Origin of the sequence: Sulfitobacter sp. W074 (assembly GCF_025142275.1) — a bacterium.
Taxonomy (GTDB): Bacteria; Pseudomonadota; Alphaproteobacteria; order Rhodobacterales; family Rhodobacteraceae; genus Sulfitobacter; species Sulfitobacter profundi.
The window spans coordinates 1-57,671 of sequence record NZ_CP081130.1 but is presented as its reverse complement, the minus strand read 5'-3'; the positions used below and the strand labels follow the sequence as shown (position 1 = coordinate 57,671).

Annotated in this window: 51 protein-coding genes (1 of these 51 running past the window's edge); 32 read left to right on the top strand and 19 right to left on the bottom strand. The window is 61.1% G+C overall.

What is annotated here, in order from left to right; translation table 11 throughout:
* From K3762_RS00255 to K3762_RS00235, 5 genes are all read left to right on the top strand, one after another.
* Positions 1-1,013, top strand: the 3' portion of a protein-coding gene (locus tag K3762_RS00255; RefSeq protein WP_132443951.1) for a CCA tRNA nucleotidyltransferase. 148 nt of this gene lie to the left of the window's left edge; 1,013 of the gene's 1,161 nt are visible here — the last part of the coding sequence; the start codon falls outside the window, past its left edge; the stop codon is at positions 1,011-1,013.
* 165 nt (positions 1,014-1,178) lie between these two features.
* Positions 1,179-3,017 (top strand): ABC transporter ATP-binding protein, encoded by a 1,839-nt coding sequence (locus K3762_RS00250; RefSeq protein ID WP_132443950.1) that lies wholly within the window; start codon positions 1,179-1,181, stop codon positions 3,015-3,017.
* Positions 3,014-4,846 (top strand): ABC transporter ATP-binding protein, encoded by a 1,833-nt coding sequence (locus K3762_RS00245; RefSeq protein WP_132443949.1) that lies wholly within the window; start codon positions 3,014-3,016, stop codon positions 4,844-4,846. Before K3762_RS00250 ends, K3762_RS00245 begins: the two co-directional genes overlap by 4 nt.
* Positions 4,847-4,883: 37 nt before the next feature.
* Positions 4,884-6,107, top strand: a complete 1,224-nt coding sequence (locus K3762_RS00240) for a class I SAM-dependent RNA methyltransferase (protein WP_132443948.1) — start codon at positions 4,884-4,886, stop codon at positions 6,105-6,107.
* A 114-nt stretch (positions 6,108-6,221) separates the two neighbouring features.
* Entirely contained in the window at positions 6,222-6,719 is a 498-nt protein-coding gene (locus tag K3762_RS00235; RefSeq protein ID WP_259946743.1) for a murein L,D-transpeptidase family protein, read from the top strand.
* 67 nt (positions 6,720-6,786) lie between these two features.
* Here K3762_RS00235 and K3762_RS00230 read toward each other — a convergent pair whose 3' ends face one another.
* Positions 6,787-7,284, bottom strand: coding sequence for a CAP domain-containing protein (locus K3762_RS00230; protein ID WP_260010799.1), 498 nt, complete (start codon positions 7,282-7,284; stop codon positions 6,787-6,789).
* 167 nt (positions 7,285-7,451) lie between these two features.
* Between K3762_RS00230 and K3762_RS00225 the strand changes: the two genes are divergently transcribed.
* Both K3762_RS00225 and K3762_RS00220 read left to right on the top strand, forming a co-directional pair.
* Positions 7,452-8,063, top strand: coding sequence for a L,D-transpeptidase (locus tag K3762_RS00225; RefSeq protein ID WP_067627906.1), 612 nt, complete (start codon positions 7,452-7,454; stop codon positions 8,061-8,063).
* A gap of 141 nt (positions 8,064-8,204) precedes the next feature.
* Complete coding sequence (locus K3762_RS00220) at positions 8,205-8,387, top strand: hypothetical protein (RefSeq protein ID WP_067261136.1); 183 nt, start codon at positions 8,205-8,207, stop codon at positions 8,385-8,387.
* Positions 8,388-8,491: 104 nt separating this feature from the next.
* Here the strand turns inward: K3762_RS00220 and hemH are convergent, their stop codons facing one another.
* Together hemH and K3762_RS00210 are read right to left on the bottom strand one after the other, a co-directional pair.
* Complete coding sequence (gene hemH / locus K3762_RS00215) at positions 8,492-9,565, bottom strand: ferrochelatase (RefSeq protein ID WP_132443945.1); 1,074 nt, start codon at positions 9,563-9,565, stop codon at positions 8,492-8,494.
* A gap of 51 nt (positions 9,566-9,616) precedes the next feature.
* Positions 9,617-10,435 (bottom strand): SAM-dependent methyltransferase, encoded by an 819-nt coding sequence (locus K3762_RS00210; protein WP_132444176.1) that lies wholly within the window; start codon positions 10,433-10,435, stop codon positions 9,617-9,619.
* A 14-nt stretch (positions 10,436-10,449) separates the two neighbouring features.
* On the opposite strand from K3762_RS00210, the gene K3762_RS00205 reads away from it, so the two are divergent.
* Genes K3762_RS00205 through K3762_RS00190 form a run of 4 tightly spaced genes read left to right on the top strand, consistent with a single transcriptional unit; the run spans position 10,450 to position 12,758 of the window.
* A complete protein-coding gene (locus K3762_RS00205; RefSeq protein ID WP_120349777.1) occupies positions 10,450-11,181 on the top strand; it encodes a ComF family protein in 732 nt (243 codons plus the stop codon).
* Positions 11,182-11,218: 37 nt separating this feature from the next.
* On the top strand, positions 11,219-11,479 hold the full coding sequence (grxC, locus tag K3762_RS00200) for a glutaredoxin 3 (protein ID WP_067941907.1): 261 nt from the start codon (positions 11,219-11,221) through the stop codon (positions 11,477-11,479).
* On the top strand, positions 11,476-12,306 hold the full coding sequence (locus tag K3762_RS00195) for a carbon-nitrogen hydrolase family protein (protein ID WP_132443944.1): 831 nt from the start codon (positions 11,476-11,478) through the stop codon (positions 12,304-12,306). Before grxC ends, K3762_RS00195 begins: the two co-directional genes overlap by 4 nt.
* An 11-nt stretch (positions 12,307-12,317) precedes the next feature.
* Positions 12,318-12,758 (top strand): MarR family winged helix-turn-helix transcriptional regulator, encoded by a 441-nt coding sequence (locus K3762_RS00190; protein WP_067627893.1) that lies wholly within the window; start codon positions 12,318-12,320, stop codon positions 12,756-12,758.
* Here the strand turns inward: K3762_RS00190 and ubiG are convergent.
* Positions 12,733-13,491 carry a bifunctional 2-polyprenyl-6-hydroxyphenol methylase/3-demethylubiquinol 3-O-methyltransferase UbiG gene (gene ubiG / locus K3762_RS00185; protein ID WP_132443943.1) on the bottom strand — a complete coding sequence of 253 codons (759 nt, stop codon included), beginning with the start codon at positions 13,489-13,491 and terminating at the stop codon, positions 12,733-12,735. The genes K3762_RS00190 and ubiG overlap by 26 nt on opposite strands.
* Before the next feature lie 48 nt (positions 13,492-13,539).
* On the opposite strand from ubiG, the gene pip reads away from it, so the two are divergent.
* From pip to infB, 6 genes are all read left to right on the top strand, one after another.
* Positions 13,540-14,508 (top strand): prolyl aminopeptidase, encoded by a 969-nt coding sequence (gene pip / locus K3762_RS00180; RefSeq protein ID WP_132443942.1) that lies wholly within the window; start codon positions 13,540-13,542, stop codon positions 14,506-14,508.
* Complete coding sequence (locus tag K3762_RS00175; protein WP_132443941.1) at positions 14,505-15,371, top strand: ABC transporter substrate-binding protein; 867 nt, start codon at positions 14,505-14,507, stop codon at positions 15,369-15,371. The genes pip and K3762_RS00175 overlap by 4 nt, the downstream gene beginning before the upstream one ends.
* Positions 15,372-15,523: 152 nt before the next feature.
* Positions 15,524-16,102, top strand: coding sequence for a ribosome maturation factor RimP (rimP, locus tag K3762_RS00170; RefSeq protein WP_067627882.1), 579 nt, complete (start codon positions 15,524-15,526; stop codon positions 16,100-16,102).
* Positions 16,102-17,730, top strand: coding sequence for a transcription termination factor NusA (gene nusA / locus K3762_RS00165; protein ID WP_120349772.1), 1,629 nt, complete (start codon positions 16,102-16,104; stop codon positions 17,728-17,730). The genes rimP and nusA overlap by 1 nt, the downstream gene beginning before the upstream one ends.
* Before the next feature lie 20 nt (positions 17,731-17,750).
* Positions 17,751-18,371, top strand: coding sequence for an RNA-binding protein (locus K3762_RS00160; RefSeq protein WP_120349771.1), 621 nt, complete (start codon positions 17,751-17,753; stop codon positions 18,369-18,371).
* Positions 18,372-18,380: 9 nt separating this feature from the next.
* On the top strand, positions 18,381-20,837 hold the full coding sequence (gene infB / locus K3762_RS00155; RefSeq protein WP_260010788.1) for a translation initiation factor IF-2: 2,457 nt from the start codon (positions 18,381-18,383) through the stop codon (positions 20,835-20,837).
* A 9-nt stretch (positions 20,838-20,846) separates the two neighbouring features.
* Here the strand turns inward: infB and K3762_RS00150 are convergent, their stop codons facing one another.
* The 5 genes from K3762_RS00150 to K3762_RS00130 all read right to left on the bottom strand — a co-directional run bounded on the left by K3762_RS00150 (position 20,847) and on the right by K3762_RS00130 (position 25,369).
* Complete coding sequence (locus tag K3762_RS00150; RefSeq protein WP_067627869.1) at positions 20,847-21,653, bottom strand: metallophosphoesterase; 807 nt, start codon at positions 21,651-21,653, stop codon at positions 20,847-20,849.
* On the bottom strand, positions 21,650-22,567 hold the full coding sequence (locus K3762_RS00145) for a diacylglycerol kinase family protein (protein WP_132443939.1): 918 nt from the start codon (positions 22,565-22,567) through the stop codon (positions 21,650-21,652). The genes K3762_RS00150 and K3762_RS00145 overlap by 4 nt, the downstream gene beginning before the upstream one ends.
* 320 nt (positions 22,568-22,887) lie before the next feature.
* Positions 22,888-23,286 carry a (deoxy)nucleoside triphosphate pyrophosphohydrolase gene (locus tag K3762_RS00140; RefSeq protein ID WP_067627863.1) on the bottom strand — a complete coding sequence of 133 codons (399 nt, stop codon included), beginning with the start codon at positions 23,284-23,286 and terminating at the stop codon, positions 22,888-22,890.
* A gap of 4 nt (positions 23,287-23,290) precedes the next feature.
* Entirely contained in the window at positions 23,291-24,517 is a 1,227-nt protein-coding gene (gene argJ, locus K3762_RS00135; RefSeq protein WP_132443938.1) for a bifunctional glutamate N-acetyltransferase/amino-acid acetyltransferase ArgJ, read from the bottom strand.
* A 3-nt stretch (positions 24,518-24,520) separates the two neighbouring features.
* On the bottom strand, positions 24,521-25,369 hold the full coding sequence (locus K3762_RS00130) for a peptidylprolyl isomerase (protein WP_132443937.1): 849 nt from the start codon (positions 25,367-25,369) through the stop codon (positions 24,521-24,523).
* Positions 25,370-25,542: 173 nt separating this feature from the next.
* Here K3762_RS00130 and secA point away from each other — a divergent pair, with 173 nt between their 5' ends.
* From secA to K3762_RS00115, 3 genes are all read left to right on the top strand, one after another.
* Positions 25,543-28,245: a preprotein translocase subunit SecA gene (secA, locus tag K3762_RS00125; RefSeq protein WP_132443936.1), complete on the top strand. Its 2,703-nt coding sequence runs from the start codon at positions 25,543-25,545 to the stop codon at positions 28,243-28,245.
* A 102-nt stretch (positions 28,246-28,347) separates the two neighbouring features.
* Entirely contained in the window at positions 28,348-29,319 is a 972-nt protein-coding gene (locus tag K3762_RS00120; RefSeq protein ID WP_120349765.1) for a hypothetical protein, read from the top strand.
* 19 nt (positions 29,320-29,338) lie between these two features.
* The gene (locus tag K3762_RS00115; protein ID WP_067939590.1) at positions 29,339-30,898 is read left to right on the top strand and encodes a phosphate ABC transporter substrate-binding/OmpA family protein; all 1,560 of its coding nucleotides are present in this window, start codon (positions 29,339-29,341) and stop codon (positions 30,896-30,898) included.
* A gap of 12 nt (positions 30,899-30,910) precedes the next feature.
* On the opposite strand, the gene radC is transcribed toward K3762_RS00115, so the two are convergent.
* From radC to dnaK, 3 genes are all read right to left on the bottom strand, one after another.
* Complete coding sequence (gene radC / locus K3762_RS00110; protein WP_240791566.1) at positions 30,911-31,624, bottom strand: RadC family protein; 714 nt, start codon at positions 31,622-31,624, stop codon at positions 30,911-30,913.
* 164 nt (positions 31,625-31,788) lie between these two features.
* Complete coding sequence (gene dnaJ, locus K3762_RS00105) at positions 31,789-32,937, bottom strand: molecular chaperone DnaJ (protein WP_132443934.1); 1,149 nt, start codon at positions 32,935-32,937, stop codon at positions 31,789-31,791.
* Between the two features lie 80 nt (positions 32,938-33,017).
* Complete coding sequence (gene dnaK, locus K3762_RS00100; protein ID WP_067939593.1) at positions 33,018-34,937, bottom strand: molecular chaperone DnaK; 1,920 nt, start codon at positions 34,935-34,937, stop codon at positions 33,018-33,020.
* Positions 34,938-35,144: 207 nt separating this feature from the next.
* On the opposite strand from dnaK, the gene K3762_RS00095 reads away from it, so the two are divergent.
* Positions 35,145-35,747, top strand: a complete 603-nt coding sequence (locus tag K3762_RS00095) for an alpha-ketoglutarate-dependent dioxygenase AlkB (protein WP_132443933.1) — start codon at positions 35,145-35,147, stop codon at positions 35,745-35,747.
* Positions 35,748-35,798: 51 nt separating this feature from the next.
* Here the strand turns inward: K3762_RS00095 and K3762_RS00090 are convergent, their stop codons facing one another.
* Positions 35,799-36,407 (bottom strand): SH3 domain-containing protein, encoded by a 609-nt coding sequence (locus tag K3762_RS00090; protein WP_132443932.1) that lies wholly within the window; start codon positions 36,405-36,407, stop codon positions 35,799-35,801.
* Positions 36,404-37,228 (bottom strand): ABC transporter permease, encoded by an 825-nt coding sequence (locus K3762_RS00085; RefSeq protein WP_120349760.1) that lies wholly within the window; start codon positions 37,226-37,228, stop codon positions 36,404-36,406. Before K3762_RS00085 ends, K3762_RS00090 begins: the two co-directional genes overlap by 4 nt.
* Before the next feature lie 116 nt (positions 37,229-37,344).
* On the opposite strand from K3762_RS00085, the gene cysQ reads away from it, so the two are divergent.
* The 11 genes from cysQ to K3762_RS00030 all read left to right on the top strand — a co-directional run bounded on the left by cysQ (position 37,345) and on the right by K3762_RS00030 (position 50,645).
* A complete protein-coding gene (gene cysQ, locus K3762_RS00080; protein WP_132443931.1) occupies positions 37,345-38,142 on the top strand; it encodes a 3'(2'),5'-bisphosphate nucleotidase CysQ in 798 nt (265 codons plus the stop codon).
* Positions 38,142-38,942, top strand: coding sequence for a 3-deoxy-manno-octulosonate cytidylyltransferase (locus K3762_RS00075; protein WP_132443930.1), 801 nt, complete (start codon positions 38,142-38,144; stop codon positions 38,940-38,942). The genes cysQ and K3762_RS00075 overlap by 1 nt, the downstream gene beginning before the upstream one ends.
* Positions 38,939-40,216: a glycosyltransferase family 2 protein gene (locus K3762_RS00070; RefSeq protein WP_260010754.1), complete on the top strand. Its 1,278-nt coding sequence runs from the start codon at positions 38,939-38,941 to the stop codon at positions 40,214-40,216. Before K3762_RS00075 ends, K3762_RS00070 begins: the two co-directional genes overlap by 4 nt.
* Before the next feature lie 61 nt (positions 40,217-40,277).
* Positions 40,278-41,171, top strand: a complete 894-nt coding sequence (gene galU, locus K3762_RS00065) for a UTP--glucose-1-phosphate uridylyltransferase GalU (protein ID WP_067916371.1) — start codon at positions 40,278-40,280, stop codon at positions 41,169-41,171.
* A gap of 17 nt (positions 41,172-41,188) precedes the next feature.
* Positions 41,189-42,172, top strand: coding sequence for a UDP-glucose 4-epimerase GalE (galE, locus tag K3762_RS00060; RefSeq protein WP_259946694.1), 984 nt, complete (start codon positions 41,189-41,191; stop codon positions 42,170-42,172).
* Positions 42,165-43,361, top strand: a complete 1,197-nt coding sequence (locus K3762_RS00055) for a glycosyltransferase family 1 protein (protein WP_260010752.1) — start codon at positions 42,165-42,167, stop codon at positions 43,359-43,361. Before galE ends, K3762_RS00055 begins: the two co-directional genes overlap by 8 nt.
* Positions 43,362-43,429: 68 nt before the next feature.
* Positions 43,430-44,416 (top strand): glycosyltransferase family 2 protein, encoded by a 987-nt coding sequence (locus K3762_RS00050; protein ID WP_205570885.1) that lies wholly within the window; start codon positions 43,430-43,432, stop codon positions 44,414-44,416.
* The gene (locus tag K3762_RS00045; RefSeq protein WP_260010748.1) at positions 44,413-46,110 is read left to right on the top strand and encodes a beta-1,6-N-acetylglucosaminyltransferase; all 1,698 of its coding nucleotides are present in this window, start codon (positions 44,413-44,415) and stop codon (positions 46,108-46,110) included. The genes K3762_RS00050 and K3762_RS00045 overlap by 4 nt, the downstream gene beginning before the upstream one ends.
* Before the next feature lie 3 nt (positions 46,111-46,113).
* On the top strand, positions 46,114-47,541 hold the full coding sequence (locus K3762_RS00040) for a nodulation protein NodH (RefSeq protein ID WP_132443924.1): 1,428 nt from the start codon (positions 46,114-46,116) through the stop codon (positions 47,539-47,541).
* A gap of 85 nt (positions 47,542-47,626) precedes the next feature.
* Complete coding sequence (locus K3762_RS00035; protein WP_120349751.1) at positions 47,627-48,283, top strand: YitT family protein; 657 nt, start codon at positions 47,627-47,629, stop codon at positions 48,281-48,283.
* Between the two features lie 172 nt (positions 48,284-48,455).
* Positions 48,456-50,645 (top strand): NADP-dependent isocitrate dehydrogenase, encoded by a 2,190-nt coding sequence (locus K3762_RS00030; protein WP_132443923.1) that lies wholly within the window; start codon positions 48,456-48,458, stop codon positions 50,643-50,645.
* 114 nt (positions 50,646-50,759) lie between these two features.
* Here the strand turns inward: K3762_RS00030 and gyrB are convergent, their stop codons facing one another.
* The 5 genes from gyrB to dnaA all read right to left on the bottom strand — a co-directional run bounded on the left by gyrB (position 50,760) and on the right by dnaA (position 57,671).
* Positions 50,760-53,174 (bottom strand): DNA topoisomerase (ATP-hydrolyzing) subunit B, encoded by a 2,415-nt coding sequence (gene gyrB, locus K3762_RS00025; RefSeq protein ID WP_120349727.1) that lies wholly within the window; start codon positions 53,172-53,174, stop codon positions 50,760-50,762.
* A gap of 79 nt (positions 53,175-53,253) precedes the next feature.
* A complete protein-coding gene (locus K3762_RS00020; RefSeq protein WP_067940379.1) occupies positions 53,254-53,874 on the bottom strand; it encodes a LysE family translocator in 621 nt (206 codons plus the stop codon).
* Positions 53,871-54,968: a DNA replication/repair protein RecF gene (gene recF, locus K3762_RS00015; RefSeq protein ID WP_067940382.1), complete on the bottom strand. Its 1,098-nt coding sequence runs from the start codon at positions 54,966-54,968 to the stop codon at positions 53,871-53,873. Before recF ends, K3762_RS00020 begins: the two co-directional genes overlap by 4 nt.
* 59 nt (positions 54,969-55,027) lie before the next feature.
* Positions 55,028-56,146, bottom strand: a complete 1,119-nt coding sequence (gene dnaN / locus K3762_RS00010) for a DNA polymerase III subunit beta (RefSeq protein ID WP_067622958.1) — start codon at positions 56,144-56,146, stop codon at positions 55,028-55,030.
* A 163-nt stretch (positions 56,147-56,309) separates the two neighbouring features.
* Positions 56,310-57,671 carry a chromosomal replication initiator protein DnaA gene (gene dnaA / locus K3762_RS00005; RefSeq protein ID WP_067622961.1) on the bottom strand — a complete coding sequence of 454 codons (1,362 nt, stop codon included), beginning with the start codon at positions 57,669-57,671 and terminating at the stop codon, positions 56,310-56,312.

Genomic DNA, 57,671 nt, shown 5'->3' with positions numbered 1-57,671 from the left:
CCACCGATGCGACACCTGAAGCGGTGATGGCGCTGGCCAAGGCCGCCGGGGTCAAGGCCGTGCCGACAGGGATCGACCATGGCACGGTAACGCTTGTGTCGGGCGGCAAACCGTTTGAGATCACCACCTTTCGGCGCGATGTGGAAACCGATGGCCGCCGGGCTGTCGTGGCCTTTTCCACCGATATCGCCGAAGATGCCCGCCGCCGTGATTTCACGATGAACGCGCTCTATGCTACGCCCGAGGGCCGTGTGATTGACCCGTTGGGCGGCCTGCCTGACCTGTACGCGCGACGGCTGCGTTTTATCGAGGATGCAGGTCAGCGTATCCGCGAGGATTACCTGCGCACCCTGCGCTATTTTCGCTTCATGGCGTGGTATGGCGACCCGGAGGCGGGGCCGGAGCCGGAGGCGCTGGATGCCATCGCGTCGAATTTGGATGGGTTAGAAACGCTTTCGGCAGAGCGTGTCGGGCAGGAGTTCAAAAAGCTGCTCCGCGCGCCGGATCCCGCCCCCGCCTTGGCGTTGATGCGGCAAACCGGTGCCTTGCCGGTGCTTTTGCCGGGGAGTGATGACCGCTGGCTATCCATGCTGGTTCATTTTGAACAAATGTTGGGGCTTGAGCCTGACTGGCTGGTTCGGCTGGCCGCGCTGGGCGGGGAAGCTTTGGCGGATCGTCTGCGGTTGAGCAAGGCAGAGGCCAAGCGCCTGACGTTGCTGCAAGAGCAAGGCTTTGCCGGGCCACCGCTGGCCGAACTTGCCTATCGTCATGGGGCAGGGATCGCCCATGGCGCTGCAATGCTACGCGGCGCTATGGCAGAACAGATGCCCGAAATCACCGTGTTAGAGACGATTTCGAACGCCGCCACTGCCCGTTTTCCGGTAATGGCCAAAGACCTGATGCCAGCGTTCAAAGGCCCGGCCTTAGGGCAAGAGCTTGCCCGGCTGGAGCAAATCTGGATCAACTCCGGCTTCACCCAGACCCGCGCGGAGTTGCTGCGAAAGTCCAGCTAGGTCGACATCGCGCGGAAATTCGGCTATCCAAACCGCATTACAAGGGAGATGGGCGAGATGTACCGCGGGATCTGGTTTAGCTAAGCTGGCATAACCATTGCCCCTTTGCGGCTTTGCTATTGGGCATTGCCGCGTATTTTGCACGTCTATTTCCAAGGTCTCCCCATGTTTCGCTTTTTCGAAAACCTCGTTGATCCCTATGTTGCCTATCGGGAAAAGGATCATCCGCCGCAGGGGCTTTTGCCCTTTTTGCGGGACTACGCGCAGCCGTTTAAAAAGGTCTTTGTCCTCGCCGGGGTGATGGCGATCCTTGTCGCAGCGATCGAGATCGGTTTGATCTACTATATGGGCCGTATCGTTGACCTGCTCGGCAGCGACCCCGCGCAGATGTGGGAGGACTATGGCACCGAACTGACCCTCGTGGCCCTTGCCGTCCTGTTCCTGCGGCCCTTGGTGCAGGCGGTCGACGTGATGCTTCTCAACAATGCGATCCTGCCGAACTTTGGCACCCTGATCCGCTGGCGGGCGCATCGGCATGTGTTGCGGCAATCCGTCGGCTGGTTCGAGAATGATTTCGCCGGGCGTATCGCCAACCGGATCATGCAGACACCCCCGGCAGCGGGGGAGGTGATCTTTCAGGTTTTTGACGCGATCTCTTATTCGCTGGCCTATATGATCGGCGCGGCGATCCTGCTGTCCACCTCTGATATCCGCTTGTTAGTGCCGCTTTTGGGGTGGTTTATCCTCTACGCTGGCTTGGTGGCATGGACGATCAAACGGGTCGGGCCTGCGTCCAAGGCGGCGTCGGACGCGCGGTCTCAGGTGACGGGGCGCGTGGTGGATGCCTATACGAATATCCATTCGGTCAAGATGTTCGCGCATCATGATTTAGAGGTCGACTTTGCCGGAGAGGCCATCGAAGAGGCGCGGCGTACCTTTCAGGGCGAGATGCGGATTTTCAGCATCATGGACGTGGTGCTGACCCTTCTCAACGGCATGTTGATCGTGGGTATCGTCGGCTGGGCGCTGGTGCTTTGGATGGCGGGCGAAGCGAGCGTCGGCGTCGTGGCCGCTGCCGCCGCGCTGGCGCTGCGGCTCAACTCAATGACCAGTTGGATCATGTGGGCTCTGTCGAGTTTCTTCCGCGAACTGGGTGTCGTGGCCGAGGGGATGGAGACCATCGCCCAGCCTCTCGCCCTGACCGACCGACACGATGCGCCCCCCTTGAAGCTGACCGAAGGCCGGATCGAGATGGCAGGGCTAAGCCATCATTACGGGCGCGAAAGCGGCGGGATCCAAGGTATCGATATCACCGTGCAGCCGGGGGAGAAGATTGGCCTTGTTGGCCGCTCTGGCGCAGGGAAATCGACCCTCGTGAAACTGATGCTGCGGTTCTACGATGCCGAAACAGGTCAGATCCGGATCGACGGGCAGGACATTGCACAGGTGCGGCAAGACAGTCTGCGGCGGCATATCGGTGTCGTGCAGCAGGATTCATCGCTGCTGCACCGCTCGGTGCGGGAAAACATCCTTTATGGCCGCCCTGATGCAACCGAGGCTGAGATGATCGCGGTTGCGAAACAGGCGCAGGCGCATGAGTTCATCCTTGATCTGACTGACCCGGAGGGGCGGGCGGGCTATGAGGCACGTGTCGGTGAACGGGGTGTGAAGCTTTCCGGCGGGCAGCGTCAGCGCATCACGCTGGCGCGGGTCATCCTGAAGAACGCGCCGATCTTGCTGCTGGATGAGGCGACAAGCGCGCTCGACAGTGAGGTGGAGGCGGTCATTCAAGAAACGCTCTATGACATGATGGCGGGCAAGACGGTCATCGCCATCGCGCACCGCCTGTCCACGATTGCCGAGATGGACCGAATTCTGGTTTTGGATCAGGGCCGTATCGTTGAAGAAGGCACCCATGACGCGCTTTTGCAGAAAGCTGGCCTATATGCAGCCTTCTGGCACCGTCAGTCGGGCGGTTTTCTCGCATTGGATGACAAGTCGTGAGCATTTCGAACTGGATCAACCCGTTTCACCCCGCCAATGGTCCGCCGCCGCAAACGCTGGGGGCTTTCATGCGCTGGTGCCTGTCGGGCGCTTGGCCGGTGCTCTGGCTCGCGGCTTTTCTATCGGCGGCCGCTGGCGCGATGGAGGCGGGCACGGCGTGGATTTTGGGCAAGGTCATCGATGCCACGGTCAGCACGGGCCCCGAGCGGTTTTTCGAAGGCAGCAGTCTGGTGTTAGTACTGGGCGCGGTGGCGTTCTTTTTGGTGGCGCGGCCTGTGCTGTTCGGCCTGTCCTCGGCCTCGAACGCGATCATGGTGCAGCCCAATGTCAACCCGCTGGTGCTGTCGCGTTTGCACCGTTGGACGCTGGGGCAGAACGTAAATTTCTTTGACGAAGACTTCGCCGGGCGCATCGCGCAAAAGCAGATGCAGGCGGCGCGGGCGGTGACGGATGTGGCGGCTGAGGTGATCAACGTGGTGGCCTTTGCGCTCGCCTCCCTCGTGGGGTCGGTGGCGCTGCTTCTGGCGATCGATTGGCGCGTGGCGGTTGGGTTTTCGGTCTGGCTGGTCATGTATCTGGCGCTGATCAACTGGTTCTTGCCGCGCGTGCGCAAGCGGGCGGCGGGCCGTGCCGGGGCGCGGGCGTTGGTGTCGGGGCAGGTGGTGGATACGATCACCAATATCAAGACGGTGAAACTCTTTGCCCATGCCGATCACGAGGACCGCGCAGCGCTTTCCGCGATGCAAAGCTTTCGGGCCCGGGCGCTGGAGTTTGGCTATCTCGCCGCAGGGTTCCGTTTGGCGCTGATGAGCCTTGCCGGGCTTCTGCCGGTTCTGCTGTTGGGCGGCACGATCCTGCTGTGGCAGCGCGGCATGGCGAGCGAGGGGGATATCGTGGCCTCGGGTGCCATCGCGATCCGTATCGCCCAGATGACCGGCTGGGTGTCTTTCACGCTGATGGCGATCTATTCCAACATTGGTGAGGTCGAAGACGGCATGCGCACTTTGACGCCGCGCGTGCGGTTGGATGATGGGCCTGATGCGCAGGAATTGGTCGTGGAGGCCGGGCAGATCGAACTGCGCGACCTCGGCTTTGCCTATGGCCGCCAGACGGGTGGGATCGACCAAATTTCACTGACCATCAAACCGGGCGAGAAGCTGGGGATCGTTGGTGCCTCGGGGGCAGGGAAATCGACCCTCGTTGCGCTGCTTTTACGGCTCTATGAACCGGAACAGGGCAAGATCGTGATTGACGGAATGGATACATCGGAAGTCACGCAAGAGAGCTTGCGGCGCAATATCGGCATGGTCACGCAAGAAACCGCGATGTTCAACCGCTCCGCGCGGGACAACATCCTTTACGGGCGGCCCGATGCGACCGAGGCCGAGGTTATCGCGGCGGCCGAACGTGCCGAAGCGCATGAATTCATTCAGGAACTCGAGGATCACAAAGGCCGCCGCGGCTATGACGCGCATCTGGGGGAGCGTGGGGTGAAGCTTTCGGGTGGACAGCGTCAGCGCATCGCCTTGGCCCGAGCGATCCTGAAAGACGCGCCAATACTGGTGTTGGATGAGGCGACGAGCGCGCTGGATAGCGAAGTTGAGGCGGCCATCCAGCAGACCCTAGACCGCGTGATGGAAGGCAAAACCGTGCTGGCCATCGCCCACCGCCTATCGACCCTGACAGAGATGGACCGCATCATGGTGTTGGACGCAGGCCGCATCGCAGAGATCGGCAGCCATGCTGATCTGCTTGCCCAAGATGGGCTTTATGCACGCTATTGGCATCGTCAGTCAGGCGGGTTTCTGGATGTGAGGGCGGCGGAATAGGCTTTCGCTGTGGCCTTTGCCGCGCTATGGGCAGGCTATGACAGAACATCACATCTTGCGCCTTGGCCACCACGGCGACGGCATCGCCGAAGGTCCGATCTTTGCTCCGATGACCCTGCCGGGGGAAACCGTCAGCGGTGAGGTCGAGGGCCAACTGCTGCGCGACGTGCGGATCGTTACGCCGTCAGAACAGCGGGTCGCGCCGCCGTGCCGCCATTTCAAATCCTGCGGGGGCTGCCAGTTGCAGCATGCCGCAGATGATTTCGTGGCTGCGTGGAAGGTTGATGTGGTGCGCAATGCGCTGTCGGCGCATGGGTTAGAGACAGAATTTCGCCCCATCCAAACCTCACCCGCGCAATCGCGCCGCCGGGCCACCTTTGCTGCGCGCCGCACGAAAAAGGGCGCCATGGCGGGGTTCCATGGCCGCGCTTCCGACGTGTTGATCGAGGTGCCAGGCTGTCAGTTGGTCGACCCCGCGCTTTTGCCGGGGTTGAAGGTTGCAGAGGAGCTGGCGCTGATCGGCACCAGCCGCAAGGCCGAATTGGCCGTGACCGTGACGCTGTCGGAAGAGGGGCTGGACGTGTCTGTTGCCAATGGCAAACCGCTCGATGGGCCGCTGAGGCAACAGTTGGCGCAGACCTGTGAGGCTTTGGCGCTAGCACGGCTGACTTGGAATGGCGAGGTGATCGCGATGCGTGCGCCGCCCGCGCAGCGCTTTGGCAACGCAGCGGTCACGCCCCCGCCGGGCGCGTTTTTGCAAGCCACCCGCCATGGCGAAGCGGCCCTGCGCGCCGCCGTCGTGGATGCCGTGGGGGAGGCCGAGACCGTGGCGGACCTGTTCGCAGGCTGCGGCACCTTCGCTTTGCCACTGGCGCAAAAGGCGCGGGTTCATGCGGTTGAGGGCGATGCCGAGATGATCGCCGCGCTTGAGGGCGGCTGGCGACGGGCCAAGGGGGCCAAACCGCTCACCGTTGAGACACGCGATCTGTTCCGCCGTCCGCTCTTGCCGGATGAATTGGCCAAGATCGACGCCGTCGTATTGGACCCGCCCCGCGCCGGGGCCGAGGCGCAGGTGGCCGAGATCATCCGCGCCGGGGTGCCGCGCGTGGCCTATGTTTCTTGCAACCCGGTCAGCTTTGCCCGTGATGTGCAAAATATGGTGGCGGCAGGGTATCGGCTGGACTGGGTGCAGGTCGTGGACCAGTTTCGCTGGTCGTCGCATGTGGAGCTTTCCGCTTGCCTGACACTGCCGGAAGGTTAAGCAAAAGGGCTGCATTTGGCTCGGCTCATCACCTCTTTTTGAATGAAATTAATCCCTCATTGTGGTAGCTCAGGTAAAAAGGGCCGGAATGGCCGGGGCTTTGAGGGCACAGTGATGAAGCGCAGGACAATGATACTTGGCGGCACCGCTATGGTGGCGCTTGGGGCGTGCAGCAGCAGTAAATTCAAACGATACAATGGTCCCGAAGTGACCTATGTGGTTGTGAACAAAAGCCAACGTCGCATGATGCTGTTGCATCATAACCGCGTGTTGGAGGACTATCCGATCAAGCTGGGCTTCGCTCCTGTGGGTCACAAGACCTTTGAGGGGGATGGGCGCACGCCCGAAGGGCTGTACCGAATCGACCGTCGCAATCCGAACAGCCGCTTTCATCTTTCCGTCGGGATCGATTACCCCAACGCACGGGATATCGAGACCGCCCGCGCCATGGGCAAAAGCCCCGGCGGCGATATCTTTATTCACGGGCAAAAAGACCCGCGGCAGAAAGAAAAGAACGATTGGACTTGGGGCTGTATCGCGGTCACCAACAAAGAGATCGAAGATGTCTATGCGATGGTGCGCGATGGCACGCCGATCCTGATCACACCCTGATCACCGGGTCGGTCAAAACGAAACCGGCCCCCGCAGGGGCCGGATAAACCGCTTGTTCAGCGAAAGATCAGTTGCCGACGACCAGCGTCCACCAGATCTTGCCACCGTTTTCCTGATACCAAGAGAAACCCATCTGGCGGCCATCGGGTGCCATCAAGATGCGGCGGGTGTCTGGCTGCTCCATCCAGGCGGCGAGGGTTTCAAGCTCGGTCTCATAGGTTTCCGAGATGACTTCGCCGACCAGACCGCCGGTATAGCCAACGCGCTGGATACGGTCGATCGGCGACGACCCGTCAGAGCCGAAGTGCCATGGACGGTTTTGCACCGACATATCGCGCGAGTGGGTCGCGGCGGCGGCGTTCAGTTTGGCATCCAGCGCCAAAGGCGTGACCCCAGCCGAGCTGCGCAGCGCATTCACCGAGTCGAGCATACGGAATTGGATTGTACCCGCGTCGGAACGGCTGATGCGGTAGGAACCGCCGGCTTTGCCGCCACTCGTGCTGGACGGGGCACAGGCAGACAGCGCAACCGTCAGCGCCAGCAGGATGGTCAGGATACGGATCATATGAGCGCTCCACGCAATGAGATTTTTTCTGCCTTACATCGGGGCGCGTTGCAGTTCAAACGCACATAGGCGTGACTCTGCCGTATGGGGCCGGTTTCAATTGAAACTGCGTCTTTCGAGCCATATACATGGCGTTAATTAGCATAATTTCAGTTTGGAGACGCTCCATGTCCGCTCACCGTTTTTCGATTAAGAGCCGCCGTGGCTTTCTGGCTGGCAGCGCCGCGATGCTTGCCACACCGGCGCTGGCGCAAAGCACCTCTTCTTTCAACTCCTCCGCGACGACCGAGACAGAGCGCGATCTGACTGAATCGGTCCAGCGCAATGTCTCGAGCTTCCGGATGTTGGATTGGCGCCCCTATTTCAGCAACACGCGCAACGGCGCGGTGCTGGTCGATATCGACAGCCGGGCGGTGCATTACTGGTCCGAGGACCAGAGTGTTTACAAACTCTACCCCTCGTCGGTGCCGCTGACCGAAGATCTCACGCGCCGGGGTCGCACCCGTGTCATCAAAAAGGTCGAGGGGCCAAGCTGGCGTCCCACGCCTTCCATGCTCAAGCGCAATCCCGAGTGGCCGCCCTATGTCGGGCCCGGCCCGGATAACCCGCTGGGCACCCATGCGCTGTACCTCAGCTGGACATATTACCGTATCCACGGAACCCACGACACAAGAAAAATTGGCCGCAAGTCTTCCAATGGTTGCATTGGGCTCTATAACGAACATATCGCCGAACTTTTTGCCATGACAAAGGTCGGCACGCAGGTGTTGCTTATTTGACGACATCCCCCTGATTCCTTGATGCAATAGCTGATTCCGGGTTTGCAAACTTTTGCCGATACTGTTTAGAACGAGATTACGAGGTAAGTCTTGGGTGCGTGTATGTATATGATACAGCACGCCTATTCTGGAGGTTATGTTATGAAGAAACTCGTTCTCGCCGCTGCTCTGTCCGCTGCTGCATCGACTGCTTTTGCTGGTTCGCTGGCCGAGCCGATCGTCGAAGCACCGGTCATCGTGGAAGAAACAACAGGTTCGTCCTCGGGCATCCTGGTTCCCCTGATCCTGCTGGCACTGGTTGCCGCAGCTGTTGCTTCCGACTAATCGGAACTGACGATCAAACGGAAAAGGCGGTGCAATGCACCGCCTTTTTTGTATTCTGCGTATGGCTTTGAAAAAGGGGCCGCCGCAGCGACCCCAAGGCGGGCTTAGACCCAGCCAGCCAGATTTTCACTGATGATCGTGGTCAGTGCCTCGATATGCGCGGCATCATCGTTCAGGCAGGGGATATAGGTGAAATCCTCGCCGCCGGCCTCTTCAAAGCTTTCCTTGATCTCTTCGTTGATCTCTTCGAGCGTTTCGATGCAGTCGGCCGAGAAGGCAGGCGCGCAGACGGCGATGCTTTTCTTGCCAGCCTTGGCCTGTCGGGCGACCTCTTCGACCGTATAGGGTTGCAGCCATTCCTCGGGGCCGAACTGCGACTGGAAAGTCGTCATGATCTCGCTGTCGCCCCAGCCCAGACGCTCTTTCAGCAGGCGCGTCGTTTTCTGACATTGGCAATGATAGGGGTCGCCCTCCATCAGATAGCGCTGCGGCAGACCGTGGTAGGAGCAGACCAGTAGGTCGGGCTTTTTGTCCTTCGCGGCATAGGCACGCTCAACCGATTGGGCTAGCGCTTCGATATAGTCGGGGCGGTCGAAATAGGGGGCAACGGTGCGCGACGCGGGCTGCCATTTCTCTTTGGCCAGCGCGGCAAAGAAAGCGTCATTCGCCGTTGCGGTCGTGGCCCCGGCATATTGCGGGTACAGCGGGAAAAACAGGATCTTCTGGCACCCTGCAGCGGTCATCGCTTCGACCTTGGACCGGGTCGATGGGTTGCCGTAGCGCATGGCGTAATCGACCATCACATCGTCACCGTAACGCGCCTGCATCGCCGCCTTGATCTTGGCTGTCTGCGACTTGGTGATCGTCGCCAGCGGGCTTTCGTTCTCAGCCTCGTTCCAGATGGATTTATAGGCCGCGCCGCTGGTGAAGGGGCGTTTGGAAAGGATCACCGTCTGCAACAGCGGCTGCCATTTCCACGGGCTGTAGTCGATCACCCGGCGGTCCGAGAGGAACTCGCTTAGGTAGCGGCGCATCGACCAATAGTCATAGCCGTCCGGCGTGCCGAGGTTGGCGAGCAGGACGCCAACCTTGGGACGCGGGACTTTGGGGTGGTCGTTGGGGCCGTGTTCCGGTTGGCCGGAGTCTGGTTGGGCGGATTGGGGCTGGGCTGCCTGCATGGGGTTTCCTCGCATATGATCCGCGCAGAGATAGCCGCTTTGCAGATTGGGTCAATCGGGGAGCGGCTCCTCGCGACTATTCAGCGCATCTGCAAGCCGCTGTTGGGCCGATCCGGGGCGCAGGGGTTTCTGCTGGCTTTCATCCGGTGCCCAACCGGCGAGGAAGATCATATCGAAGGTCGCGGTAACCCGGCCCGATGCGGCGGTGAAATGGGTGGCGTAAAGCTCTGCCGCGCGGGTCAGAACCGCGCGGCCCGTGGGGCGGCGCAGGCGGGCTTGCAGGGCGTTGGTCTCACCCATCTCGCGCAGGTCGCGCATCAGGGCCCAAGCGTGTTCGTACTCCACGGTCAGCGGTTGGCTATCGGCCACCGGCAGCGCCAGTCCGGCGCGTTGCAACAGCGCGCCAAGGTCGCGCAGTTCCCCCATCGGGGCGATGCGCGGCGACAGGCCGCCGGTCACTTCGGCTTCAGCTTGGCCAAGGCAGGCGCGCAGTTCATGCAGGGTTTGCCCGCCCAGTGCCACGGCTTGCAACAGCCCATCGGGCCGCAGCGCACGGCGGCATTGGATCAGCTGGCCGATCGGGTCATTCGCCCAATGCAGCCCCATGGCGTGGATCACCAGATCATGGGCCTGCGGTTCCAGCGCCAGCACTTCGGCCTCGGGGATAATCTGGGCCTCAGGGAAGGCGGCTGCCCAGACCTGCGGGAAAGCGGTCACGATGGCTGGAGCGGTAAACGCTTTCTTAACCAATCCCACCCGATCCTGAACCTCATCGGCGGCTGCCTGTTGCAAGAACATGCCCCGCACCGTCGCGCGGGCGCGGCGATGGGCGAGGGCCTTGGGGTCGGTCAGTGTGGGCTGTGCTGTCATGAGGAACACATAGAATGCCGCCACGGGGACTTCAAACAGCAGTATCACTGATCTATCCGCCGCGCTGTTTGGGCTGCGGCGGTTTGGTCGATGCAGATTTTGGGCTTTGCGGCACCTGTTGGCGCGACACGGGCTTTATCGGTGGCACGGTCTGCGACGCCTGCGGCGTGCCGCTGCCGGGCGGCGGTGATGTGGCTTCACCGCATTGTGATGCTTGTCTTGCCACGCCGCGGCCTTGGGCACAGGGCCGGACGGCGCTGCTTTATCGCGATATGGGGCGCAGGCTGGTCTTGGCGCTGAAACACGGTGACCGCCAAGAGATCGCGCGCCCGGGCGCGCGGTGGATGGCGCAGGCGGCGCAGGGCCTCTTGCCTGATACGGCTCTGATCGCGCCGGTTCCGCTGCATTGGCGGCGTTTGCTGAAACGGCGCTACAACCAATCCGCCTTGCTGGCCAAAGCCCTGTCGGCTGAAACCGGCCGCAGTTGGTGTCCCGATCTGTTGCAGCGGGTCCGGCACACGCCGTCGCTGGATGGGTTGGGTCGGGCGGAACGGTACAGCGTCCTGCAGGAAGCGATCGCAGTTCATCCGCGGCGGCGACACCGTATCATCATGCGACCGGTGATTTTGGTGGACGATGTGTTCACCTCTGGCGCTACACTGACCGCCTGCACAGAGGCATGTCTTGCCGCCGGTTCCGGCCCCGTTTTCGTGCTGGCACTGGCGCGCGTGGCCAAAGAGACCTAGATCACTGTGCAACGTTAACTGTTCAAAGGGTGATCCTATGCAACCTGTCGAAATCTATACGTCGCCGCTCTGCGGTTTTTGTCATTCCGCCAAACGCCTGCTGACCCAGAAGGGAGCGGCCTTTGATGAGGTCGATGTTCTGTCGGAGCCTGAGCGCAAGAAAGAAATGATCCAACGCGCCGGCGGTGCCCGTACCGTGCCGCAGATCTTCATTGGTGACGTGCATGTGGGCGGCTGTGATGAACTTTATGCGCTGGACCGTGCGGGCAAACTCGACGCGCTGCTGCAAGACAGATGAAAATCGCGCTGCTGCAACTCAACGTCTCGGACGATCCGGCTGCCAATCTGATCGAAACCCGCGCCTTGTTGCGCGAGGCGGTGGCGGGCGGGGCAACGTTTGTCCTGACGCCTGAGGTGACGAATTGCGTCAGCACCAGCCGGACCCATCAGCAGGCGGTGCTCGCCTATGAGGAAGACGATGCCACCCTCGCCGCCCTGCGCGAAGAGGCGGCGAAGGCGGGCATTTGGCTGCTGATCGGCTCACTCGCGCTCAAGACGCGGGGCGGCGATGGGCGTTTTGCCAATCGGTCTTTCCTGATCTCTCCGAAGGGAGAGATTGTGGCCCGTTACGACAAGATCCATATGTTCGACGTGGATATCAGCGCGACCGAGACCTACCGCGAATCCGCAGGCTATCGCCCCGGTGACAAGGCCGTGGTGGCCGAGACGGCTTTTGGAAAGATCGGCATGTCGGTTTGCTATGACATGCGCTTTCCGTCGCTTTATCAAGCGCTTGCAGAGGCGGGGGCGCGTATCCTCACGATGCCTGCGGCCTTCTCTCCGGTGACGGGGGCCGCGCATTGGCACAGCCTGCTGCGGGCGCGGGCGATTGAGAATGGCTGCTATGTGTTGGCCCCGGCGCAGACCGGCACGCACGCCAGTGCCGGACACAAAACCCGCGATACCTATGGGCATTCGCTGGTCGTGGCCCCTTGGGGGGAGGTTGTGCTGGATGCCGGGACGGCCCCCGGCGTTTACTTTTGTGACATGGACATGGAAGAATGTAACAAGGCCCGCGCCAAAGTGCCCAGCCTTGCCAACCGCCGCCCCTTTGCCGCGCCCTGACCGGACCTAAGATGACCGACGATAAAAACACACTTGCGATCATGCTGTTCGGTGAATTGCTGGCCGCCGATCAACAGGTGCGCAGCCGCCTCACGCGGGTTCTGCCGCGCGGGATGGAGATCTCGCATTTTTCGGTGCTGAACTCTCTGTCGTGGCACGGCGGCGAACGCTCGCCCGCGCAATTGGCCGAGACTTTCAACGTCACCCGCGGGGCGATGACCAACACGCTGAGCAAGCTGGAATGGGCCGGTTACGTCCATATCCGCCCCGATTGGGATGACGCGCGGCGCAAGATGGTCGCGATCAGCCCTGCCGGGCGACAAGCACGGGATGCAGCGGTGAACGCGATCACGCCGATGATTTCCAACGTGGTGGATGATCTGGGCGAAGAGCAGGTCCGCGCCACGCTGCCGATCCTGCGCGCGCTCAGGCGTCAGTTGAGCCAGGGTTGAGGCTTGCGGTGACGTAGTTCACGCTCAGATCCCGATCCGACAGACGCCAAGACCATGCGACGGGGTTGAAGACGAAACCCTTGCGGTCCACAGGCTCCAATCCGGCGCGGTTCAGCAGGTCAAAAAGTTCATCCGGCGTGATGAACTTGTTCCAGTCATGCGTGCCCTTGGGCAGCCAGCGCATCACATGCTCTGCGCCCACAATCGCCATCATAAAGGACTTTGGATTGCGGTTCAGGGTCGAACAGATGTGCAGCCCGCCGGGTTTCAGCAGGCGGCGGCAGGCGATCAGGTAGTCGATGGGGGAGGCAACGTGTTCGACGACCTCCATATTCAGCACCACATCGAATTTCTCACCCGCCTCGGCCATCGCTTCGGCGGTGGTGTGGCGGTATTCAATCTCCAGTCCAGACTGCTGCGCGTGGATTTGCGCGACGGGGATGTTGCCCGCCGCCGCATCCGCGCCGACCACCTCGGCCCCCAGCCGCGCCATCGGTTCCGACAGCAATCCACCGCCGCACCCGATGTCGAGAATGCGCAGACCCTTAAACGGCGCCTCGGCAGTCAGATCGCGGTCAAACTCGCCCGCGATCTGGCTGGTGATATAATCCAACCGGCAGGGGTTCAGCATATGCAGCGGTTTGAACTTGCCGTTCAGATCCCACCATTCGGCGGCCATCGCTTCGAATTTGGCGATCTCGGCGGGGTCGATGGTTGATTGATCCGCTTGCATTCTGATCTCCCTGTGCTCTTTTGGGTTCAATGACTATATAGGGCGGCAATGGACAAGTATCCCGACCAAAAACGCGACGCAGCGCATCTTTATCCGCCGGTGGAGCCTTTCGACCAGCAGATGTTGTCTGTGGGGCAGGGGCATCAGGTCTATGTCGAACAATGCGGCAACCCCGATGGTATCCCCGTTGTCGTGTTCCATGGCGGCCCCGGCGGCGGCTGTAGCCCGGCGATGCGGCGTTATTTCGATCCCAAGGTTTACCGGGTGGTACTGTTCGACCAGCGCGGCTGTGGGCGCTCCACCCCGCATGCGTCGGTCACGGACAACACGACATGGCATTTGGTCGCGGATATCGAGCTGATTCGCAGCACACTGGGTATCGACAAATGGATGGTTTTTGGCGGCTCTTGGGGCGCGACGCTGGCGCTGATCTATGCCCAAGCGCACCCCGAAGCGGTGCGTCATCTGATCCTGCGCGGCGTGTTCTTGATGACGCAGGCCGAACTTGATTGGTTCTACGGCGGCGGGGCCGGGCGGTTCTGGCCCGAGCTTTGGGCGCGGTTCGTGAACCTGATCCCCGAAGATGAGCGTGACGATCTGATCGCGGCCTATCATCGGCGGCTGTTCTCGGGCGATCTGCGGGTCGAGCAGGACTATGGCCGCGCCTGGGCCTCTTGGGAGAATGCGCTGGCCTCGGTGCATTCCGATGGCGTTTCGCATGGCGGTCCTTCGGCCTATGCGCGGGCCTTCTCGCGGTTGGAGAACCATTACTTCACCAACAACGGATTTTTGGAGTTCGACGGTCAGATCCTCGAACATATGGGCCGCATCGCGCATATCCCGGGGGTGATCGTGCAGGGGCGTTACGACATGATCTGCCCCCCTTCGGGCGCCTACGCGCTGGCCGAGCGCTGGCCCAATGCCGATCTGCGGATGATCCGCAACGCGGGTCACGCCCTGTCAGAGCCGGGGATCAGCGCAGAATTGGTACGGACCATGGATAGGATTGGCCAGTGACGCGCGGGCGCAACTCTTTGCTGGATCGCCGGGCGCTGTTCACCACCGGTGCGGCGGCGGCTTTGCTGGCCGCGACGGGCGCGGGCGCCGGAGAGCCACCCCGGCGCGGGGGCCGTCTGCGGCTGGCGCTTTCCGGTGCCACGCGAGAGGACACTTGGGTTCACGGCGACGGCCTGTTCATGCAGGTCGCGCGGCAAGGGCTGATTTTTGACACGCTGACCGAAGTTACCGGCAATGGCATCCTCAAGGGTGAATTGGCGACTGGCTGGCAAACCAGCGACGGCGCGCGGCAATGGCAATTCGATCTGCGCCCCGATGTGCGCTTTCACGATGGCAGCCCGCTGACCGCCCGCGATGTTGTGGCCAGCCTGCAATCCGTCCTGACCGAAGCTGAGGTCGCGGTGCAAGACGACCTGAAGGTGCAGGTCACATTGGCCGCGGCGAATCCTGACCTGCCGCTGCTGCTGGCGCAATCGCGCTATGTGATCCGCCCCGCCCACGCCCCCGAGGCCGGGATCGGCACTGGGCTTTACAGTCTGCGGCGCTTTTCCGCCGGGCGTCAGGTTTTGGCCGAGCGGGTGGAGAGCCATTACAAGGACGGCACTGCCGGTTGGTTCGATACGGTCGAGCTTGTCTCGATCCCCGCGCGGGAGGTCCGGGCGCAGGCATTGAGCGAAAGGCTTGTTGATGCAGCGGATTTACCCGCGCGGCCCCGCTATCGCGAGCGGGGCGATGTGACACTTCAGGCCGATAGTGCTGGCGGGGTCAGCGCCCTGTCGGACGATCTGCGCCAACCGCCGAACCCCGGACGCCAAGCGCCGATGGACAACCTGCGCGCGCCCGAGCGGTGGTGGTTCGGCTGAGAGGGGTTGCAGTTTCAGGCTTTCCGGCCTATATCCCCTTTCAACAGCGGCGCTTTCGGGTCCAAACCGAAGGCTCCACCGATCTTGAACACGGGCCGCGCGCCCGTTTTTTTATGCCTGAACGAAACTGCCTGATTTAAATTGGATGTCTCATGTCGAATGACCTGATTGCCAAAGCTGCCATTGACCGCCGTCTGGCCGAGATCATCACCCCGGTGATCGAGGACATGGGCTTTGAACTGGTGCGCGTCCGCCTGATGTCGGGCAAGTCCACCATCCTGCAAGTCATGGCCGACCGGCCTGATGGCGGGATCGAAGTGGATGAATGCGCCAAGATCTCGCAGGCCATCGGCGCGGTCCTGGATGTCGAAGACCCGATCCTTGACGAATACGCGCTTGAGGTTTCCAGCCCCGGCATCGACCGTCCGCTGACGCGGCTCAAGGATTTCGATGCCTTTGAGGGCTATGAGGCCAAGATCGAAACCACCGAGCTGATCGATGGCCGCCGCCGCTTTAAGGGTGAGCTGGCTGGCGTCGAAGGTGGCGAAGTGCTGATCAATGTCGAAGAAGGCACCATCGGCCTCCAGTTCGACTGGCTCAGCGATGCCAAGCTGGTGCTGACCGACGACCTGATCAAAGAAATGCTCCGCCAGCGCAAAGCGTCCGGCGCGATCGACGAAAACGAATTTGATGATATCGAGACTGAAGAGTCTGCTGAGGGAGACACCTAATGGCCATTACATCTGCAAACCAGCTTGAGCTGTTGCAAACCGCCGAGGCAGTTGCGCGCGAAAAGATGATCGACCCCGGTCTGGTCGTCGAAGCGATGGAAGAATCCCTCGCCCGTGCCGCCAAGTCCCGCTACGGCGCCGAGATGGACATCCGGGTCGATATCGACCGCAAGACCGGCAAAGCGACCTTCACCCGCGTTCGCACCGTGGTCGAGGACGAAGAGCTTGAGAACTATCAGGCCGAATTCACTGTCGATCAAGCCAAGCAGTATATGGCTGACCCCAAGGTCGGCGACACTTACGTCGAAGAAGTCCCCCCGGTTGAGATGGGCCGCATCGCGGCGCAGTCGGCCAAACAGGTGATTTTGCAGAAGGTACGCGAAGCTGAGCGCGACCGCCAGTTCGAAGAATTCAAAGACCGCGCCGGTACCATCATCAACGGTCTGGTCAAGCGCGAAGAATACGGCAACGTCATCGTCGATGTGGGCGCTGGCGAAGCGATCCTGCGCCGCAACGAGAAGATCGGCCGCGAAAGCTATCGCCCGAACGACCGTATCCGCGTCTACATCAAAGACGTGCGTCGCGAGCAGCGTGGCCCGCAGATTTTCCTGAGCCGTACCGCGCCTGAATTCATGGCCGAGCTGTTCAAGATGGAAGTGCCGGAAATCTATGACGGCATCATCGAGATCAAAGCCGTCGCCCGTGACCCCGGTTCGCGCGCCAAGATCGCCGTGATTTCGCATGACGGCTCCATCGACCCTGTCGGTGCCTGCGTTGGTATGCGCGGTAGCCGCGTTCAGGCTGTCGTGAACGAGCTTCAGGGCGAAAAGATTGACATCATTCCATGGAATGAAGACCAGCCGACGTTCCTTGTGAACGCGCTGCAGCCTGCTGAAGTGTCGAAAGTGGTTCTGGACGAAGAAGCCGGCAAGATCGAAGTCGTCGTGCCCGAAGAGCAGCTGTCGCTTGCGATTGGCCGTCGTGGGCAGAACGTGCGTCTGGCCAGCCAGTTGACCGGCCTCGATATTGACATCATGACCGAAGAGCAGGAAAGCCAGCGCCGTCAGGCCGAGTTTGAACTGCGCACCAAGCTGTTCATGGACAACCTCGATCTGGACGAATTCTTTGCCCAGCTTCTGGTCTCCGAAGGCTTCACCAACCTCGAAGAAGTGGCCTACGTCGAAGTCGACGAGCTGCTGGTCATCGACGGTGTGGACGAAGACACCGCTGGCGAGTTGCAGGCCCGCGCCCGCGACGTGCTTGAAGCGCAGAACAAAGCGGCGCTTGATAACGCCCGTGCTCTGGGTGTCGAAGACAGCCTGGTTGAATTTGAGGGTCTGACCCCCCAAATGTTAGAAGCGCTGGCCAAGGACGACGTGAAGACCTTGGAAGATTTCGCCACCTGTGCCGATTGGGAACTGGCTGGCGGCTGGACCACGGTCAACGGCGAGCGTGTTAAGGACGATGGTGCGCTTGAGCCCTTTGAGGTCAGCCTTGAAGACGCCCAAGCTATGATCATGACCGCCCGTGTCATGCTGGGCTGGGTCGATCCGACCGAGCTTGAAGCCGATGCGGACGAGGACGACGTAGAAACAGACGGCGAAACCGCCGAGGAGGCCGAGGCCTAAGCGGGCCTCGGGGGTTGCACATGGGACGCGGTGGCGCCTCGAATGACCGTTCAGACGGTGCGGAACGCAAGTGCATCGCCACGGGCGACGTGCAGCCAAAACACGGGTTGATCCGTTTTGTGATCGGCCCGGACAATCAGGTTTACCCAGATATTTTGGGTAAACTGCCGGGCCGGGGCATCTATGTCTCGGCTGACCGTGCCGCGCTGGAACTTGCGGTAAAGAAAAAGGCCTTTGCTCGGTCGGCGAAACAGCCGGTCACGCTGCCAGACGGGTTGATCGACGAAGTAGAACAACAATTGGCGCGCCGGGTGGTGGACTTGATCTCGCTCCAGCGCAAGGCAGGCAAGGCGGTCGCCGGCTACGAAAAGGTCAAAGGTTGGTTGCAAACCGAAGAGGCCGAAGTATTGATACAGGCCGTAGACGGGTCAGGGCGCGGTAAGTCCAAGCTGAGCACCCCACACTATGGCCATTACATCGGTTGGTTGACAGCCGATGAATTGGGTTTGGCATTCGGTCGCCAAACTGTGATACATGGGGCGCTCGCCTCTGGTGGACTCACGCAACGTGTTGTAGAGGAAGCCGGACGACTTAAAGGCGTGCGCGTAAACGAGGGTGGCAACGGCCATCCGAAAGGATAGACGAGCTTCATGAGCGATAGTGACGGCAAGAAAACATTGGGTCTGCGCGGTGGCGCACGTCCGGGGAATGTAAAGCAAAGCTTTAGCCACGGGCGTACCAAAAACGTTGTGGTCGAAACCAAGCGCAAGCGTGTTGTGGTGCCCAAGCCGGGTGGCCAGAAACCAACCGGGCCGGGCGCCGGGCCGATTGGCGATCCCAAGAAGCGCCCCGCAGGCATCACCGATGCCGAGATGGAGCGTCGTCTGAAGGCCGTTCAGGCCGCCAAAGCTCGTGAGGTTGAGGAAGCCGCCGCGCGCGAGGCCGAGGAAAAGGCCCGCGCCGAAGAGCGTGAGCGCCGCCGGGCCGAGATCGAAGCCAAGGAACGCGAAGAGCGTGAGCGCGAAGAAAGCCTTAAAGCCAAGGCCGAGGAAGACGCCCGCCGCAAGGCAGAGGCCGAAGCCGCTGCCGCAGCGCCTGCGCCCGAACCTGCCGCAGCACGCGAGCCCGCGCCCGCCGCCACGCCGCGCAAAACCACGGACCGTGACCGCGACGACAGCAAGAAGCGCAGCAAAGGTGGCGACAGCCGCCGCGCGGGCAAGCTGACCGTCAATCAGGCACTCGCCGGTGGCGAAGGTGGCCGTCAACGTTCCATGGCGCAGATGAAGCGCAAGCAGGAACGTGCCCGTCAAAAAGCGATGGGTGGTCAGGTTGAGCGCGAGAAGATCGTGCGCAACGTCAATCTGCCCCCGGCAATTGTTGTATCCGAGCTTGCCAACCGTATGGCCGAAAAGACCGGCGCTGTTGTAAAAGCGCTGATGCAGAACGGCATGATGGTCACGCAGAATGAAACCATCGACGCGGATACCGCTGAACTCATCATCGAAGAGTTTGGCCACAAGGTTGTGCGCGTCAGCGACTCTGATGTCGAAGATGTCATCAAAGAGATCGTAGACAAGCCCGAAGACCTGCAAGGTCGCCCCCCGGTCATCACGATCATGGGCCACGTTGACCACGGTAAAACATCGCTGCTCGACGCGATCCGTAATGCGAAAGTGGTTGCTGGCGAAGCCGGCGGGATCACCCAGCACATCGGTGCCTATCAGGTCACGACCGACAATGGTGCGGTGCTGTCCTTCCTCGACACACCCGGCCACGCGGCCTTTACCTCCATGCGTTCGCGCGGGGCTCAGGTAACGGATATCGTGGTTCTGGTGGTCGCGGCGGATGACGCCGTGATGCCACAGACGATCGAGGCGATTGCCCACGCGAAAGCGGCCAAAGTGCCGATGATCGTGGCAATCAACAAGATCGACAAACCTGCCGCCAATCCCGACAAAGTCCGTACCGATCTGCTTCAGCACGAAGTCATCGTCGAGAAGATGTCCGGTGATGTGCAGGATGTCGAAGTCTCGGCCGCAACGGGCCAAGGTCTGGACGAACTGCTCGAAGCCATCGCGCTGCAGTCTGAAATCCTCGAACTCAAGGCGAACCCGAACCGGGCCGCTGTGGGCGCGGTGATCGAAGCGCAGCTGGACGTGGGCCGCGGCCCCGTGGCGACCGTGCTGGTTCAGAACGGCACGCTGCGTCAGGGCGATATCTTTGTCGTGGGTGAGCAATACGGCAAGGTCCGTGCGCTGATCAACGACCAAGGCGAGCGCGTCAAAGAAGCCGGGCCATCGGTGCCGGTTGAGGTGCTTGGCATCAACGGCACGCCAGAGGCCGGTGACGTATTGAACGTGACCGAAACCGAAGCGCAGGCCCGCGAAATCGCTGAATACCGCGCCAATGCAGCTAAGGACAAACGTGCCGCTGCTGGTGCTGCGACGACGCTGGAACAGCTTATGGCCAATGCCAAGGCGAACGAAGACGTCAGCGAGCTGCCGATCTTGGTCAAAGCCGACGTGCAGGGTTCTGCCGAAGCGATCGTTCAAGCGATGGAGAAAATCGGCAACGACGAAGTCCGCGTTCGGGTTCTGCACTCCGGTGTGGGCGCGATCACCGAGACGGATGTCGGTCTGGCCGAAGCTTCCGGCGCACCGATCATGGGTTTCAACGTGCGTGCCAATGCATCGGCGCGGAACACCGCGAACCAGAAGGGCGTCGAAATCCGCTACTACTCGGTCATCTATGACCTTGTGGATGACGTGAAAGCGGCTGCGAGCGGCCTGCTGAGTGCCGAGATCAAAGAGAACTTCATTGGCTATGCCAACATCAAAGAAGTCTTCAAGGTCACCGGTGTGGGCAAAGTCGCAGGCTGTCTGGTCACCGAGGGCGTCGCCCGCCGCAGCGCCGGTGTGCGTCTGCTGCGCGACAACGTCGTGATCCACGAAGGCACGCTGAAAACGCTCAAGCGCTTCAAAGACGAAGTGCCCGAGGTTCAGTCCGGTCAGGAATGCGGCATGGCATTCGAGAACTACGATGACATTCGTCCCGACGATGTGATCGAGATTTTCGAGCGCGAAGAAGTGACCCGCACATTGGCCTAAGCCAAGCGCTTACAAGACAAATTCCCCAGAGGCCCGGTCAAATTGCCGGGCCTCTGCTTTTGTGAAGGCCTTTTTGCCGTCGTCAAAGCTGATCCGCGCAAGGTTGACGTGTAGGGGCGAGATATCGATCAAATTGAAATCATTCGGCTCCCCCCGCTGTCGCGACGACAGGCTGGTGCCCGCGTGCAACTGGATCGCTAGATGGCCGTCATGCTCCGGTGCCGGGTGGGCAAAGGTGCCTGCGTGCCAGATGTGCAGATGGCCTGACAGGATCAGGTCCGCGCCGCAGTCCAGAAGCCGTTTCAAGGCCCGCTGCGCGCCCGGAATGGGCCGCTTGTGGGTTTCATTGGGGTGATCCAGCGGGTGGTGGCATACCGCAATGCGCAACGTGTTCTTTCCGCCGCGCGAGAGGGCACGGCAGGCCCGCCCCAAACGGCGCAGGCCCAGTTTGCCGGTCTGCCATTTGAAGCGGTCGACGGTGTTGATCCCCACAGCGACGAAATCCGCGCCTTCGTGCACCGGGGTCAGATCGTGATGGATCCAGCGCCGGTAGTAACGCCAAGGGGCCAAGAACCGGGTAAAGGGGCGGTGCAGGGGGATATCGTGGTTGCCCGGCACGCTCAAGACAGGCGCATTGATCCGGTCTATAAAGGCCCGCGCCGCACGGTATTCCTTTTCCCTCGCCCGTTGGGTCAGATCACCCGAGATGATCACCAGATCGGGGTCATAACCGTTCACGGCCTCCAACAAGGGCATAAGAAGGTCGGGCCGGTCCTTGCCGAAGTGCAGGTCGGATAAGTGGATCAAGCGGCTCATCGCACGTCCTTTCCAGAGGCGCGCGGGACGAAAATATGGATGGGCGAGGTCGCACGGGTGAGCCTATAGGGGCCCTTCATTACCGCAATCTCTCCATCCCGCGCGACATATCGTTTGCGCTGTTTCATGCGAATTTCGATCTCGGACCCGCAGAGCATTTCATAATCGGTATGATGTTTCGCCATGCCCGTGGCCAACGCCACCGCATGGCGCAGCAGGCCAAAGCGGTAGGTATCGGGGGCGACCAGCAGCACCATATCGCCGCGCGCGATACAGTCTTGCCCGGCCAGACCCATTTGATCCAATTGAAAGGCGTTGTTGATGGCAAATACAAGCGGGGTGCGGAGCTCGGTCTCTTTGCCGTCGACCACAATGGTCAGCTTGAGCGACGTGCGAAAATCTATCAAGGCTTTGATCACCGACCAATAAGCGGCGATCCGACTGCGGCCCCAGCGGCGATAGATGCCCTCCCGTGTCTTGAGGATTGCCGGGTAGGCGCCGATGCTGGCATTGTTCAAAAAGGTCTCACCGTTGATCGTCGCCACATGCACCGCGCGGCTTTCGCCGCCTGCGATGACATCAACCGCCTCTTGAAGATCTTCTGGGATGCCCATCGACCGCGCGAAATAGTTGAAGGTGCCCTGCGGGATGATGCCAAGCGGGCGGTCCTGATCCTTCATGGCCGAGGACACGCCAGAGATCGTGCCATCCCCCCCAGCCACGGCAATGATGCCTTCAGGCTGAGACAAAGCCTGCCGGGCTGCACTGGCCGGATCATTCCGTTTGTCGATGTGAATGAATTCTGCCGTGATCCCGTGCCGCGCAAAGGCGGATCGGATGGTGCTTTCGGCTTGGTCACCGTTTTGACGGCCCGAACCGCGGTTCAGGATGACAATAGCGCGCTTCGATGACATAAAATCCCCTGCCAAATGCTCAGGGGAAACGCGGTGGAACGCCTATTTGTTCACCTAAATAGGCGTTCCGCCCAGATTTTTCAGACTGGTCTGCCTTCGAAAATCTTACCGTCGACTTGAACAGCCATGCGACCGCCCGCCAACATTTTTACAAAAATACCCTGAACGTAAATGGAACTTCCGATTGCGATGGTTCTCAACATGTCGGCACCCTTTCATACAGATGTTACAACTCTGCCTCAGGATGGTGCGCTTTGGGTTAAAAAATCCGCAACATGCTGAGTGATTGGGGATCACTAGTGCAATTCTGCCACTCTAGGCTAGAGCCAATCACGCAATATTGATATGAGCGGCACGTCTGCTTCGGGCATCGGATAGCCGCGCATTTCATTGGGACGTACCCATTTCAGGGTCTGCCCTTCGCGCGAAACCGGGGTGCCGCCCCATTTGCGACAGGCAAAAAGCGGCATCAGCAGATGAAAATCACTGTAGCTGTGGCTGGCAAAGGTCAGCGGCGCGAGACAGGATGCCCATGTCTCGATCCCCAACTCTTCGTGCAACTCCCGGATCAACGCCGCCTCTGGCGTTTCACCGGGTTCGATCTTGCCGCCGGGAAACTCCCATAGGCCCGCCATTGGCTTGCCTTCTGGCCGCTGTGCCAAAAGCACCCGGCCATCGATGTCGATCAAGGCCGCCGCGGAAACGAGCACTGTTTTCATAGGGTCAGGACCGGTAGTCGGCGTTGATGTCGATGTAGCCGTGGGTAAGGTCACAGGTCCAGACGGTGCAGCGGCCTTCGCCGAGGCCCAGATCAACGCCGATGACGACATTCTGGCCCTTCATATGGGCGGCGGCATCCTCTTCGGAATAGTCGGGGCTGCGCCAGCCGTCGCGGGCGACTTCGATATCCCCAAAGCGGATCGACAGGCGGTCGCGGTCTGCCGGAGCGCCTGATTTCCCGATGGCCATGACGACGCGGCCCCAGTTGGGGTCTTCACCAGCAATGGCGGTTTTGATCAGCGGCGAATTGGCGATGGCCATGGCGTGGACCTTGGCCTCGTCATCGTTGGAGGCACCGGTGACGGCCACTTCGACGAATTTCTGCGCGCCTTCGCCGTCTTTGACGACCTGATGTGCAAGGTCCATCATCACGTCACGCAGCGCCGCGTCGAAGGCTTCGTTGTCAGCGACCTCGACCCCGGAGGCCCCCGTCGCGGCCATGATCAGCGCGTCAGAGGTTGAGGTGTCGCTGTCGACGGTGATGCAGTTGAATGTCGTCTCGGTATGGGTCGAAAGGCGGTGTTGCAGCGCATCTGTCGCGATTACCGCATCGGTAAAGATATAGACCAGCATGGTGGCCATATCGGGCGCGATCATGCCCGAGCCTTTGGCGATCCCCGCAATAGAGACGGTTTTGCCGTCGATCTCTACGGTCGCGCTGGCGCCTTTGGGGAAAGTATCCGTTGTCATGATGGCCCGCGCGGCGGCTTCGATGCCCGCAGGGTCGAGTTTCGCGTGGAGATCGCCCAGCACGGCGGTGATCCGTTCGTGGGGCAGGGGTTCGCCGATGACGCCGGTGGACGACGTGAAAACCCGCGATTGCGGCACGCCGCAGGCTTCGGCGGCGGCGGCGGTAATCGCCTCGACCGCGTCGGTGCCGCCCCGCCCGGTAAAGGCGTTGGCATTGCCGGAGTTCACGACGATGGCGGCGCCCTCATCCGAGGCACCGCCGATTTTTGCCTGGCAGTCCAGCACCGGGGCCGCGCGGGTGGCAGAGCGTGTGAACGCCCCCGCCACAGCACTGCCCGGTGCCAGCTTCGCCAACATCACATCGGTGCGCCCTTGATAGCGGACGCCAGCAGCGATGGTGGCGAATGTCACGCCGTCAATAACCGGAAGGTCGGGAAAACGGGCCGGGGCGAGCGGCGAGACAGCCAGTGATTTACCCATGGGTCAGTTCAGCCATTCAATGTTTTTAAGAACAGTTGGGTCGATGCCTTCGGCGGCGCTGCGGTCAACCTCGGCGGCCTCGGTCAGGCTTTCGATGGCTTCCTGCACTTTGGTCTGGCGCACTTGGGTCTCAAGCTCTTCGCGCACGTCTTCAAGCGCGGGCGCTTCGCCGGTGCGGGTCTCGTTCAGCTTGATAACATGCCAACCGAACTGGGTTTCCACCGGCTCAGACACGCCACCTGCTTCCATGCCGGCGACGGCTTCTTCAAAGGCGGGGACCATCATGCCGGGGCCAAACCAACCCAAGGAACCGCCACCGGGGCCGGAGGGGCCGGTCGATTTTTCTTTGGCAACTTCGGCAAAGTCCGCACCGCCGTCGAGTTCAACCTTGATCGCGTCGGCTTCTTCCTTGCTTTCGACAAGGATATGCGAGGCGTTGAATTCCTGCTCAGGCTCGGCGTCTTTGTACTGCGCGTCATAGGCGGCTTGCAGTTCTTCGTCGCTGACATCTTCGGCCATAACGCCTTCGATCGCCTCACCAGCGGTGAGCGAGCGTGTCTCGTTTTCGATCGACAGGGTCACGCGCGGCGGCAATTCGCCAGTAAAGCTGTCGGCAAGGGCTGTCTGCTGCACAAGCTGATCGAGGATCCCTTGGAACAGCACGTCATCAGGCAGTTGCTGATACTGCTGGGGCAGGGTGGCACGCGCCACGAGCATATGGCCAAGCGTGATTTCAGTGTCGTTGACGGTGGCAACAACCGTGTCGACACCCGGTTCGTCTTGGGCGGCTACAGGCAGCGCCACAGCGGCGGCAAGCGCCAAAGACGACAGAAAAGTGAGGGGTTTTTGCATGGTTGGGTCCAATCGCTTCGTTCGTAGCAGGGCTGCTACATTGACAGTGTATGGCACGCCCCTTACATCGCCTTATGGCGCTGAGAGGCGCGGGCTCATCCACTATCTATGGGCTGCCATGGCGCTCGGCAACCAGATCGGCGCAAGACATCATAACTTCGGCGGGAGATTACATGCTGGGTATCGGAACAATCGCCAAAAAGGTCTTTGGCACGCCAAACGACCGGATGATCAAGGCGACCCGTCCGCTTGTGGCACGGATCAATGCGCTGGAGCCTGAATTCGAAAAGCTAAGCGACGACGAGATCAAGCTGCGCACGGAAGAGTTGGCCAAACGGGCCAATGCGGGCGAGGACCTTGACGATCTGCTGCCCGAAGCCTTTGCCAACTGCCGCGAGGCTGCGCGCCGCACCCTTGGCCTGCGCGCCTTCGACACCCAGCTTCTGGGCGGGATTTTCCTGCATCAGGGCAATATCGCCGAGCAGAAGACCGGTGAGGGCAAGACCCTGACCGCGACCTTCGCGGCCTACCTCAACGGGCTCACGCATAAAGGCGTGCATGTGGTGACGGTGAACGAATACCTCGCCAAACGTGACGCCGAATGGATGGGCAAAGTCTTTGGCGCGTTGGGTCTGACCACCGGGGTCGCCTATTCCGGCATGCCCGAAGACCAAAAGCGCGCGGCCTATGCCTGCGACGTTACTTATGCGACCAACAACGAGTTGGGCTTCGACTATCTGCGCGACAACATGAAGTCGAACCTGTCGGACATGCTGCAGCGCGGGCATAACTTTGCCATCGTGGACGAGGTCGACAGTATCCTGATCGACGAAGCGCGGACGCCGCTGATTATCTCTGGCCCCTCGCAGGACCGCTCGGAGATGTATCAGATCATCGACGCGCTGATCCCCTCGCTGACCGATGAGCATTACGAGCTGGACGAGAAAACCCGCAATGTGACCTTCACCGATGAGGGCAACGAGTTCCTCGAAGAGCAACTGCGCGCCCGTGATCTGATCGAAGAGGGGATGACCCTTTATGATCCCGAAAGCACGACCATCGTGCACCACGTCAACCAAGGTCTGCGCGCGCACAAGCTGTTCCAGCGCGACAAAGATTACATCGTCCGCGATGGTGCGGTCACGCTGATCGACGAATTCACGGGCCGCATGATGCCGGGCCGCCGCTTGTCGGATGGTCTGCACCAAGCGATTGAGGCCAAAGAGGGCGTTGAAATCCAGCCCGAGAACGTGACCCTCGCAAGCGTTACCTTCCAGAACTACTTCCGTCTTTACAACAAACTGGGCGGCATGACCGGGACGGCCCTGACCGAAGCCGAGGAATTCGCCGAGATTTACGGCCTTGGCGTTGTCGAAGTGCCGACCAACGTGCCGATTGCCCGTGTCGACGAAGACGATGCCGTTTACCGCACCGCGCGCGAAAAATACGAGGCGATGATTGAAAAGGTGAAGGAAGCCCACGCCAAGGGTCAGCCTTGTCTTGTCGGCACCACCTCGATCGAAAAGTCTGAACAGCTCAGCGCCATGCTGACCGCCGACGGGATCGAGCATAACGTGCTCAACGCCCGCCAGCACGAGCAAGAAGCGCAGATCATCGCCGAAGCGGGCAAGCTGGGCGCCGTGACCATCGCCACCAACATGGCGGGCCGCGGCACCGACATTCAGCTGGGCGGCAACGTCGAGCTGAAAGTGCTCGACGCGCTGGATGCCGATCCGGAGGCCGATCCGGCCAACATCCGCGCCCAGATCGAAGCGCAGCACGCCGAGGAAAAGCAAAAGGTCCTAGAGGCCGGTGGCCTTTACGTACTGGCGTCCGAGCGTCACGAGAGCCGCCGCATCGACAACCAGTTGCGGGGCCGTTCGGGCCGTCAGGGCGATCCGGGCCGCACCTCTTTCTTCCTGTCGCTCGAAGATGACTTGATGCGTATCTTCGGCTCGGAACGGCTGGAGAAGGTGCTGACCACGCTGGGCCTGAAAGAAGGCGAAGCCATCGTGCACCCTTGGGTGAACAAATCGCTGGAGCGCGCGCAGGCGAAGGTCGAGGGCCGCAACTTTGACATCCGCAAGCAGCTGTTGAAGTTCGACGACGTGATGAACGAGCAGCGTAAAGTGATCTTTGGCCAGCGCCGCGAGATCATGGAGGCGGACAACCTCAATGAGATCGTCACCGACATGCGCGAGCAGGTGATCGACGATCTGATCGACACCTATATGCCGCCCAAAACCTACGCCGATCAGTGGGACACCCAAGGTTTCTATGCCGCGGTGATCGAACAGTTGAACGTCGATGTGCCGATCATCGCATGGTGCGAAGAAGACGGTGTGGATGATGACGTGATCCGCGAACGTCTGATGCAGGCCACGGATGAGCTGATGGCCAAAAAGGCCGAGGCTTTCGGTGAAGAGAACATGCGCAACATCGAGAAACAGTTGTTGTTGCAGGCCATCGACACCAAATGGCGCGACCACCTGCTGACGCTGGAGCATCTGCGGTCGGTCGTGGGCTTTCGCAGCTACGCGCAGCGCGATCCGCTGAACGAGTATAAAAACGAAGCCTTCCAACTGTTCGAGACGATGCTCGACAGTCTGCGGCAGGACGTGACCCAGAAACTGGGGCAAATCCAACCGATGAGCGAAGAGCAGCGTCGCGAGATGATGCAGGAAATGGCCACCCGTCAGGCCGCCATGCAGGCCGCTGCCACCGAGGCCGCAGATGAGGCATCTGAGCAGGCCGAGGCTGCCGCACCGGGCTTTGACGAAAACGATCCGTCCACATGGGGCAACCCGGGCCGGAACGATCTCTGCCCCTGCGGTTCTGGCAAGAAGTTCAAGCACTGCCACGGCCAGATCACCTGAGCCGCGACATCTTTTCGCCCATAACTTGGCGTTTCAGGGCCATACCCCGGCCCTGATCCCCGCTCATAAAGTCTCTAACGAATCCGTTGAAGGAGACTTGTCATGTGGCGCACTAAAGAAATTCTGACGGCTGTTGGCACTCTCACCTGTGCCGTGGGCATCGGCTATGTCATGCAAAGCTCTGACACGGCGCAGCAGCGTTATGGCGCGGCTGAGGCGCAGCGTCTGGTGGCCGACAATGGCGCGCTGCTCGAAGTTGAGGGCATCACCCTGACCTCTGCCGCGCTGGACAGTCCCATCGCATTGCCGACGCTGGATGACCGGGTGGTCAAAGCCGCAGCCCCTCAAAGCCTGCCGCCCGCACCTGAGAGCCACAGCACCGCGATCCCCGCGACCTGCGATATCATCGCCACTGCAGACGCCGTGGCCGCCGCGATGGTGAAGCTCAGCTTGGATGCGGCCTGTCTGCCGAATGAACGGCTGACCGTGCACCACAACGGCATGATCTTTACCGAAGTCACCGATGACAAAGGGCGGTTGTCCGTCTCCGTCCCGGCCCTCGCGGAAGAGGCTGTTTTCATCCTTGCCTTTGGCAATGGTGACGGCGCTGTGGCGCAGACCACTGTGCCCGAATTGTCTGATTTCAACCGTGTCGTGCTGCAATGGAAAGGCACCGCGGGGTTTGAGCTTCACGCCCGTGAGTTCGGCGCGGATTACGGCGATGCGGGCCATGTCTGGTCCGGCGCCCCGCGCGATATGACCGCTGCTGTGCTGGGCGAAGGCGGCTTCATGACCCGCAATGGCGACACCGACACCGCTGAGCCGTTGATGGCCGAAGTCTATAGCTTCCCGGTCGCCAAAGCGGCGCAGGAGGGCGATGTCGCACTCAGTGTTGAGGCCGAGGTGAGCGAGGCCAACTGCGGGCTTGAGATCGAAGCGCAGGCGCTGGAATTGCGTGGCGACGATCCGGTGAAAACCCAGAACTTGACCCTCGCCGTGCCGGAGTGTGATGCGGTTGGCAACTTTCTGGTGTTGAATAATTTGCTCCAAGACCTGAAAGTCGCGCAGAACTGACGCAACCGGGTAGGTCTTGATGAACGGGTTGAAACGTGCGGCGATCAGCGCCGCACTTTTGCTTTTTACGGCGGTTACGGGCGCGGCGCAGGATATCGCGCTGACCTCGCGCGATGGCAGTGTTGAACTCAGCGGCACTTTGCTGGGTTTTGACGGCGAATTCTATCGGGTCGAAACCGACTACGGCGAGCTGACCGTCGACAGCAGTGGCGTGTCCTGCGCCGGGCCGGGTTGCCCCAACCTTGAGGATTTCGTGGCCGAGGTGCGGTTCTCGGGCTCGGCGACCATGGGGGCGGTGCTGATGCCCGCGCTGATCGAAGCCTTCGCGGCGCGGCAGGGCTATACGGTCAACCGCGAAGACGGAGAAGGCGGACGTTTCGCGCTTCTGCTTTCGCGTCAGGATGATGGCAAACTGGCTGCGCGATTTGATTTCCGGGCGACCAACACCAACGAAGGCTTTGCCGATCTTCTGGCGGATGAGGCCGATGTGGTGATGGCCCTGCGCGAAGTGCGCCGCGAGGAGCGGATAAATGCCCGCGAGTTGGGGCTGGGCGATCTGACCGGCGCCAATCGCAGCCGGGTGCTGGCGCTTGATGCGGTGGTGCCTGTGGTTGCCCCGTCCAATCCGGTGAAACAGATCTCGCCGTTGACCTTGGCCCGGGTGTTTTCCGGTGAGATTAAGAACTGGCAGCGCCTTGGCGGGCCGGACGCGCCCATTGAACTGCATCTGCCCACCGCCGACAGCGGCTTGAGCCAAGCCATTGTGGATCAGGTATTAACGCCCGCCGGGCTGGAACTGAGCGGCGATGTCACGCGCCACACCATGCCCGACGCGCTGGCTGAGGCGGTCGCGCGGGATGTCTTTGCCCTTGGGATCACCAGCTATGCCGAACAGGGCGGGACCGAGGTGCTGACCCTTGGCGGCAACTGTGGCTTTGCGCTGGATGCCGCGCGGCGCACGATCAAAACCGAAGATTACCCGCTGACCGCGCCGATGTTCCTCTATTTCCCGGCGCGCCGGCTGCCGCTGATCACACGCGAGTTTCTGGCCTTTACCCGCGGCCCCTCGGCGCAGATCGTGATCCGTAGGGCCGGGTTCGTGGATCAGACGCCCGAAGAAATCCCGGTAGAGGAACAGGGCAACCGCTTTGCCAATGCCATTATCACGGCGGGGATCGAAACCCCGCTGGAAGAATTGCAGCGCATGACGGCGACGTTGGTGCCGATGGCGCGGCTGACGACCTCTTTCCGGTTCGAGGCAGGCTCGATCCGGCTTGACGCGCAGTCGCGCTCTAACGTTCAGCAATTGGCGCGGGCGCTGGAGCAGGGGCAATATGACGCGCGGCGGTTGATGTTCGTGGGCTTCAGCGATGGAGAGGGCGTAGCGAGGGCCAACCGCGAGATCGCGCTGCGCCGGGCCGAGGCAGTGCAACGTGCCGTCAGCGCCGCCGCGGTGACCGCCAACCTGTCGCGGATCGATCTGCGGGTAGATGCCTTTGGCGAGGCGATGCCGATTGCCTGCGATGACAGCGAATGGGGCCGACAGGCCAACCGGCGGGTCGAGGTTTGGGTGCGCTGAGGAGCGCGGGCCTTACAGGTGTCCTTCGCTCCGAAAACTCAGCTCGCGCGATTTGCCGATGATCAGGTGGTCATGCAGGGTCAGTCCCAAGGCGTCACAGGCGGCGGCGACCTGCCGGGTCATGTCGATGTCTGAGCGTGACGGGCTGGGGTCGCCCGAGGGGTGATTGTGGACGAGGATGATCGCGCTGGCGTTCAGTTCAAGCGCGCGTTTTGCAACCTCGCGCGGATAGACCGGGACATGATCGACCGTGCCTTTTGCCTGTTCCTCATCCGCGATGAGGATGTTCTTGCGGTCTAGGTAGAGCACGCGAAACTGCTCCATCTCCAGATGGGCCATGGTGGTGTGGCAATAGTCCAGCAGAGCGTCCCAAGAGGACACGATATGCCGCTGTAGCACCTTCGCCCGGGCCAGCCGCTGGGCCGCAGCCTCAACGATCTTGAGCTCGACAATCACCGCTTCGCCAACACCTTTGATATCGCGCAGGCGGGTGGCTGGGGCTGTGATGACGCGGTTAAAATCACCGAACCGGTCCAGAAGTTCACGCGCCAGCGGTTTGACATCACGGCGGGGGATGGCGCGGAAAAGAACAAGCTCCAGCATCTCATAATCCGGGATGGCGGCTGCGCCCCCATGGACAAAACGGCTGCGGAGGCGCTGGCGGTGGTCTGCAATATAAGAGGGTTGTTTGCCCGTATTGGACGGCGGTCTGCGCGCTTCATCCATCAGGAAGGGAAGGGGCTGATCAGCCAAGGTTCTCGGGGCACGGGTCATGACCAGAGTCTTGCGCGAAGGTGGTTAGGATTCGGTTAACAGGGTTTTGACGTCCTATTTACCTTGTGCACCTAGGGGTGCGGGTGAGGCGCGCGATACGCCTCACCCGGCCAAATTTAACCCTTCATCGAATCCCAGAAGGATTTGACGGAAGAGAAGAAATTGCTGCTTTCCGGGTTGTTGTTCTGGGCTTCGCCCTCAAACTCCCGCAGCAGTTCTTTCTGTCTGTTGGTCAGGTTCACCGGGGTTTCCACCGCCAGTTCGATGATCATGTCACCGACGCCACCGCCTCGCAGCGGGGGCATGCCCTTGCCACGCAGACGCATTTGGCGACCCGATTGGCTGCCTGCAGGGATCTGCACGCGGCCACGCCCACCGTCGATGGTGGGCACTTCGATATTGCCACCCAAGGCGGCCGTGCTCATCGACACGGGAACGCGGCAGAAAAGGTTCGGCCCGTCACGCTCAAAGAGCTCATGTTCGGCCACCTCGATAAAGATATAGAGATCACCCGACGGCCCCCCGCGCATGCCCGCTTCGCCCTCACCGGCCAACCGGATGCGGGTGCCGGTTTCAACGCCTGCGGGGATGTTGACCGAGAGCGTGCGCTCTTTCTCAACACGGCCCGCACCGCGGCATTTCTTGCAGGGGTTCTTGACGATCTGACCCATGCCGGAACAGGTGGGGCAGGTGCGTTCAACAGTGAAGAAACCCTGCTGTGCGCGCACCTTGCCCATGCCCGAACAGGTGGGACAGGTCGAAGGCTCTGCGCCGCCCTCGGCACCGCTGCCATCACAGGAGTCGCACTGGACAGAGGCCGGAACGGTGATCGACTTTTGCATGCCCGAGAAAGCATCTTCGAGCGAGATGCGCAGGTTGTAGCGCAAGTCGGCACCGCGTGCGGCACGGCGTCCGCCGCCACCCCCACGTTGGCCCATGAAGTCACCGAAAAGATCGTCAAAGACGTCGGAAAAGGCCGAAGAGAAATCGCCCTGACCGCCGCCCATGCCGCCGCCGGGTCGCCCGCCGCCCATGCCACCTTCAAAGGCGGCGTGGCCGTAGCGATCATAGGCCGCTTTCTTGTCGTCGCTTTTCAGCACGTCATACGCTTCACCCACTTCTTTGAACTGGGCTTCGGCGTTTGGATTGTCTTTGTTGCGGTCGGGGTGAAGGTCTTTGACCTTGCTGCGGTAGGCCTTCTTGATCTCGTCGGCAGAGGCCCCTTTGGCAACGCCAAGCACCTCGTAGTAGTCACGTTTTGCCATGGGTTATCATGCTCCTGCGCTGGAACGTGATGGGCCGGCCCGTCTGACGGACCGGCCCTTTCACAGGTTCCGTTTCACGCTTACGCGCGCTTGTCGTCGTCCAGATCTTCGAACTCGGCGTCGAGGATGTCATCGTCGCCACCCTGCGATTGCTGAGCATCCGAAGGCTGCGCCGTATCGTCGTTGCCTTCTTCCTGAGCGTTCTTATAGATAGCTTCGCCCAGTTTCATGGCCGATTCAGTGACGTTCTGGATGCCGGATTTGATCTTGTCGGCGTTGTCGGTTTCCAGTTCGTCTTTCAACGCGGCAATGGCCAGTTCGATCGCTTCGACGGTGGTCGGGTCAACCTTGTCGGAATGCTCTTCCAGCGACTTTTCGGTCGAGTGGATCAGCGATTCCGCTTGGTTTTTCGCTTCGATCAGCTCGCGGCGGGATTTGTCCGCCTCGGCATTTTCTTCGGCGTCTTTCACCATCTTGTCGATATCCGCATCCGACAGACCACCCGAGGCTTGGATCGTGATCTTCTGCTCTTTGCCGGTGCCTTTGTCGAGCGCGCCAACCGACACGATGCCGTTGGCGTCGATGTCAAAGGTCACTTCGATCTGCGGCATGCCGCGTGGGGCAGGCGGGATGTTCTCAAGGTTGAAGGCACCGAGCATCTTGTTGTCGGCAGCCATCTCACGCTCACCTTGGAAAACCCGAATGGTCACAGCGTTCTGGTTGTCTTCGGCGGTCGAGAAGACCTGAGACTTTTTCGTCGGGATCGTGGTGTTACGGTCGATCAGGCGGGTGAAGACACCACCAAGGGTCTCAATGCCCAAGGACAGCGGTGTCACGTCCAGCAGAACCACGTCTTTCACGTCGCCTTGCAGAACACCGGCCTGAATGGCGGCACCAAGGGCCACAACTTCGTCAGGGTTCACACCCTTGTGCGGCTCTTTACCGAAGAACTTGGTCACTTCTTCTGCGACTTTCGGCATCCGGGTCATACCACCGACCAGCACGACTTCGTCGATGTCGGAAGCCGAGAGACCGGCATCCTTCAGCGCTGCGGCGCAGGGCTTCATCGACGCTTTGATCAGGTCACCCACAAGGCTTTCCAGCTTGGCGCGGGTCAGCTTCATCACCATGTGCAGCGGCGAGCCGTCTTTGCCCATCGAGATGAAGGGCTGGTTGATCTCGGTCTGGCTGGAGGAAGACAGTTCGATCTTTGCTTTCTCGGCAGCTTCTTTCAGACGCTGCAGGGCCATCTTGTCTTGCGTCAGGTCAACGCCGTTGGCCTTTTTGAACTCATCCGCAAGGTAGTTGACGATGCGCATGTCAAAGTCTTCACCACCAAGGAACGTGTCGCCGTTGGTGGATTTCACTTCGAAGAGGCCGTCATCGATCTCAAGGATGGTCACATCGAATGTACCGCCGCCAAGGTCATAGACCGCGATGGTTTGCGTGTTCTCTTTGTCGAGACCGTAGGCCAGCGCGGCAGCTGTCGGCTCGTTGATGATCCGCAGCACTTCGAGACCGGCGATCTTGCCGGCGTCTTTGGTGGCCTGACGCTGGGCGTCGTTGAAGTATGCGGGCACGGTGATAACGGCCTGCGTGACTTCCTCACCCAGATAGCTCTCTGCGGTTTCTTTCATCTTACCAAGGATGAAGGCTGAGATTTGGCTTGGGGAGTATTTCTCACCACGGGCTTCGACCCATGCGTCGCCGTTGCCGCCATCAATGACGTTGAATGGCATGTTCTTTTTGTCTTTGGCCAGATCCGCATCGTCGTTGCGGCGGCCGATCAGGCGCTTAACGCCAAAGACAGTGTTTTCTGGGTTGGTGACCGCCTGGCGTTTCGCCGGCTGGCCGACAAGGCGCTCATCGTCGGTGAAGGCGACGATCGACGGCGTTGTGCGCGCGCCTTCGGCGTTTTCGATTACGCGCGGCTGGCTGCCATCCATGATGGCGATGCAGCTGTTGGTGGTGCCAAGGTCAATACCGATTACTTTGGACATGTTTCGATCCCTCTTTGAATCTAAGGCGATGACACGAGGCGCGGACCCGTTTCGGCATCCTGCCCCGATCTGTTGACATCGAAGACCACGTGCCTTCGACGGTTCGGAGCGTATATAGGGAGGGTATTTGCACCCTGCAACCATTGGCTGGTCAGGATGGTCGCGATTCCGTGATGTTTTTGCCAAACGAGTGAGGAAGAAAGAAAAATGACTGCTTTGCGCCTGCGGGGCTTCGATATCCACAAAGAATTTCTGGGAAGAGCGGCCCAGCAGGAGGTGCTGGACGCGGTGCGCGGTGTGGTGCGCGAGGCGCCATTCTTTCGCCCCGAAGTGCCGCGCGGCGGGCGCATGTCGGTCCGGATGAGCGCCGCGGGGCGCTATGGTTGGTTCTCGGACCGGCGCGGCTATCGTTACGTCACCGAACATCCCGATGGCCAGCCATGGCCCGAGATCCCCGCACCGATTCTGACGATCTGGGACAAGTTGACGGGGTTGGAGCGTCGTCCCGAATGCTGCTTGATCAATTACTACGATGCCGATGCGCGCATGGGGCTGCATCAGGACCGGGATGAGGCGGACTTTCAGTGGCCCGTGGTCTCGGTCTCTTTGGGGGATGACGGGTTGTTTCGGATCGGCAACCTGACCCGAGGCGGCAAGACGGAATCGATCTGGCTGCAGTCAGGCGATGTGGTGGTGATGGGCGGAGAGGCACGGTTGACCTACCACGGGGTGGACCGGATCAAGCCCGGCACCTCGACCCTGCTGCCCAAGGGGGGGCGGATCAATTTGACGCTTCGGGTGGTGGAGTAACGTTTTCTTTTGAAGAAAACGGCGACGGACTTTTTTGAAAAGTCCGTCGTTTCAGCGGCTGAGGGAACAACACCCTGTCTGATGTTGCCAGCCATCATTTCCATGCAAAAGAAGGTCGACCGCAAGCCCATAGGCGCGGTCAGACATGCCATCGCTACAGGCACGCGCCGTAAGCGCGGCAATGGCCGCGCCCTGCGGCCCCTCGGCGATCATGTGAAAACTGTCGCGCCGCCCCTGCGCCGGGCCAGACTGCGTGATGCGGTAATCGCGTGCGCCGCCCGCCATGGCATCATAGCTCAGCGTCTCGCCGGTCACCTCAAAAGACCAAAACGGCTCCGTCCCGCCGCAATGGGCCACGGGTGGCATCGCACCGGCCCATTGGCCCGGTTGCCGGGTGAGGAAACGCAGAGAGACCCAGCCGCCCCCTTCGCCCGTATTGATCAAGCCCCAGCCGTGATGGTCGTCGGGGCGGATCACTTCGATGTTCTGCGCATCAGGCTCAAAACTGCCGATGATCGGGGCGCTGGCGCTCGGGGCTTGGCGAATGTTCAACACGTCATGCGCCGCGACACCGCTGACGTCATGCAGGGCGGGCCATGCCTCCTGCGTCGCCCAAACAGGCAGCGTCCAGAGGCAGAGAAGGATCGCCAGCAGTCTCACCGCCGGGCATTCCAACTGATCGACGCATGGCGGCGGGTATAGAATTCGCCCATCAGCCCGATCATCAAAAGCACCAGACCAACCCAGAGCGGGTATTCCCAACTGCTGTAGCGCGGGTTGTAATTGATGAAGGCAAAGCCGCGCGCCTGATCAATGCTGTGAAACAGTGGGTTCCAATCAAACATCGCCAGCATATAGCCGGGCAGAGAGTTGGCGAGGAACATCTTGCCCGAGGCGATCATATTGGCACGTTGATAGACGGTCGAAAAAATCGTCACGAAGGACGGAAACCACGGCTTGATCGCCAGCATCACCAGCCCAAGCGCACAGCCGGTAAACCACGCGGTGAGCATCATCCCGAAAGCGGCAAAGGGCTGATCGATGGAGATCGGGGTCACCGCCACATGGTAAATAAACAAGATCACAAAGAGCGACAGCACCTGAATATAGAGCGACCCGACCGCCGCCGAAGCGATGGCGATGATCGTATTCATCGGGGCGTGCTGCATCATCGGGCTTGCCGGCCCCTCTGACCCGGCGACCGCGCCCAATGCCTTCACATGGGTGAGGTAGAGAAAGATGCCAGACATCAGATAGACAAGAAAATCACCGCGTACGGCTGACCCGCGCATCCCGAGGATCGAGAACATCACATAGAAGGCCAGCACGAACATCACCGTTTGCAGCATGTTCATCGCGATGGCGATGAAGGCGTTGTTGTGCTGTTTGCGCACGTTGCGCACCACGGAATGGTAAACCAACTCTGCAATGGAGAGAGCCGAGCCGAAGCCTGATTTCGGCTTTCTGGAGGATTGGAACATGCGCGTGTCCTTGACGAAGCCCTAACGTGGCACGGAATTCTTGCTGTTCCGTTAGCTGCACAGCATAAGGGAAACGGTTAATTGAAGCAACGACAGCCCGCAGGGCCGGAGGCAAAATGGATTACGAGAAATTGGTCGCAGAAATGCGGCGGCTGGCATTGGAAGCCGGGGATAAGATCATGGAGATCTATGGTCAGGATGATTTCGAGGTGAAATCGAAATCCGACGACAGCCCCGTCACCGCCGCCGACGAAGCCGCCGATGCGATCATTTCCGAAGGGCTCCGGGCTGCCTTTCCCGATGTCATGCTGGTCACTGAAGAACAGGCCGCAACCCATACCGTCAAGGGCGATACATTTCTCATCGTTGACCCGCTTGATGGCACCAAGGAATTCGTCCACCGCCGCGGGGATTTCACGGTGAACATCGCGCTGGTCGAAGGCGGCGTGCCGACGCGCGGCGTGGTCTATGCCCCTGCCAAATCCCGGATGTTCTTTACCCAAGCCGACGGTCAATCGGTCGAGGAGACGGGCGCATTTGCCAAAGGGCAGCTTGGCGAAACCAAGGCGATTTCAGTCTCTAATCCAGACAACACGGCCCTGATGGTCGTCGCCTCCAAATCACACCGCGATCAGGCGACTGACGATTACATCGGCAAATACGGCGTGCGGGACATGACCTCGGCAGGGTCGTCGCTGAAGTTCTGTCTGGTCGCGACCGGAGAGGCCGATCTCTACCCGCGTTTGGGCCGCACGATGGAATGGGACACCGCCGCAGGCCATGCGGTGCTGAACGGGGCAGGCGGCGCAGTGGTGCGTTTCGATGACCTCACCCCGCTGGCCTACGGCAAGGAAGATTTCGCCAACCCCTTCTTCATCGCCCATGCACCGGGTGTTGAGCTGAAAGCGGGCTGATGTCTGTTCTGATCGTCATCCCCGCCCGCTATGCCTCCACCCGCTATCCCGGCAAACCGCTTGTGGCCCTCACCGGAGCTACGGGGCAAAAACAGTCCCTGATCGAGCGCAGTTGGCGGGCCGCCAGCGCGGTTTCGGGCGTCGATCGTGTGGTGGTGGCCACCGACGACGACCGCATTCGCGAGGCCGCAGAAGGTTTCGGCGCCGAGGTCGTGATGACTTCGGAAGCCTGTGCCAACGGCACCGAACGCTGCGCCGAAGCTCATGCCGCGCTGGGCGGGGGCTATGACATCGTGGTCAACCTGCAAGGCGACGCACCGCTAACGCCGCATTGGTTCGTCGAAGGGCTGGTGCAGGGGTTGAAAGACAATCCCGATGCCGAGATTGCCACCCCGGTGTTGCGTTGCGACGGTGCCACGCTGAACAGTCTTCTGGGCGACCGCAAAGCAGGCCGGGTCGGCGGCACGACGGCGGTTTTCCGGGCCGATAATCAGGCGCTCTATTTCTCGAAAGAGGTCGTTCCCTATACCGGAAAGCCCTACGCAGAGACTGATATGACCCCGGTTTTCCATCATGTCGGTGTCTATGCCTACCGCCCCGACGCGCTGGCGCGCTACCCCAGCTGGCCTGTCGGCCCCTTGGAGCAGTTGGAGGGGCTGGAACAGCTCCGTTTCCTTGAGAATGGCCGTCCGGTGCTCTGCGCCGAGGTTGAGGCCAAAGGCCGCGAGTTCTGGGAATTGAACAACCCCGAGGACGTGCCGAAGCTCGAAGCCATGATGGCGAAAATGGGTCTGGAATGACCACCACCCCCGTCAGTGCCACGCTGGAAAGCGGCGTGCCTGTCAGCATCGTGATCGTCAGCCGGAACCGGCCCGAGGCATTGCGGCGCTGTCTGACGGGGATGGGGCAGCTTCAATACGCCCCTTTCGAAGTCATCGTCGTGGCCGATCCCGCAGGGATCACCGTGGCCCGCGACATGGTCTTTGCCGAGGCCCTAAAGCTGGTCACTTATGACAGGCCGAACATCTCTGCCGCGCGCAACCTTGGGATCGCCGAGGCCGCGGGGGAGGTCGTGGCCTTTATCGATGATGATGCCGTGCCAGAGCCGCTGTGGCTGCGCCACCTGCTGGAACCTGCGCAACGGCCCGGCGTCGCGGCGATGACCGGTTTCGTCCGGGGGCGAAACGGCATCTCGTTCCAATACCGCGCGCGCCAACTGAACGCTTTGGGAGAGCCGGAAAACCTTGATGTAGACCCCGAAACGCCCAGCATTCTGCACCCTCCGCCCGGGGGGGCAATCAAAACCGAAGGCACCAATATGGCCTTTCGGCGCGATGTCTTGGTGGAGGTGGGCGGTTTTGACCCGGCCTTTCATTACTATCTCGATGAAACCGACCTGAACATGCGACTGGCGCGGGCAGGCCATGCCACCGCAATCGTGCCGCTGGCCGAGGTCCATCACGGTTTCGCCGCCAATGCAATGCGAAGCGCCAATCGCGTGCCACGTGATCTTTTCGACATCGGGGCAAGCTGGGCCGTGTTCCATCGCAAACATCTGGCCCCGCAGGACCGTGCCGCGCAATGGGCGTACCTTCGCGCGGCAGAGCGCCGCCGGTTGCTGCGCCATCTGATAAGCGGCGGGTTAGAGCCAAGCGATGTTCCCCGTCTGCTGCGCAGACTGGATGAAGGCCACGCCGAGGGGCTAAAGCGCCCCATCGTCAGCACCACCGTACCGCGCACAACCAACAGCCCCTTTTGCCCCTTTCCCGCCCGCCCGCGGCGCAGCGTGGCGATCTTCACCCGGCCTATAAAACTGGCACGAGACCGGGCAAAAGCTGCAAAACGGGCGCAAGCCGGAGAGATCGTTACCCTGATCAGCCTTTCGCCAACGGCGCTCTACCATCGCGTTGCCTTTGATCCGACCCACGCTATTTGGCTGCAAACAGGTGGAATATTCGGAAAATCCGCCCGGGATGACGCGGTTTTTCGCTTAAGGCGGCGGTGTGATCGGCTGAAAAGAGAAGTTAAGCGAGTTGCCAGACAGCGCGGTTTCAGCGATGATCGTAGCCGTTAAAAAGACGCAGGTGGATTTACCGTGGCGTTCTGTATTTTTCGAATAAGTTGTAAGGATTAACATGCGCAAGAAGGTAACAAAGGCGGTTTTCCCTGTCGCAGGTATGGGGACACGCTTTCTGCCCGCCACCAAATCGGTGCCCAAAGAGATTATGACCCTCGTTGACCGCCCCTTGGTTCAATACGCAATCGATGAGGCGCGGGCGGCCGGGATCAAAGAGTTCATCTTCGTGACCTCGCGCGGCAAAGGCGCGTTGGAGGATTATTTCGACCACGCCCCGCAGCTTGAGCAGGAGTTGCGTAAAAAGGGCAAGACAGAGCTTCTTGAGACGCTTCAAAGCACCAATATGGACAGCGGTGCGATTGCTTACATCCGCCAGCATAAGGCGCTTGGGCTTGGCCATGCGGTCTGGTGCGCCCGCCGTTTGATCGGCAATGAACCTTTTGCTGTCATGCTGCCTGATGACGTGATCGCGGCGGAAAAGCCCTGCCTCAAGCAGATGGTCGAAGCCTATGAGGAAACCGGCGGCAGCATGGTCGCCGCGATGGAGGTCGAGCCATCCCGTGCGTCTTCCTACGGCATTCTCGACACCAGCGAAGAGCGCGGCGATATGGTGAAGGTCAAAGCGATGGTAGAGAAACCCGCCGTCGACGAAGCGCCGTCGAACCTTGCGGTGATCGGGCGTTATATCCTCTCGCCGAACGTTTTGAAGAACCTCAACAAACTGAAATCCGGCTCGGGTGGTGAGATTCAGCTGACCGATGCAATCGCCCAAGAGATCGAGCAAGGCCGTGATGTCTATGGTTTCCGGTTCCGCGGGCAGCGGTTCGATTGCGGCTCCAAGGCGGGCTTTCTTCAAGCGACCGTGGCCTTTGGTCTCGCCCGTGAGGAATTGCGCGACGATCTTTCGGCCTATCTGCAAAGTATTTCCCAAATCGACCGGGCCGCGCAGTAAGGTCGGGAAAACGCAAAATGGAAAAGGTATTGGTAACGGGCGGAGCGGGCTATATCGGCTCGCACGCTTGTAAGGCATTGAAAGCGGCGGGCTTTATCCCCGTCACATTCGATAATCTGGTGACAGGCTGGCGCGATGCCGTGAAATTCGGCCCCTTTGAGCAAGGCGATCTGCTGGACCGCGCGCGGCTGGATGAGGTCTTTGCGAAACATCAGCCCATTGCGGTGATGCATTTCGCCGCCCTCAGCCAAGTGGGGGAGAGCATGGCGGAGCCGGGGCTTTACTGGCGCAACAACGTCAACGGGTCTCTCACGCTGATCGAGGCGGCAGTCGCCGCAGGCTGCAAAGGCTTCGTCTTTTCGTCGACCTGTGCGACCTATGGCGATCAGGATAACGTCGTGCTGGATGAGAACAGTGCGCAATATCCGATCAACGCCTACGGCGCATCGAAACGCGCGATCGAAGACATCCTGCGCGACTTTGAGGCGGCCTATGGGCTGCAGCATGTGATCTTTCGCTATTTCAACGTGGCCGGGGCGGACCCCGAAGGCGAAGTGGGCGAGTTCCATCAGCCAGAGACGCATCTGATCCCCCTGATGCTGGATGCGATTGCCGGAAAACGCGCGGCGCTGACTGTTTTCGGGGATGACTATGACACCCCCGACGGCACCTGTATTCGGGACTATGTGCATGTCTGCGATCTGGTCGATGCCCATGTTTTGGGTCTGAAATGGCTTCAGGACGGGAAGGGCAGCCGCGTGTTCAACCTTGGCACCGGCAGTGGCTTTTCGGTGCGTGAAGTGCTCGACCATAGCCGCGCTGTGACCAATCAAACGGTGCCCCATGAGATCGGCGCGCGCCGTCCGGGGGATTGTACCAAACTTGTGTCAGGCTCTTCCCGCGCGGAAGAGGAGTTGGGTTGGGCGCCCAAGCGCTCGACCTTGGACAAGATGATTGCAGACGCTTGGAAGTGGCACCAGACCGGCCACTACGATGGCTGAACCCGCCGCGCGACTCTTGGACCTGACGCGCAGTTTGCGTCGGGTCGGGCGGGGCGCGACGGGGGTTGATCGGGTCGAACTGGCCTATCTCTCACATCTTCTGACAGGTGACGCACCGCTCTTTGGAGTGGCGCGCACGGCTTTGGGCTATGTCTTGCTGGACCGCGACGGGATGCGGGGCTTTCATGATCGGCTTGAAGGTCGCGTCCCTTGGGGGCGGGCAGACCTTCTGTCGCGCTTGCCACGGGGGCGTAGTGTGGCTCTAACACAGGCGGAAAGTGACCTGAGGCGCTTGGCGAGGGGGCGGTGTCTGCCTGCCGGGTTGCCGTCACTGCTCGCGCGGCATCTGCCACCGGGCTTTGCCTATCTCAATGTCGGCCACAGCAACTTGACGGACCGGGTTCTGGGCGGCGTGAAAAAGGCGCAGGGCCGGATTGCGGTTCTTATCCATGACGTGATTCCGCTGGACCATCCCGCCTACCAGCGTCCCGGCACGGTCGCGCCGTTTCGGGCCAAGATTGACCGGGTGTCTGCGCAGGCCGATCTGGTGATCTACAACTCGCAGGACACGCGCCAGCGCAGCGAGGCGCAGATGCGGGGGCGGATTCCCCCTGCCGTTGTCGCGCATCTGGGTCTCGACCTGCCCGGCCCCGATGGCGGTGAACTGCCTGCGGGCCTGCCGCCAGAGCTTCCCTATTTCGTCGTTGTAGGCACCATCGAGCCGCGCAAGAACCATGGTTTCTTGCTGGACCTATGGCAGCAGATGGGCCCTAACGCGCCGCTGCTACTGATCTGCGGCGCTCGGGGGTGGAACAACAGCGCGGTCTTTGACCGACTTGATCGGCTGCCTCCGGGCGGCTCTGTGCGCGAGTTCTCAAGCCTCAGCGACGCCGGATTGGCCGCATTGGTGCAGGGCGCGGCGGGGACGCTCTTTCCCAGCCACGCAGAGGGGTTCGGCCTGCCGCCCGCCGAGGCGCTGAGCCTTGGATCGCGTGTTTTATGCAACGATTTACCAGTCTTGCACGAGGTCTTGGGCGACAAAGCCGTTTACGCGGCCCTGAGCGAGCCCTATTCATGGATCAGAACAATCGAAGAATGGGCCGCATCTGTGCCAGACCCGCGCCCCGCGACGACTTTTATCGCGCCAACATGGGCCGAACACTTCAAGACCGTGTTAAAGTCGACGTGATAGCGCGGTAGAGAAGCGGTCAGATCCGATAGGTAAGGGGCGGTTTGGGCTTAATTCAGTCATATCGATTGCGGCTGCAACGCAAGCGCTGGCGCATCCGCGCCTTCCGCAAACGGCGCGAGTTGACCCGCGTGGCGAACCGCACCGCCCAGATCAAACGCGACGATATCCTTGTGTTCTGCACGCAGCGCAACGAACGCATCCGGCTGCCCTATTTCCTGAAATACTACCGCGAGATGGGCGTCGGACACTTCTTCTTCGTCGATAACGACAGCACGGATGGCTCGCTCGACTATCTTGCCGAGCAACCTGATGTGTCGGTCTGGAGCGCCAAGGCCAGCTACAAGCGCGCGCGCTTCGGCGTCGACTGGCTGAACTGGCTGCAGATGAAATACGCCCATGGCCACTGGGCGCTGACGGTCGATCCTGATGAATTTCTGGTCTATCCCTTTTGCGACACACGGCCCCTGCGGGCGCTGACCGATTGGCTTGATGCGTCGTCGATCAAAAGCTTTTCCGCGATGCTGCTGGATATGTATCCCAAAGGGCGGCTTGACGAAGAACCATACCAAGCGGGCCAAAATCCGATTGAGATTGCGTCGTGGTTCGACAGCGGCAACTACACCATTTCGCGCAATCGGCGGTTTGGAAACCTCTGGATTCAGGGCGGGCCACGGGCGCGGGTGTTCTTCCCAGATGAACCCGCCAAGGCGCCGGCGTTGAACAAGGTGCCGCTGGTCAAATGGGACCGGCGCTATGCCTATGTCAGCTCAACCCATATGCTGCTGCCGCGCGGGCTTAATCAGGTCTATGACGAATGGGGCGGAGAGAAAGCCTCGGGCGTGCTGCTGCATGCCAAGTTCCTCGACACCTTCGGTGCCAAGGCGGCGGAGGAGTTGCAGCGCAGCGAGCATTACGCGGCTTCGGTGGAATACAAAGCCTATGCCGCGCAGCTAAAGGACGACCCGCAGCTATGGTGCAAGTGGTCGGAGCGCTACATCAACTGGCGGCAGCTTGAGATTCTCGGCCTGATGTCCAAGGGGAACTGGGCATGAGCGTCGGGATCGTCATGCTGGTGCACAACGCCTTTGACCGGGCCGAGCAGGTCGCGCGCCATTGGGCCGCTGCGGGCTGCCCGGTGGTGATCCACATCGACAAGGCCGTGCCCCGGCGGGCGCACGATGCTTTCGTGGCGGCACTCTCTGACCTGAAGGATGTGCATTTCAGCCCCCGCAAACGCTGCGAATGGGGCACTTGGGGGATCGTTGCGGCCTCTCAGGGGGCGGCGGAATTGATGCTGTCGCGCTTTCCCAAGGTGCGCCATGTCTATCTGGCCTCGGGTTCCTGCCTGCCGCTGCGCCCGGTGCAGGAATTGATCGACTATCTTGAGGACCGCCCGCAGACGGATTTCATCGAAAGCGCCACCACGGCGGATGTGCCCTGGACGGTGGGCGGGCTGGATGAAGAGCGGTTTACCCTGCGTTTCCCCTTCTCTTGGCGGCGCAACCGCTATCTGTTTGACCGCGCGGTCGAGATGCAGCGCCTGCTGCGGCTCAAACGTCGGATGCCGCGCGGGATCGTGCCGCATATGGGCTCGCAATGGTGGTGCCTGACCCGGCGCACGCTCTCGGCGATCCTGCAAGACCCGGACCGGCCCAGCTATGACAAGTTCTTTCGCCATGTCTGGATCCCGGATGAGAGCTATTTCCAGACCCTAACGCGGCTCTATTCCAGCAAGATCGAAAGCCGGTCGTTGACCCTGTCGAAGTTCGATTTTCAGGGCAAGCCGCATATTTTTTACGACGACCACCTGCAGCTATTGCGCCGTTCGGATTGCTTTGTCGCACGCAAGATTTGGCCCCATGCAGACAGGCTCTATCAAGCGTTTTTGACGGATTCGGCCGGTGCGCTGAAAAAGACCGAACCGAACCCCGGCAAGATCGACCGCATCTTTGCCAAGGCCGTGGAGCGACGGACCCGCGGGCGCGCGGGGCTCTATATGCAAAGCCGCTTTCCCAATGAGGATTGGGAGAATGGCGTCACCGCTGCGCCCTATTCGGTGTTTCAGGGCTTTGCCGAGATTTTTGAGGATTTCGAACATTGGCTGAGCCGTGCCAGCGGGGGGCGCGTGCATGGGCATCTCTTTGCGCCAGACCGGGTTCATTTCGCCGACGGGCAGACCGCGCTGAACGGTGCCTTGTCGGACAATCCGGTGCTGCGCGATCACAATGCCAGCGCGTTTTTGACCAACCTGATCTGGAACACCCGTGGCGAACGCCAGTGTTTCCAGTTCGGCCCGATGGACAACCAAGACATCAACTGGCGCGTCGCCAAAGACCCTAACGCGCATATTTCGGTCATCACCGGCGCTTGGGCGGTGCCGCTGTTCCGCTCGAACCTCGATTTCGCCGATATACGCCGTCTGGCGGCCAAGCTGCAAAAGACGGAAAGCACGCATATGGACATGCTGCACTCGCCCTATACCAAGGCGCGCGTGCGGGTCTGGACGATGGCGGATTTCATCGAAGCGCCGATGGAGCCGCTGCAAGAGATCCTTGATGAGATCGGCCGCCCCCGCCTGCGCCGCCTGTCAGAGGCGCCGCGCATGGTTGATCTGGACGGTTTCGGCCAGTTCCTGCAGAACCTCAAGAACCAAGGCATGCACCCCTATCTTGTCGGCGATTTCCCTGTCGCCCGCGGTGGCAGTGCCGATGCCAAACCCTCTCCCAAACCCTATCTGGTGAAATAACCCATGGGCGACAAATTCGACAGTTTCGTGGTCTTCGCCGAGATGCGGACCGGGTCAAATTTTCTGGAGGCGAACCTAAACGCTTTCGCGGGGATCGCCTGTCATGGAGAGGCCTTTAACCCTTTCTTCATGGGCTATCCCAAAAGCGAGCCGATCCTAGGTATCGATCAGGCCACGCGGGACGAAAACCCTAAAAAGTTGCTGGCGGCGATCCGGGGTCAACAGGATGCCTTGGGCGGCTTTCGCTATTTCCACGATCATGATCCGCGCGTATTCGAGACCATCCTCAAGGATCACCGCTGCGCGAAAATCGTGCTGACCCGCAATCCGGTCGACAGCTACGTCAGTTGGAAGATCGCGCAGGCGACCGGGCAGTGGAAGCTGACCGATATGAAGGCGCAGAAGGTGGCGCAGGCGGTCTTTGACGCCGATGAGTTCAGCACACATCTGGACGCCTTGCAGCGCTTTCAGATCACGCTGCTGAACCGCTTGCAGACTTCGGGCCAAACGGCGTTTTACGTGGCATACGAAGACCTGCAAAGCGTTGAGGTGATGAACGGTCTTGCGCGCTATCTTGGCGTGGATGAGCAGTTGGAGGCGCTGGACAAGAACCTCAAGAAGCAGAACCCCAGCCCGATCTCGGCCAAGGTCAGCAACTATGACGAGATGCTAGTGGCGCTGGCGCGGTTGGACCGTTTCGATCTGACCCGCACCCCCAATTTCGAGCCGCGGCGCGGGCCGAATGTGCCCTCCTACGTGGCGGCGGCGACCATCGGGTTGATCTATCTGCCGATCAAATCCGGGCCGCAGGATCAGGTGTTGGATTGGCTGGCCGCCCTTGATGGTGTCCCGCGCGAGGCGCTGCGCGATAAGATGTCGCAAAAAGAACTGCGTCAGTGGAAGCGCAAAACGCCGGGGCATCGTGGCTTCACCGTGCTGCGCCATCCCGCCCGACGGGCGCATGATGCTTTTTGCCGCCACATCCTGACCACGGGCGAGGGCAGCTATCGCCAATTGCGCAACACGCTGATGCGCCGCTACAAGATGCCGCTGCCGAAAGATGGCCCCGATGCTGGCTATGACCGAGATGCGCATCGCACCGCCTTTGTCGCCTTTCTGAAATTTCTCAAAGGCAATTTGGCCGGTCAGACGTCGATCCGGGTGGATGCGGCATGGTGCTCTCAGGCCCAAGCCATCGCGGGGTTCGGCGAGTTCTGCCTGCCGGATCGCATCATCCGCGAAGAGGATCTGGCCAGTGAACTGCCCGCTTTGGCCGCGGGCCAAGGCCATGTGACCACCCCCGCCGTGCCTGCGGCGGCGGAACCCGGTCCCTTCACGCTTGCCGATATCTATGACGATGAGGTCGAGGCGTTGACGGCGGATGCCTATCAAAAAGATTACATGACTTTCGGCTTCACCCGCTGGCGCTGAGTTGGCGGTGGATTGACCTTGCCGGGTTTGGCGTAAACTGGAACAAGGATGCATCCTGAATGCATCGCCAAAGGTCGCGCCGCCCGTGAGTTTCCTGTCTGTCACCTCTGTCCCGACATTGCGCTGGAGTTCGCCCAAGGCGTTCACCCTCAAGCCGCCTTTTGCCTCGATGGTGTTTCTGATCCTCGGGCTGGTCATGTTCGGCTTGGGCGAGGCGCTTTTGGTCAATGCAGGCGTCGGTGTCAGCCCTTGGACCGTCTTTGCCGAAGGGGTGACCAACATCACGGGTTGGAGCCTTGGGCTGGCCACGTTCCTTATCAGCGCCACGGTGCTGCTGCTTTGGATCCCGCTGCGCCAGACGCCGGGCATCGGCACCATTCTGAACGCGGTGATCGTAGCACTGGTGTTGGAATATGCGTTGCCGATCCTGCCGCGGTTTGACAGCTATCTGGCCAATGTAATGCTGGCGCTGACCGGCGTCTTTGTGACCGGCTTTGGCGGCGCGATCTATCTTGTGGCCAACCTCGGCCCCGGCCCGCGCGATGGGCTGATGACGGGGCTGCAGCGGGTGACGGGCAAACCCATCGCCCTTGTCCGCATGAGCATCGAATTATCGGTCGTGGCGATTGGCTGGGCCTTGGGCGGGACGCTGGGCCTTGGCACGCTGCTTTTCGCGGTCGGCATCGGTCCGGCCATGGCCATCGGGATGCAGATTCTGCAAACGCGCAGCGTGACCCGCTAAGACACAGACGCGGGATCCGGGGGGATGCGCTCCATCGAAGCATGCCGAAAGGCTGAAATCCGCTAGTTCCACATATTTTCCCGAAACGACCCTACCGCATACTGCGGTATACCGTCGACCTTCGCCGCTTCTTCCGCTATCAGGGCACCAAATGCAGCAATTTGGAGCAATCATGTCCGATATCATCTACACCAAAGTTGACGAAGCGCCGGAGCTGGCCTCTGCGTCGCTGTTGCCAATCATCAAGAAATTCGCCGAAGCCGCTGGTGTGAGCGTCGGCACGAAAGACATCAGCCTTGCGGGCCGTATCCTTGCGACCTTCCCCGAGCATCTGACCGAGGCGCAGCGCCAGTCGGACGATCTGGCGGAACTGGGCCGTCTGGTAAAGACGCCCGAAGCGAATGTCATCAAGCTGCCGAACATCTCTGCCTCCGTGCCGCAGTTGGTCGCGGCGATCAAAGAGCTTCAGGCCCAAGGCTATGCGCTGCCCGACTACCCAGAAGAACCCAGCACGGACGAAGAAAAGGCCGTGCGCGCCAAATATGATGGCATCAAAGGGTCGGCTGTGAACCCGGTCCTGCGCGAAGGCAACTCTGATCGCCGCGCGGCCAAGGCCGTCAAAAGCTTTGCCCAGTCCAACCCGCACCGCATGGGCGACTGGCAGTCGGACAGCAAGACGCATGTATCGTCGATGTCCGGCAATGATTTCTTCTCCAACGAAGTTTCCGCCACGCTCGATGCCGCGAGCGGCGCAAAGATCGTGCTGGAAACCGCGGATGGTGAGACGGTTCTGAAAGACGGGCTTGAGTATCCTGCGGGCACCGTGGTCGATGCGACCTTCATGAGCGCCGCGGCACTCAAGGAGTTCCTCAACACCCAGATCGAGAAAACCAAAGAAGACGGCATTCTCTTCTCGCTGCACCTCAAGGCCACGATGATGAAGGTCTCTGACCCGATCCTGTTCGGCCACGCGGTCAAAGCCTACCTTGCACCGGTGTTTGATAAGCACGGGCAAAAGCTCAAGGAACTGGGCGTGAACCCCAACTCCGGCCTTGGCGACCTGCTGGAGCGCGTGAAGGGCGAGACGGAGATCATGGCCGACATCGACGCCTGCATGGAAGACCGTCCGCCGATGTATATGGTCGATTCCGACAAGGGCATCACCAACCTGCATGTGTCCTCCGATGTGATCATCGACGCCTCGATGCCCGCGCTGATCCGCGCTGGCGGCAAAGGCTGGGGCCCGGACGGCAAGGAACACGACGCCAACTGCGTGATCCCCGACAACTCCTATGCGCCGGTTTACGACGAGGCGATCAACTTCTTCAAAGAGAACGGCAAGCTTGATCCGGCAACCGCAGGCACGGTGCAGAACATCGGCCTGATGGCGCAAAAGGCCGAGGAATACGGCTCTCACCCCACCACGTTTGAACTGGCCGAGGCAGGCACCGTCAAGATGATCCTCGACGATGGCACTGTGCTGCACCAGCACAAGGTCGACGCCGGTGATATTTGGCGCTCTTCCTCCGCGCGCAAGGCACCGATTGAGGATTGGGTGAACCTCGCCATCTCGCGTCAAAAGGCCGAAGGCTGCCGGGCGATCTTCTGGCTGGACGAAAGCCGCGCCCATGACGCCGAACTGATCTCCTACGTGAAGCCGATCCTTGAGGCCCAAGGCGTGGCCGATAAGTTCGAGATCATGGCCCCCCGCGAAGCCACCCGCGCCTCGCTCGAGACGATCACCAAAGGCGAGAACACGATTGCCATCACCGGCAACGTGCTGCGCGACTACCTGACCGACCTCTTCCCGATCTTGGAATTGGCGACCTCTGCCAAGATGCTGTCGATCGTGAAGCTGATGAACGGCGGCGGTTTGTTTGAAACCGGCGCGGGCGGTTCGGCCCCCAAACACGTGCAGCAGTTGGTTGAGGAAAATCACCTGCGGTGGGATAGCCTTGGCGAGTTCTGCGCGCTTGGTGAAAGCCTGATGTTCCTCGCCGACGCACGCGGCAACGAGAAGGCGCGCGTGTTGGGCAAAGCGGTCGAGACCGCGACGCAGGGCATCCTCGACCACGGCCGTTCCCCTTCGCGCAAGGTGGGTGAGCCCGACAACCGCGACAGCCACTATTGGTTCGCGCGCTATTGGGCCGAAGCGGTGGCCGCGCAGGGTGATGACGCAGGGCTCGCCGCAGAGTTCGCCCCCATCGCCAAAGAGCTTGCCGCTAAGGAAGCCGACATCCTCTCTGAGCTTGCGGCGGCCCAAGGTGCTGCTGTCGATCTTGGTGGTTACTATCACACCGACGCGAACAAAACTGCCCGCGTGATGCGCCCCTCCGAGACGCTGAATGGCATCATCGGGTAATTAGCCTGATATAAACAAATCCGCCGCGTAGCTGTCTGAGCTACGCGGCGGATATCCGTTTCAAGAATTTGAGCAGAGCGAAAGCGCGTCTTTGCGCCTGCCTACTTCCCCCCTTTAAAAATCCAGGTTCTCCACGCTCAGCGCGTTCTGCTGAATGAACTCGCGCCGTGGCTCGACCACATCCCCCATCAGCTTGGTAAAGAGATCATCCGCCTCGGCCATGTCCTCTACGCGGACCTGCAGCAGCGTGCGTGCATCGGGGTCTAGGGTGGTTTCCCACAGCTGATCCGGGTTCATCTCGCCCAGACCCTTGTAGCGCTGCAACGACAGGCCCTTTTCGCCTTCGGCGAGGATCGCTCCGAGCAGGTCCATGGGGCCATAGATCATCTGGCTGCGGTCCTTGCGGATCAGCTTGGCGGGCTGGTCATAGACATCTTGCAGGTGCTGGGTGAAGCTGCCGGATTTCTTCGCCTCGCCCGACCGCATCATGCGGCCATCAAGCGTGCGTACCTCCTCTACGCCGCGCAGGATGCGGGCGAGGCGGATGCCGTGATCTTGGGTGATGCGGCCCTGCCAGCCACGCTCGTATTCCAGCGCGATCAGGTTCAGACGGTCGGCGACCTTGTCGGCCACGCCTTGCAGGTCGCTGTCCACCGCGCCATCGACAAAGGCCCCGGCGATGGCGGCCTGTTCAAGGATATGGCGCGGGTAATGGGTTGGGAAGGCTTCCAGCACGCGCTTGAGTTGGCGCGCCATGTCGACCACGCGGGTGAGGTCTTGGCCGGTGATCTCTTCGCCGTTGCCTTGGCGCAGCATGGCACCGTCGACGCCCTGCTGGATCAGATATTCCTCCATTGCGGCCTCATCCTTGAGATAGACCTCGGACTTGCCGCGCGACACTTTGTAGAGCGGCGGCTGCGCGATGTAGAGGTGTCCGTTCTCAATGAGTTCGGGCATCTGGCGGTAGAAGAAGGTCAGCAGGAGCGTGCGAATATGCGCGCCGTCGACGTCGGCGTCGGTCATGATGACAATCTTGTGGTAGCGCAGTTTGGAGAGGTTGAACTCATCCCGCCCGATGCCAGTGCCGAGCGCCATGACAAGGTTGCCGATCTCTTGGCTGCCCAGCATCCGGTCAAACCGGGCGCGTTCAACGTTGAGGATTTTACCTTTGAGCGGCAGGATCGCTTGGGTCTGACGGTCGCGTCCGGTCTGGGCAGAGCCGCCGGCGCTGTCCCCCTCGACGAGGAAGACTTCGGTCTTGGAGGGGTCTTTCTCCGAGCAGTCCTTGAGCTTGCCCGCGAGGAAGTTCACATCCATCGCCGTCTTGCGCCGTGTCAGCTCGCGCGCCTTGCGAGCGGCTTCGCGGGCCTGCGCGGCCTCGACGATCTTGCCGACGATCTGCTTTGCCTCGTTGGGGTTTTCCTCGAACCACTCGGCGAGCTTTTCGTTCATCAGCCCTTCGACCGCGGGGCGCACTTCGGACGACACCAGCTTGTCTTTGGTCTGGGAGGAGAACTTCGGATCCGGCACTTTGACCGAGAGCACGCAGGTCAGACCCTCACGCGCGTCGTCGCCGGTGAAGTTGATCTTTTCCTTTTTGGCGATGCCACTGGTCTGAGCGTAGCCGTTGATCGTGCGTGTCAGCGCGCCGCGAAAGCCCGCCATATGGGTGCCGCCATCGCGCTGCGGGATGTTGTTGGTAAAGGGCAGCACGTTCTCGTGGTAGCTGTCGTTCCACCACATCGCCACTTCGATGCCGATGTCGTCCCGCTCCCCGGTGATGAAGATCGGCTCGGGCATGACGGAGGTCTTGTGCCGGTCAAGGTATTTGACGAATTCCTTCACGCCGCCTTCGTAGAACAGTTCTGTGCGCAGCGGCTCGACGGGGCGTTCGTCGTTCAGGATGATCCGCACGCCGGAGTTCAGGAAGGCCAGTTCGCGCAGGCGTTTTTCCAGCGTTTCGAAGCTGTATTCGAGGTTCGAGAAAGTCTCGGTCGAGGCCATGAAGCGGACCTCGGTGCCGGTGCGGTCCGTCTCGCCCACGACTTCGAGGTGCTTGGTGGTGAAACCACCCTCAAACCGTGCGACATGTTCCTTGCCCTCGCGCCAAATGCGCAGTTCCAGCCAGTCCGACAGGGCGTTCACAACCGAAACGCCAACCCCGTGCAGACCGCCCGAAACCTTGTAGGAGTTGCTGTCGAATTTACCGCCCGCGTGCAGCTGGGTCATGATGACCTCGGCGGCGGAAACGCCTTCTTCTTCGTGGATGCCCACCGGAATCCCGCGCCCGTTGTCGCTGACCGAGACGCTGGAATCCTCGTGGATTGTGACCGTTACCGCGTCGGCATGACCGGCCAGCGCCTCATCGATGCCGTTGTCCACGACCTCATAGACCATGTGGTGCAGGCCCGAGCCGTCATCGGTGTCCCCGATATACATGCCGGGGCGTTTGCGAACAGCCTCCAACCCTTTGAGAACCTTAATGGAATCGGCGCCGTATTCCTGTGGTGTCTGCGCGGTATCGGACATGCGGAAATAACCCTTCTCGTTTGCCCGATTTATAGTGTTTTCGCCCGGCATTGTCACGCGAATGACACAAGATTTTGTGTCAGGTGAAGGGGATGATCAGCCCCACGAAAATGAGCATCCCGCCCGAGATCAGATTGATCCGCCGCAGGGTGCGCGGGGCGGTCAGAAAACCGCGCAGGCGGCCCACCAGCAGCGCGATCACAAGGTTGCCGATAAGCGGCACGATGACCGAGGCGGCGAGGATTAGCCCGATGTCGGGCCCGGTGACTTGGCGCAGATCAAAGAAGCCGGGCAGCACGCCCATGTAGAACAGGACCGCCTTGGGATTGCCGAGGATCGCCACCAGCCCCGCAACGAAACCCGACCACATCCCGGGGCGGGTGAGGCGGCTGTCGGTACTGATCTGCGTACCCGCCTGACGGATCAGGCCAATCCCCATGGCGATGAACACCAGCGCCGCAGTCCAGCGCAGCACCTCCATCACCGTGTCAAAGGCCGAGACGATCCATGTGATCCCCAGCACCGCCACCAGCGGCCAAAGCATGTCACCAATCGCCACGCCGAGCGCCAGCGGCCATGCCGCCTGAAACCCGCCCGAAAGGGCACGGGCCATCATTGCCAGCCAAACCGGGCCGGGGGTGAGGAACAGGATCAAGAGCGCGCCGCAGTAAAGCAGCAGATCGGCGGGGGTAAGGGTCACGGTCGCCGCTCCACCTGCGAAAGGCCGTCCTCTTCGGTGACCTCAACATATTGCGCCCGCGCGCCAAGGCTTTCGAACAGTTCAGGCCCGGTGCCGGTCATCCAAGCCTGCGCACCAAGCGCGGTGATCTCGTCGTAAAGCGCCGCGCGGCGGCTCGCGTCGAGATGGGCGGCGACCTCGTCCAGCAGCAGCAGCGGCGGCGCGCCGAAGTCGGCGGCGATGGCGCGGGCATTGGCAAGGATGAGCGAGACCAGCAGCGCCTTCTGCTCTCCGGTGGAGCAGTCCCGCGCGGCGATGCCCTTAGCGGCATAGGTGCCCTCCAGATCGGCGCGGTGCGGGCCGATGAGCGTGCGCCCGGCGGCAAGGTCGCGCATGCGGTTGTCCGAGAGCGCAGCGCGCAGGGCATCGGCGCTCTCGGGCATGTCGTTCAGCAGCGACAGCGTCGCGATGGGGAAAGCAGTCTGGGCCTCTGCCTGCGCCGCCTCAAGGGCTGCCAGCGCCTGTAGGCGGTTGGCGTGAATCTGCGCCCCGGTTTCAGCCATTCGGGTCTCAAGCGCTGTGTACCACGCAGGCTCGCGCACCATGTCCTTGAGCAGCCGGTTGCGCTCGCGCATGGCTTTCTCGTAGCTCAGTGACAGGTCCGCATGATCGGGCAGCATCGAAAGCGTCACCCGGTCTAGAAAGCGCCGCCGTCCCTCGGCGCCTTCGATCCAAAGCCGGTCCATGGCGGGGATCAGCCAGAGCACGCGGGCAATGCGACCAAGCGCCGTTTGTGCGGACGCCTTGCCGTCGATCTTGGTCTGCCGTGCAGCGCCCGCTTCGGACCAGATGTCGACCTCATGCAGCACCGTGGGGCCGTGCAGCAGCCCGGTCACCTTCCAGCCCAAAGCCTCGGGCCGCCGTGCCATGTCTTGCGCGCTGGTGCGGCGCAGCCCGCGACCCGGCGACAGCAGCGAGATCGCTTCGATGACATTGGTCTTGCCCGCGCCATTGGGGCCATAGAGCGCGACGGGGCGCGCATCCACGTCGATCACCGCCCGGCGGTGCGAGCGGAAATGCGAGAGGCCGAGGTTGGAAAGATACAGTTGCGCCATTCAGACCCCGTTTTCTTTGAAAGAAAACGGCGCGGGAATTTCAAAAATTCCCGCCCAACTCACACGCGCATCGGCATGACGACGTAAACCGCCGAAGTGTCATTGCCTTCGCGCATCAGGGTCGGGTCGCCAGAGGAGTTGAACAGGAAGACGGCGTTCTCGCGGTCCACTTGGCTTGCGATCTCAAGCAGGTATTTGGCGTTGAAACCAATCTCCAGCCGCTCGTCGGCATAGGCCACGGCCAGCTCTTCTTCGGCGGCGCCGCTGTCAGGCGCGTTGACGGACAGCACCAGACGGTCTTCGTCCAGTTGCAGTTTTACGGCGCGCGAACGCTCGGAACTCACGGTCGCCACACGGTCCACCGCACGGGCGAAATCCGCGGCGTCGACTTCCATCTTGCGGGTGTTTCCCTGTGGGATCACGCGGGTGTAATCGGGGAAGGTGCCGTCGATGACCTTGGAGGTCAGGGTGATGGCGGGGGTGGCGAAACGGATCTTGGTCTCCGACACGGACACCGCGATTTCCATCTCGTCATCATCCAGCAGCTTGCGCAATTCGCCCACGGTTTTGCGCGGCACGATGACGCCGGGCATCTCAGCCGCACCCTCGGGCATCTCGGCGTCGATCCGGGCGAGGCGGTGACCATCGGTCGCCACGCAGCGCAGCGCCTTGCCGCCTTCGGCATCCGCGATATGCAGGTAGACACCGTTCAGGTAATAGCGCGTCTCTTCGGTGGAGATGGCAAATTTCGACTTGTCGAACAGGCGGCGCAGCACCGGGGCAGGGGCCGCGAAGTTCGAGGCATATTCCGAGGACGCCATGACGGGGAAGTCCTCACGCGGCAGGGTCGCCAGCGAGAAGTTCGAGCGGCCCGCTTCGACAGTCAGGCGGCCAGCGGCGGTATCGGCGGTCAGGCTGATCAACGCGCCATCGGGCAGTTTGCGCACGATTTCATGCAGCAGCGTGGCCGAAACGGTGGTGGCGCCAGCGCGCTCAACCTGCGCGGCGACCTTGTCGACCACTTCGATATCCAGATCGGTGGCGCGGAAGGAAACATCGCTGCCCTCGGCCTCGATCAGCACGTTGGCGAGGATCGGAATGGTGTTGCGGCGCTCGACCACGGATTGGGCTTGCGAAACGGCCTTGAGCAGTGCCGCGCGTTCGATGCTGAATTTCATATGCCTTCTCCCATACCGATTGCCGGGAGAGGCAAACTACCCGGTTCCCACGCTTACACAAGAACTTTTGTGGCTTTGTTTAAGTGAATGCAAGAGGGGCGCAAGCTGCGCCCCCGATCGCTGTTTAACCGTGTCCTGAGGACAACCCCTCAGGCCGCTCAGCTTAGGATTCGAGCGCCCGGCGCAGCAGTTCCAGATCCTCGGCGATCTGCCCGTCCGAGACCTTGAGCTCTTCGATGCGGCGCACCCCGTGCATGACGGTGGTGTGGTCGCGCCCACCAAAGCGGCGGCCGATTTCGGGCAGGGAGCGGCTGGTCATCTGCTTGCACAGATACATCGCCACCTGACGCGGGCGGGCATAGCTGCGCAGACGCTTGGGGCCGATCATGTCGCTCAGGCGGATGTTGTAGTGATCCGAGACCTTACGCTGGATTTCCTCGACAGAGATCTTGCGCTCGGAGGCGCGCAGCACGTCGGCCAGACAGTCCTGCGTCAGACCCATGTCGATCTCACGGCCCACGAGCGAGGCGAAGGCAAAGAGCCGGGTCAGCGCGCCTTCGAGAACACGCACGTTCGAGGTGATGCGATGCGCGAGGAATTCCAGCACGCCATCGGCCACTTCGAGGTCCGGATAGGTCTTGCGCTGCACTTCGACCTTGCTTTGCAGGATGCCGAGGCGGAGTTCATAGTCCGTCGGGTGCAGGTCAACGATCAGGCCGCATTGCAGGCGTGACTTCACCCGGTCTTCGAGGTCTTTGATCTCCCCCGGTGCGCGGTCGGCAGAGATGATGATCTGTTTGTGCTGGTCCACAAGCGCGTTGAACGTGTGAAAGAACTCTTCTTGGGTGGAATCTTTGCCCGCGATGAACTGCACGTCATCGACCATCAGCACGTCGACCGAACGGAAGATCTCTTTGAAGTCCATCATCTTGCGGTCGCGCAGCGCCTGAACGAAACGGTACATGAACTGCTCAGCCGAGAGGTAGAGTACATTCATCTCAGGCTTACGCGCGTGCAATTCGCGCGCGATGGCGTGCATAAGGTGCGTTTTGCCCAAACCAACGCCGCCATAAAGGAACAGCGGATTGAAGGTGACTGGGCCGCCTTCGGCGACGCGGCGGGCGGCGGCGTGGGCCAGTTCGTTGGGCTTGCCGACGACGAAATTGTCAAAGCTGAAGCGCGGGTCAAGCGGGGCGGTGCTCAGCTGGGTGTTGGCGGCGGGTTTCACGGCAGCCGTGGTCTGACGCGCAGCCGGGGCAGGCTTTTCGGCGGCAGGGCTGGGTTGCTGATTCAAGGCAAAGTTCAAACGGGTGGCATCGGTGCCCGCCGTGTTGATCTCATGCAGGATCAGATCCGAGAAGTTCTGGCTGACGTAGTTCCCAAAGAAATTTGTCGGCACTTTGAGTGTCACGATTCCGTCTTCAACAGCGCCGGGCACAAGCGGTTCAATCCAGGTGGTGTAGTTGTTCTGCCCCACCGTCTTTAGAAGCCGCTCTTTGATCTCGCCCCAGTGATCTAATGTCAT

Coding starts and splice junctions, on each gene's coding strand:
- K3762_RS00250 (WP_132443950.1), top strand. CDS start 1,179: ATGTTTCGCTTTTTCGAAAACCTCGTTGATCCCTATGTTGCCTATCGG.
- K3762_RS00240 (WP_132443948.1), top strand. CDS start 4,884: ATGACAGAACATCACATCTTGCGCCTTGGCCACCACGGCGACGGCATC.
- K3762_RS00235 (WP_259946743.1), top strand. CDS start 6,222: ATGAAGCGCAGGACAATGATACTTGGCGGCACCGCTATGGTGGCGCTT.
- K3762_RS00230 (WP_260010799.1), bottom strand. CDS start 7,284: ATGATCCGTATCCTGACCATCCTGCTGGCGCTGACGGTTGCGCTGTCT.
- K3762_RS00225 (WP_067627906.1), top strand. CDS start 7,452: ATGTCCGCTCACCGTTTTTCGATTAAGAGCCGCCGTGGCTTTCTGGCT.
- K3762_RS00220 (WP_067261136.1), top strand. CDS start 8,205: ATGAAGAAACTCGTTCTCGCCGCTGCTCTGTCCGCTGCTGCATCGACT.
- hemH (WP_132443945.1), bottom strand. CDS start 9,565: ATGCAGGCAGCCCAGCCCCAATCCGCCCAACCAGACTCCGGCCAACCG.
- K3762_RS00210 (WP_132444176.1), bottom strand. CDS start 10,435: ATGACAGCACAGCCCACACTGACCGACCCCAAGGCCCTCGCCCATCGC.
- K3762_RS00205 (WP_120349777.1), top strand. CDS start 10,450: ATGCCGCCACGGGGACTTCAAACAGCAGTATCACTGATCTATCCGCCG.
- grxC (WP_067941907.1), top strand. CDS start 11,219: ATGCAACCTGTCGAAATCTATACGTCGCCGCTCTGCGGTTTTTGTCAT.
- K3762_RS00195 (WP_132443944.1), top strand. CDS start 11,476: ATGAAAATCGCGCTGCTGCAACTCAACGTCTCGGACGATCCGGCTGCC.
- K3762_RS00190 (WP_067627893.1), top strand. CDS start 12,318: ATGACCGACGATAAAAACACACTTGCGATCATGCTGTTCGGTGAATTG.
- ubiG (WP_132443943.1), bottom strand. CDS start 13,491: ATGCAAGCGGATCAATCAACCATCGACCCCGCCGAGATCGCCAAATTC.
- pip (WP_132443942.1), top strand. CDS start 13,540: ATGGACAAGTATCCCGACCAAAAACGCGACGCAGCGCATCTTTATCCG.
- rimP (WP_067627882.1), top strand. CDS start 15,524: ATGTCGAATGACCTGATTGCCAAAGCTGCCATTGACCGCCGTCTGGCC.
- nusA (WP_120349772.1), top strand. CDS start 16,102: ATGGCCATTACATCTGCAAACCAGCTTGAGCTGTTGCAAACCGCCGAG.
- K3762_RS00160 (WP_120349771.1), top strand. CDS start 17,751: ATGGGACGCGGTGGCGCCTCGAATGACCGTTCAGACGGTGCGGAACGC.
- infB (WP_260010788.1), top strand. CDS start 18,381: ATGAGCGATAGTGACGGCAAGAAAACATTGGGTCTGCGCGGTGGCGCA.
- K3762_RS00150 (WP_067627869.1), bottom strand. CDS start 21,653: ATGAGCCGCTTGATCCACTTATCCGACCTGCACTTCGGCAAGGACCGG.
- K3762_RS00145 (WP_132443939.1), bottom strand. CDS start 22,567: ATGTCATCGAAGCGCGCTATTGTCATCCTGAACCGCGGTTCGGGCCGT.
- K3762_RS00140 (WP_067627863.1), bottom strand. CDS start 23,286: ATGAAAACAGTGCTCGTTTCCGCGGCGGCCTTGATCGACATCGATGGC.
- argJ (WP_132443938.1), bottom strand. CDS start 24,517: ATGGGTAAATCACTGGCTGTCTCGCCGCTCGCCCCGGCCCGTTTTCCC.
- K3762_RS00130 (WP_132443937.1), bottom strand. CDS start 25,369: ATGCAAAAACCCCTCACTTTTCTGTCGTCTTTGGCGCTTGCCGCCGCT.
- secA (WP_132443936.1), top strand. CDS start 25,543: ATGCTGGGTATCGGAACAATCGCCAAAAAGGTCTTTGGCACGCCAAAC.
- K3762_RS00120 (WP_120349765.1), top strand. CDS start 28,348: ATGTGGCGCACTAAAGAAATTCTGACGGCTGTTGGCACTCTCACCTGT.
- K3762_RS00115 (WP_067939590.1), top strand. CDS start 29,339: ATGAACGGGTTGAAACGTGCGGCGATCAGCGCCGCACTTTTGCTTTTT.
- radC (WP_240791566.1), bottom strand. CDS start 31,624: ATGGATGAAGCGCGCAGACCGCCGTCCAATACGGGCAAACAACCCTCT.
- dnaJ (WP_132443934.1), bottom strand. CDS start 32,937: ATGGCAAAACGTGACTACTACGAGGTGCTTGGCGTTGCCAAAGGGGCC.
- dnaK (WP_067939593.1), bottom strand. CDS start 34,937: ATGTCCAAAGTAATCGGTATTGACCTTGGCACCACCAACAGCTGCATC.
- K3762_RS00095 (WP_132443933.1), top strand. CDS start 35,145: ATGACTGCTTTGCGCCTGCGGGGCTTCGATATCCACAAAGAATTTCTG.
- K3762_RS00085 (WP_120349760.1), bottom strand. CDS start 37,228: ATGTTCCAATCCTCCAGAAAGCCGAAATCAGGCTTCGGCTCGGCTCTC.
- cysQ (WP_132443931.1), top strand. CDS start 37,345: ATGGATTACGAGAAATTGGTCGCAGAAATGCGGCGGCTGGCATTGGAA.
- K3762_RS00075 (WP_132443930.1), top strand. CDS start 38,142: ATGTCTGTTCTGATCGTCATCCCCGCCCGCTATGCCTCCACCCGCTAT.
- K3762_RS00070 (WP_260010754.1), top strand. CDS start 38,939: ATGACCACCACCCCCGTCAGTGCCACGCTGGAAAGCGGCGTGCCTGTC.
- galU (WP_067916371.1), top strand. CDS start 40,278: ATGCGCAAGAAGGTAACAAAGGCGGTTTTCCCTGTCGCAGGTATGGGG.
- galE (WP_259946694.1), top strand. CDS start 41,189: ATGGAAAAGGTATTGGTAACGGGCGGAGCGGGCTATATCGGCTCGCAC.
- K3762_RS00055 (WP_260010752.1), top strand. CDS start 42,165: ATGGCTGAACCCGCCGCGCGACTCTTGGACCTGACGCGCAGTTTGCGT.
- K3762_RS00045 (WP_260010748.1), top strand. CDS start 44,413: ATGAGCGTCGGGATCGTCATGCTGGTGCACAACGCCTTTGACCGGGCC.
- K3762_RS00040 (WP_132443924.1), top strand. CDS start 46,114: ATGGGCGACAAATTCGACAGTTTCGTGGTCTTCGCCGAGATGCGGACC.
- K3762_RS00030 (WP_132443923.1), top strand. CDS start 48,456: ATGTCCGATATCATCTACACCAAAGTTGACGAAGCGCCGGAGCTGGCC.
- gyrB (WP_120349727.1), bottom strand. CDS start 53,174: ATGTCCGATACCGCGCAGACACCACAGGAATACGGCGCCGATTCCATT.
- recF (WP_067940382.1), bottom strand. CDS start 54,968: ATGGCGCAACTGTATCTTTCCAACCTCGGCCTCTCGCATTTCCGCTCG.
- dnaN (WP_067622958.1), bottom strand. CDS start 56,146: ATGAAATTCAGCATCGAACGCGCGGCACTGCTCAAGGCCGTTTCGCAA.
- dnaA (WP_067622961.1), bottom strand. CDS start 57,671: ATGACATTAGATCACTGGGGCGAGATCAAAGAGCGGCTTCTAAAGACG.